The following is a 56,349-nucleotide window of genomic DNA, read 5'->3' as shown; positions in this document are numbered from 1 at the left end:
ACCCGCGCTCGCCACCTCCTGGCAGCCGATCGGCGACGGCGCGGGCTGGCGCTTCACCCTGCGCGAGGGCGTGACCTTCCACGACGGCTCCGCCTTCACCGCCGAAGACGTCCTCTTCTCCTATGAACGCGCCTCCTCCGAGGCCTCCGACACAAGCAGCTGGTTCGCCCCCGTCTCCGAGCTGCGCGTGATCGACGACTACACGGTCGAGATCCTGACCACCGCCCCCAACCCGATCTTCCCCGACAGCATCGCCAACTGGATGATCATGGACAGCGGCTGGGCTGCGGCCAACGACGCCACCCGCCCCGACAAGGAGGCCGGCAACCACGCCACGCTCAACACCAACGGCACCGGCGCCTTCCGCGTCACCGCGCGGGAGCCGGGCCTGCGCACCGTGCTGGAGCCCTTCGACGGCTGGTGGGACACGCCCGAGCACAACATCACCCGAGCCGAGTTCACCCCGATCCAGAACCCGGCCACCGCCGTGGCGGCCCTGCTGTCGGGCGATATCGACATGATCAACCCGGTGCCCATCCAGGACGCCGCCCGGCTTGCGGGCCAGGACGGGGTGCAGGTGATCCAGGGCATCGAGGCGCGGGTCATCATGCTGGGCTTCCCGCACGCGGCCGAGGCGCTGAAATACTCGGCCTCCGACGAGCCGGGCAACCCCTTCGCCGACCCCCGCGTCCGCCGGGCCGTGGCCCAGGCCGTCAACGTCCCCGCCATCCTGCAGACGATCATGCGCGGCAATGCCGAACCGGCCAGCCAGCTGGTCTCCCCGGCCATGCGCGGCTTCTCCGCGGGCCTCGCCGACCGACCCGCCTACGACCCGGACGCCGCCCGCGCCCTGCTGGCCGAGGCGGGCTACCCGGACGGCTTCTCCTTCGGGCTGAAATGCCCCAATGACCGGTACCTGAATGACGAGGCCGTGTGCCAGGCGGTCACCGCCATGCTCGCCCAGGTCGGCCTCGACGCCCAACTCGAAGCCATGCCCGTGCGCGGCTACTGGGACCGGCTGCGGGCGGAGGATTTCGACATGTACCTGCTGGGCTGGTCGCCGGGGACGTTCGACGCCGAACACCCGATCCGCTTCCTTGCCGCCACCCCCAACCCGGAGGCACGGTTGGGCTCTTGGAACTTCGGCGGCTACTCGAACGCCCGCGTCGACGAACTGCTCCCGATGATCCAGTCCGAGATCGACGATGCCAAGCGCCAGGCCATGCTCGACGAGGTCACCGGCATCCTGCAAGCCGAGACCGCCTACGTCCCCCTCTACGTCCAGCCGCTGGTCTGGGGCGCGCGCGACACGGTCAGCCTGACCCAGCGCCCGGACAACTTCTTCATCCTGCGCTGGGTGACCGTCAACTAAAGGCCCCGGCGGCGCGCCTACCCGGGGGCGCCGCCACGCCACGCCCGATCCGGCCCGTGCCCGGTCGTCCCGCACAATTTGCCTAAATCCCTCTGTAAATTCCCGACAGGGTAAATCCCGGCTTCACGCTTCTCCCGATACAGTCCCTACCATCTGCGCGACGCGGCCAGCATCGGCCGTGCGCCTGATGCATGGGAGGCGAAAGTGGCAAGAATTGCACTCTGGACATTCGACGAGAAGCCCGGCTCGGATCTCGCAGAGGACAAGGTGACCGATGACGGCACCGCGCAACACGGCAAATTCCAGGAGGGGGCCACCACGACCGGGTCGGGCTCCGGGGTCTTCGATGGCAAGAATGACTATGTCGAAATCCCGACCGACAAGGGGTTCGATCTCGACACCGGGTCGGTCGCCATCACCTTCACTCAGAACACCGCCTCGATCGGGGATGATCCCTGGGGCGACACCGCGGCCCAAACGCTGTTTTCCCGCGACTCCACGGGGTTCGACGAGGGCGGACACCTGACGATCTTCGTCAAATCCGACGGCAGCGTCGGTGTCCGCCATCAGGATACGGAAAGCTCCCATGTCTTCGAGGGCGGCGACGTCCCGTTGGGAAAGCCGGTCACGGTGATCTACGCGTGGGGGCCCTCCGGCAGTCGGCTCTACGTCGACGGCGTCCTTGTCGATGGCGGCAACCAAGCTCTGACCATGGGCGGCAATTCCGAGCCGATCACCATCGGCGCCTCGCAGGCCCAGAGCGGGGATGGCACGGCCGACAACCTCAAAGGGCATTTCGATGGGGAGATCGCGAAGGTCGCGATCTACAATGAACCCATCAAACCGGGCGGGGCACCCTGTTTCACCCATGGTACCCTGATCCTCACCCCCGACGGGGAGATCCCGATCGAGGCCTTGCGCGTTGGCGATCTGGTCTGCACCCGGGATCACGGACCGCAACCCATCCGCTGGATCGGGTCGCGCGCCGTGGTGCTGCGCGACGAGCCCCGAGGCGACGACCGGCTACGCCCGGTCCGGATCGTCGCAGGCGCGCTCGGAAACGGCTTGCCGAGGCGAGACCTCCTGGTCTCGCGGCAGCACCGGATGCTTATCTCGTCGCGGATCGCCGCCCGCATGTTCGGCACGCCGAGCGTTCTGGGGGCTGCCGTCAAGCTGAGTGGCTTGCCCGGCATCTTCATCGACCACGGCGTGCGCACCGTGACCTATGTCCACCTGATGTTCGACCAGCACGAGATCATCTTTGCCGAAGGCGCCCCGACAGAGAGCCTCTATCTCGGGCCCGAGACGCTCAAGATGGTCCCGGCCGAGGCCCGGCAGGAGATCCTGGAACTCTTTCCCGCACTTGCCCGGGGCTTGGGCAGTCCGCGCCCGGCGCGGCCCATACCGGACGGCAGGACGCTGAAAACCCTCGTTGCTCGCCACGCGAGGAACAAAAAACCGCTCCTGGAGGTCGCCCTGGCGGCGGATATGCCCGCGCCCTCAGGGCGCGCCCCGCACTCCGGGCCCATCGCGGCATGTGCTTTTGTGGAAAGCGGCGCGTCCTGCGGCCCCGCGGCGCGCCTCACACCGCCAGAACCCCTGCGTATTTCGACCCCGTGATGGGCCGCCCGTCATTGCACAGCACGAAGCCCGAGATCACCCGCGTGAGGCCCCAGACCACGAGGAACAGCCAAATCAGCAAGCCGATGCCGACCACCATGGTCGCCAGCGCCACCAGGGCGATCCCGAACCCGATCCAGAAGGTGCGGATCTGGAAGGTCAGATGGCTGTCGGCCACCGGGTCGCTGTCCCCGCTGCCCCGGGTGATATAGGCATAGATCAGTCCCGCGAGGCTCGTCAGGCCCACGAAATACCCCACCGCGTAGAGGCCGTAGATGATCTTCACCGGCAGCATCGGGTCCTTGGGGGTCGGGGCAGGCGGGGGCGGGGTCACGTTCTGGTCTGTCATCAGGCTGTCCTTGTCGTTTCGCAGGCGGTCAACGCGGGGCGCTGCGGCGGGTTCCTGTACCGGGCCGCGCCCCACGCGATCATTCGAACTTCACGCTCAGGCTCGGGTTGCCCGGCAGGCCGAGATACTCGACCGTCGCCATCCCCTTGGCCTTGGCGGGTGGGATCAGCGGGCCGATGGAGCCCACCGAGATCATGTCGCCCTCCTGGAAGGTGATGCCCGTGCTGCGCAGCCAGACCACGGATCGCAGCGGGTTGCCGAGCACCGCCGCCCCGGGCGCCTCGGACAGCACCGTGCCCTCCGCATCGGTCACGCGCACTTGCATCTCGGCCAGCAGGTCGATCATCGCGCCGCTGTCCTCGAACGGGATCGCCGGGCCCAGCACACCCGCCCGCGCGCCCACACCGCCCGCGGTGATCGACGCGCCGTTGAGCGGCTCGTCGGGACCGTACATCAGGTCCGGCAGCTCGATGAAGGCGTGGATCGAGGCGATGGCATCCATCACGTCCGCGCCGGTCTCGGCGTCGTTGATCGCGGCACTGCCCACCACGAACACCAGATCCGCCTCGAAGAGCGGCCGCGCGCCATGGGGCTGGGGCACCGTCGCGCCATCCTCCAGGAACATGTCGCGGTACAGCACCCCCGCCACCGGCTCGCTCACCCCGAAGGCCGCCATCGCCGCGTCGCTGGTCAGCCCCGCCTTGTAGCCCACCACCGGGCCCAGATGCGGCTCGAGGGCCGCGACCACCTTGGCCTGCGTGCAGCGCGCCTCCTCCAGCGTCGCCTCCGGGCTCAGCGCCTTGGTGGGCGTCTTGGCCAGGTAATCCTCCACGAAGGCCGCAACCTCCGCGTCCGTGGCGCACCCCGCCTGCGCCACCCCCGGCAGCATCAGCCCCGCCACCGCCGCCCATATCCATCCGCGCATCATGAAAATCCTCCCCTGACTGCCTTCGCGCACAGCTTGCCCCCGCACACGGCAGCAGGCAACGAATTTCGCCAGCGCACCTCACGCCACGGCCCCCTTGACCGCACCGGACAGGCGCGGGATAACAGACCCCACACCGGGGAGGGCACATGCTCGCATTCATCATTCGCCGCGTGGTGCAGTCGATCATCGTTCTGCTCGTGGTCGGGCTGGTCGCGTTTTCCATGTTCCGCTTCGTGGGTGACCCGATCGACGGGCTGCTCGGCCAGGAACGCACCATCGAGGATATCGAACGGCTGCGCGCCCAGCTCGGCCTCGACGACCCGTTCCTCGTGCAATACTGGGACTTCCTCAGCCGCGCCTTCCAGGGCGACCTGGGCATCTCCTACCGCCAATCGCGCCCCGTGGCCGAGATCCTGCTCGAACGGGCCCCGGCGACGCTGGAACTGGCGCTGGTCTCGGGCGTGCTCGCGATCTTCTTCGGCATCGTGCTGGGGATCTTCACCGCCATCCGCCGCGACGGGTTCGCCGCGAGTGCCATCATGTCGATCTCGCTCATCGGGGTGTCGCTACCCACCTTCCTGATCGGCATCCTGCTGATCTATGTCTTCGCGGTGGAGCTGAACTGGCTGCCCAGCTTCGGCCGCGGCGAGGTCGTGGACCTCGGTGGGTGGAGCACCGGGTTCCTCACCGCCTCCGGGCTCAAGGCGCTGATATTGCCCGCGATTACCCTCGGGCTCTACCAGATGACCCTGATCATGCGGCTCGTGCGCTCCGAGATGCTCGAAGTGCTGAGGCAGGACTACATCCGCTTCGCCCGCGCGCGGGGCCTGACCGAAAAGGCCGTCAACTTCCGCCACGCCCTGAAGAACACGCTGGTCCCGGTGATCACCGTCACCGGCCTGCAGCTCGGCTCGATCATCGCCTTCGCCATCATCACCGAGACCGTGTTCCAATGGCCCGGCGTGGGGCTTCTCTTCATCAACGCGATCCAGTTCGTCGACATCCCCGTCATGGCCGCCTACCTGATGCTGATCTCGGTGATGTTCGTGGGCATCAACCTGGTGGTGGACCTGCTCTATTTCGCCATCGACCCCCGCCTGCGCGTCGATCGCAGCGCGGCAGGAGGGCACTGACATGACCGACACGACCCCCGACCTTCCCCCCGACACGCCCGTCGCGGTCAAGGAACCCTCGCGCCTCTCGGTCGCCTGGCAGTCGGACTTCGCCTGGAAATTCCGCCGCTCCCCCGTGGCGCTGGTCTCCTTCTCGGTGGTGGTGCTGCTGGTGCTGGCGGCGCTCTTCGCGCCGCTCATCGCGCCTTACGACCCGTTCAACCCGGCGTCCCTTAACCTGATGAACGGGTTTTCCGCGCCGATGACCCCCAACGCGTTCACCGGCGACACCTTCTGGCTCGGCACGGACGACCAGGGCCGGGACGTGTTCTCGACCATCCTCTACGGGATGCGGATCTCGCTCTTCGTGGGCTTCGCGGCGGTGCTCTTCGCCATGACCCTCGGCGTGACCCTGGGCCTGATCGCGGGCTATGTGGGCGGCTGGGTGGAGACGATCATCATGCGCGTGGCCGATGTGCAGCTGACCTTCCCGGCGATCCTGGTGGCCATGCTGATCTTCGGCATCGCCAAGGGGATCACCCCGGTCGAATACCGCGACCAGATGGCGATCTGGGTGCTGATCCTCGCCATTGGTCTCTCGGACTGGGTGCAGTTCGCCCGCGTGGTGCGCGGCGCGACCCTGGTCGAGAAGAACAAGGAATACGTGCAGGCCGCCCGGCTGATCGGGCGCGGCTCCGGCGCGATCATGCTGCGCCATATCCTGCCCAACGTGCTGTCGCCGGTGCTGGTGATCGCCACGATCTCCTTGGCGCTCGCGATCATCGCCGAGGCGACGCTCAGCTTCCTCGGCGTCGGCGCCCCGCCCACGCAGCCCAGCTTGGGCACCCTGATCCGCATCGGACAGGGGTTCCTCTTCTCGGGCGAGTGGTGGATCCTGTTCTTCCCGGCGGTCACCCTGCTGGTGCTCGCGCTCAGCGTGAACCTGCTGGGCGACTGGCTCCGCGACGCCCTGAACCCGAGGCTGCGATGACCGCTTATTCCACCGGCGAGAAGCGCGCCAGCCGGTCGAGCTGCGGCGCCATGGTGCACCACACGTCCTCGGCGGTGAGCACCCAGTGCACGTCGCCCGCCTCGGCGGCGACGATGACGCGGCCGGGGTCGGTGGTGACCATGTCGAGGCCGATAACATTCAGGAACAGCGCGAGAGCTTGGGCAGACAGACACATGGGAAACACTCCTTTGGTGCGTTTGCGAAACCGCGCCCGTCCTCCAACCCGGCGGCTGTCCGGCACTATGCCACGCCCGCGCCCCTGTTGCGCCCGGCGCGATGCTGCGGCGCGGCATTTGCCGCAGGGCGCAACGCCCGCACCCGCCACCTTGCCCAATCTTTCACCGCTTTGCCCGTGTACCGGGCAATCCGAACGCTTTCAGACCCGAGGGGCCCGATGACCCAACCCGTCCTGTCGATCCGCAACCTGACCGTGGACATCCCCACGCGCTACGCGGTGCTGCGGCCCGTGGACAAGGTGTCCTACGACATCGCGCCCGGCGAGATCCTGGGCGTGGTGGGCGAGAGCGGCGCGGGCAAGTCCATGGCCGGGAACGCGGTGATCGGGCTGCTGACCCCGCCGGCCCATATCTCCTCCGGCGAGGTCTGGCTCAACGGCAAGCGGATCGACAGGCTCACCCCCGAGCAGATGCGCCGGGTGCGCGGCAAGGATATCGGCATGGTCTTCCAGGACCCGCTGACCTCGCTCAATCCGCTCCTGCGGATCGGCGACCAGCTGACCGAGACCATGCTCGCGCATCTTCCGATCTCCCGGGCGAAGGCCGAGGAGAGGGCGGTCGCCGCCCTCGAGGAGGTCGGCATCCCCGCCGCCCGGCAGCGGGTGAACAGCTACCCGCACGAGTTTTCCGGCGGGATGCGCCAGCGGGTCGTGATCGCGCTCGCGCTCTGTGCCGAGCCGTCCCTCGTGATCGCGGACGAGCCGACCACCGCCCTCGACGTCTCGGTGCAGGCCCAGATCATCGCGCTGCTGAAACGGCTCTGCCGCGAACGCGGGACCGCCGTGATGCTAATCACCCATGACATGGGCGTGATCGCCGAGGCCGCCGACCGCGTCGCCGTGATGTATGCGGGCCGCCTGGCCGAGCTTGGCCCGGTGCGCGCGGTGCTCACCGCGCCGCGTCATCCCTATACCTTCGGGCTGATGGGCTCCACGCCGCTCGCCTCCAAGGGGCTCAAGCGGCTGCACCAGATCCCCGGCTCCATGCCGCGCCTCGGGCACCTGCCGCCGGGCTGCGCCTTCAGCCCGCGCTGCCCCCGGGCGCAGGACAAGTGCCGCGTGGACCCGGGCCCGGTGATCGACGCCGACGGGGCCGCGGCCTGCTGGTTCCCGATGGACGGGACCGAGGGCATCGGCGGTGACGCAACACCACCGCACGGTGGTGCCCGACACTTGCCCGACACAAATCCGACAGGGGTCCGACCCGGGGCCGACGCCGGTTTTACGGGGGGCGGGGCATGAGCATCCTGGTCTCCGTCAAGGGCCTGAGCCGCCGCTTCGACGTCTCCAAACCCTGGCTCAACCGTGTGCTCGAACGGCTGCCCAAGGCGATCCTGACCGCCGTGTCGGATGTCAGTTTCGATGTCGAGGAACGCACCGTCTACGCCCTGGTGGGCGAGAGCGGATCGGGCAAGTCCACCATCGGCAAGATGGTGGTCGGACTGCTGCAACCCTCTGAAGGATCAGTGAAAATCGGCGGCACCGATCTCGCGCGGGAGACCGACCCGGCCAAGCTCGACCTGGTGCGCGCGGACATCCAGATGATCTTCCAGGACCCGTTCGCCAGCCTCAATCCCCGCTGGCGCGTCCGCGACATCATCAACGAGCCGGTCTCGGCCCTGGGCGGCGATGTGAAGGGGCTGGCGGAACGCCTGCTCGAACAGGTCGGTCTGGCCGCCGAAGACGCCGGCAAGTTCCCCCACGAATTCTCCGGCGGCCAACGCCAACGCATCTGCATCGCGCGGGCGCTGGCGTCGGAGCCGAAGCTGATTGTCTGTGATGAGCCGACCTCGGCGCTGGACGTGTCGGTGCAGGCGCAGGTGCTGAACCTGATGTCCGATCTCAAGGATCAGTTCGGGCTGACTTATCTCTTTATTTCCCATGACTTGACCGTGGTGCAGCATGTGGCCGACCGGATCGGGGTGCTCTATCTCGGCCGGCTGGTGGAAGAGGCGGATCCCGACACCCTGTTCGAAAATCCGCGCCATCCCTACACGCAGATGCTGTTGGCGGCGGCGCCGAAAATGGACGGGTTCGGGCGCGAGGTGGAGCCGCCCAAGGGCGAGATCCCGGACCCGATCAACCCGCCCACGGGCTGCGCCTTCCACCCTCGCTGCCCAATTGCCGTGGCCCGCTGCAGCGCCGAGCGGCCGGAGTTGCGCCCCTTGGGCGGCGCGCGGGTCGCCTGTCACCTGGCCGAGGCGTAGCGCCTATTCGGCGGCGATCTGCGGCATCTCCCCGCCGATCTGGGCGGTGACGTCCCGCGCGGCGGTCTGCACCGCCGCCCCGAGGGCGGGCAGGGCCCCGGGGGCGAAGCGCGCCGAAGGGCCGGAAACCGAGATCCCGGCGATCGGCTCCCGGAAGCTGTCATAGATCACCGCCGCCACGCAGCACATGCCCTCGTAGCGTTCCTCGTTATCGAAGGACCAGCCCCGCTTGCGGGTGATCCGCAGGTCGCTCAGCAACGCCTCCGGTTCGGTCAGGGTCTTGGGCGAGAATTGCTGCAACCCCGTGCGCCGAAACAGGTTTTCCACCGCACCCTGCGGCATCGCCGCCAGCAGCGCCTTGCCGATTCCCGACGCATGCATCGGCCCGCTGGAGCCCGGCCGGTGGAAGGCCCGGATCGGGTTGTGGGTCTCCACCTGGCCGATGAAAACCACGTGGTCATTGTCGAGAATGCCGAGATTGGCGGTCTCGCCGGTCTGCTCCATCAAGGTGCGCATGGAGGCGCGGCCCACTTCCAGAAGGTTGGTCCGCTGCATGAAACTGGTGCCGACCCGGAACGCCTCCAACCCCACGCGCCAGGTCTGGCTGGCCTCGTCCATGTCGACATAGCCGTGCTTTTCCAGGGTCGCGAGCACCCGGTGCGCGGTGGAGGCGGGCATCCCGAGGCGCATGGACACATCCGACAGCGTCCCGCCCCCGTCCCGGGCCAGGGCACTCAGGACCGACAATCCGCGGTCCAGGGCTTGGATCGTGCTGGATTGCCCATCGGAAAAGGCATTCTTGGGGCGCCCGCGGCTTCGGCGCGGCGAAGGGGTCTGGTCTTTCATGCGGCCTCCGATGACTGTCCTTTAGAGTATTGGTTTTTGGGAAATATTTTCAATCTAAAACTTCATAAGGGATTTGGAAATCAAAAAATTGTTTTTAAACAAAGGTATAGACGCATTTTTCCGGTCTTGAAAAACTTTTCCGAAAAAATTGAAAAATGATTCCGAAACGGGTAGGAAGAGGCCTCAGGAGGACTGCACCATGTTCGATCAGAACCCGATTTTCATCCCCGGCCCGACCAACGTTCCCGACCGCCTGCGGCGCGTGATGGACATGCAGACGCGGGACCATCGCTCCCCGGCGTTCGGCGCGATGCTGCCCGAACTGTTCGACGGCGTGCGCAAGGTCTTCAACACCAAGGACGCCGCGATCATCACCTTCCCGGCCAGCGGCACGGGCGGCTGGGAAGCCGCCGTCAGCAACACCCTGTCGCCCGGCGACACGGTTCTGATCGCCCGCTACGGCATGTTCAGCCACCGCTGGATCGACCTGTGCCAGCGCCATGGCCTGAATGTCGAGATCATCGAATGCGCCTGGGGCAGCGGCGCGCCCGCCGACCTGTTCGCCGAGCGGCTGAAGGCCGACAAGGGCCACGAGATCAAGGCCGTCCTCGTCACCCATAACGAAACCGCGACCGGCGTGCGGTCCGACATCGGGGCGGTGCGGCGCGGCATGGACAGTGCCGATCACCCGGCGATGCTGATGGTGGATTGCGTGTCCTCGCTGGCCTCGATGCCCTTCGATTTCGACGGCTGGGGCGTGGATGTCGCGATCACCGGCTCTCAGAAGGGATTCATGCTGTTCACCGGGATGTGCATCGTCGCCGTCAGCCAGAAGGCGCTGGAGCATCGCAAGACCGCGAAACTGCCGCGCACCTTCTTCAGCTTCGACGACATGCTGGCGGCCAATGGCGCGGGCGGCTATCCCTACACCCCGCCGATCCAGTTGATGTTCGGGCTGCAGGAAAGCCTCAAGATGCTGTTCGAAGAGGGGCTGGAGAATGTCTATGCCCGCCACTTCCGGCTGGCCGAGGGCGTGCGCCGCGCGGTCGATGCCTGGGGCCTGCGCCTGTGTGCCGAGAGCGCGGATCTTTACTCCGACACGGTCAGCGCCATCTATGTGCCCAAGGGGTTCGACAGCAACGCGCTTACCCAGCATGCCTATGATGCCTATGACATCTCCTTCGGCGTGGGCCTGGGGGAGATGAACGGGCGGGCCTTCCGCATCGGGCATCTGGGCGCGCTGACGGATGTGACCATGCTGTCGGGTCTTGCGACCATCGAGATGGCCATGGCCGATCTCGACTACCCGATCGAGCTGGGCTCCGGCGTGGCCGCGGCGCAGCAATTCTACCGGACAACGGCGGGCGCAAGCCTCGCCAAAGCAGCGTGAGGATCCGATGAAAGACACGATCGACCCGGCGGTGATCCCGACCTATGACGACGTGGTCGCCGCCCATGAGCGGATCAAACCCCATATCCATCGCACGCCCGTCCTGACCTCGTCCTATTTCAACGACCTGGTCGGCGCGGAGCTGTTCTTCAAATGCGAGAACTTCCAGAAGGCGGGCGCCTTCAAGGTGCGCGGGGCCTGCAACGCGGTGTTCGGCCTGAGCGATGCGTTGGCCGAGCTCGGTGTGGCGACGCATTCCTCGGGCAACCATGCGCTCTCGCTCAGCTATGCCGCCGGGCGCCGGGGCATTCCGTGCAACGTGGTCATGCCGCGCACCGCACCGGAGGCCAAGAAGGCGGCCGTCCGGGGCTATGGCGGGATCATCACCGAATGCGAGCCCTCGACAACCTCCCGCGAGGCGGTCTTTGCCGAGGTGCAGGAGCGCACCGGCGCGGAATTCGTCCATCCCTATAACGACCCGCGGGTCGTGGCGGGGCAGGGCACCTGTTCGCGCGAGTTCATGGAGCAGACCGACGGGCTGGACATGATGATCGCCCCCATCGGCGGTGGCGGCATGATCTCGGGTTGCTGCCTGACCCTGTCGAACATCGCACCCGAGGTGGAGATCATCGCCGCCGAGCCGGAGCAGGCCGACGACGCCTATCGCAGCTTCAAGGCCGGGCACATCATCGCCGACGACGCGCCGGTCACCATTGCCGACGGGTTGAAGGTGCCTCTCAAGGACCTCACATGGCATTTCGTGTCCAACCATGTGAGCGATATCCTGACCGCCAGCGAGCAGGAGATCATCGACGCGATGAAGCTCACCTGGCAGCGCATGAAGATCGTGATGGAGCCGAGCTGTGCTGTGCCGCTGGCCACCATTCTGAAGAACAAAGATAAGTTCGCCGGCAAGCGCGTCGGTGTGATTGTGACGGGCGGCAATGTCGATCTCGACAAATTGCCGTGGATCACGGGCTAAGGGGAGCCGAGACAATGAACGCAGAAACCAAATTCGCAGAGCTCGAAGTGGGCTACAACATCCCGGCGGCCATCGGGATGGACGAGGCGGACATCCAGACGCCGTGCCTTGTGGTGGATCTCGACGCGCTGGAGCGCAACGTGGTCAAGATGGGCAACTTCGCCAAGGAAATGGGGGTGCGGCACCGGGTGCATGGCAAGATGCACAAGTCCGTGGACGTGGCCAAGCTGCAGATGGAGCTGGGAGGCGCGTGCGGTGTGTGCTGCCAGAAGGTGTCGGAGGCCGAGGCCTTCGCCCGTGGGGGGATCAAGGACGTGCTGGTGTCGAACCAGGTGCGTGACCCGGCCAAGATCGACCGTCTGGCGCGGATCCCCCGGCTCGGTGCACGCGCGATCTGCTGCGTGGACGATATCGAGAACGTGGCCGACCTGTCGGCGGCGGCCACCAAGCACGGCACCCAGATCGAGTGCCTGGTCGAGATCGACTGCGGTGCGGGACGCTGCGGCGTGACCACCACCCCCGCCGTGGTCGAGATCGCCAAGGCCATCGACGCGGCCCCGGGCCTGAAATTCTCGGGCCTGCAGGCCTATCAGGGCGCGATGCAGCACCTCGACAGCTATGACGAGCGCAAGGCCAAGATCGACATCGCGGTCGCCATGGTGAAGGATGCGGTCGATGCGCTGAAGGCCGAGGGGCTGGAGTGCGACATCGTCGGCGGCGGCGGCACGGGGTCGTACTATTTCGAAGGCAACTCGGGCGTTTACAACGAGCTTCAGTGCGGCTCCTACGCGTTCATGGATGCCGATTACGGCCGGATCCTGGACAAGAACGGCAACCGGATCGACCAGGGCGAGTGGGAGAACGCGCTGTTCATCCTGACCTCGGTCATGTCTCATGCCAAGGCCGACAAGGCGATCTGCGATGCGGGCCTGAAGGCGCAATCGGTGGATAGCGGCCTGCCGTTCATCTACGGGCGCGACGACGTGAAATACGTCAAATGTTCGGACGAGCATGGCGTGATCGCGGACCCGGATGGCAAGCTGAAGGTCAATGACAAGCTCAAGCTGGTCCCCGGTCATTGCGACCCGACCTGCAACGTCCATGACTGGTATGTGGGCGTGCGTAACGGCAAGGTCGAAGCGCTCTGGCCCGTGACCGCGCGCGGCCTCGCCTACTGATCCAAAGACCGGCAGGGGGGCGCGACAGCCCCCCTCATTGTTTCGAAAATACTCCCGCCGGAGGCGTCCGACGTCTCCAGCGGCACGACCATTCGAGGGGGGCACCATGCTGCAAAAACCGGACACCGACGGGCTTGTCATCGTCACCGAGGAAATCTGCCAAAAGGTCATCGACCGGGATCTGGCCTTCGCCGCCGTGCGCGACGTGTTCGGCGCCATGGCGCGGGGCGATGCCTACAACTTCCCGGTGATCCGCGAGGCGATCGGGCACGAGGATGCGCTTTACGGGTTCAAGTCCGGGTTTGACAAGGCGGGCATGGTGCTGGGCGTGAAGGCCGGGGGCTATTGGCCCAACAACATGGCCAAGGGGATCATCAACCACCAGTCCACGGTGTTCCTGTTCGACCCCGATACCGGCAAGCTCAAGGCGCTGGTGGGGGGCAACTACCTCACGGCGATCCGCACCGCGGCCTCCTCGGCAGTGTCCATCGACCAGCTGGCGCGCAAGGATGCCAAGGTTCTGGGCATGGTCGGGGCGGGGCACCAGTCCACCTTCCAGCTGCGCGCGGCCGTCGAGCAGCGCGATTTCGAGAAGGTCGTCTGCTGGAACCCCCATCCCGACATGATCCCCAACCTCGGCAAGGTGGCGACCGAGATCGGCATCCCCTTCGAGGCGGTCTCGCGCGAAGAGCTGGGCGCGCAGTCGGATGTCATCATCACGATCACCTCCGCTTTCGAGCCGCTCATCGAGGCGGGCTATATCAAGCCGGGCACGCATCTGGCCTGCATGGGCACCGACACCAAGGGCAAGCAGGAGGTCGCGGCGGAGCTGGTGGCCAAGGCCACGCTCTTTACCGACGAGGTGGCGCAATCCACCACCATCGGCGAGACCCAGCATGCCATCGCCTCCGGCGCGATCACGCAGGACGATGTCACGCCCATCGGCAAGGTGATCAACGGCGACCACCCGGGCCGGACCTCCGATGACGAGATCACCTTGTTCGACGGGACCGGCGTCGGGTTGCAGGACCTGGCGGTCGCTGCCGTGGCCGCCGAGCAGGCGGTCGCGACGGGGGCGGCCACGCGCGTCTCGCTCTGATCGCGCCCCGCATGTGACCATGCCCGAGGCCCGCCGGTAAGGCGGGCCATTTGCTATGGGAGGGCGGGCAGGCGCCCCGCCGCCCGGGCCGGGTCAGGGCATCTGGTAGCCGGGGGTGGAGGCGGAGATGGCGCGCTCGTCCTCGTTCATGTCCTCGACAATCCCCTCGAAAAGCGGCGTGGACAGGTACCGCTCCCCGGTGTCGGGCAACATGCACAGGATGACCGAGCCTTCCGGCGCGGTCTTGGCGACCTCGTGCGAGATCGCGAAGGTGGAGCCGCCGGAGATCCCCGTCAGGATGCCTTCCTCGGCAGCGAGGCGGCGGGCCCAGGCGATGCCATCGGCCCCGGCCACGGGCAGCAGCGCGTCGTAGAAGCCGTGATCGATGCTCTCTTGCAGGACCTTGGGGATGAAATCGGGCGTCCAGCCCTGGATCGGATGCGGCTCGAAGGCACTGTGACTGACGGCGGGCGCGCCGTTCGGGTCCCGGTCCTGGGCGATGCCGCTGCCGAGCAGTTGTGCATTGGCGGGTTCGGTCAGGATGATCTTCGTCTCGGGCCGCGCCTTGCGCAGCACCCGGCCCAGCCCGGTGACCGTGCCGCCGGTGCCGTAGCCGGTCACGATATAGTCGAGCTTGCGGCCTTCGAAATCGCCGAGGATCTCTTGCGCAGTGGTGTTTTCGTGCATCTCCGCATTGGCCGCGGTTTCGAACTGGCTGGCGAGAAACCAGCCGTTGGCTTCGGCCAGTTCCACCGCCTTGCGATACATCCCGAACCCTTTCTCGGCGCGCGGCGTGAGGACCACTTTCGCCCCGAGAAGGCGCATCAGCTTGCGCCGCTCGATCGAGAAGCTCTCGGCCATGGTGATCACGAGGGGATAGCCCTTCTGCGCGCAGACCATGGCCAGCCCGATGCCGGTATTGCCCGAGGTCGCCTCGACCACCGTCTGGCCGGGCTTCAGTGTCCCGGCGCGCTCGGCGGCCTCGATGATGTTGAGGGCGAGGCGATCCTTGACGGACGCGGCGGGATTGAAGAACTCGGCCTTGACGTACAGGTCCACCCCCTCCGGTGCGAGGTTGTTGATCCGGATGACCGGCGTGTTGCCGACCGTATCGAGCACGGAGTCGTAGGTCTTGCCGTTGCCGGTGGTTCTGCGGATGGGCGGTGTGGCGGTCATGGGTGTCCTCTTTGCAGCTATGCGAAACGGGGCGCTTCGGCGCGCTTCTTGTCCTTGCCACAAAGCGTAGACGCAAAAGGGGGGGCGGGGAAGCGGGCTGCCCGGGTGCGGGCACCCTTGGGGTGGTCACATTTCGTTGCGGCGGGGGCCGGTGGTTTTTGCGGGTATAGCAGCTGAGGAGAGGACGCGGGAATTCGGATTGCCGGGTCATTTCAAAACCTCTCGACGAATCCCTTTTGCCTTTGGATAGTGTGACTTTTGGCCGAGAAGGTATCATGCATATTCAAAGCGCGATTTCGATCCTATTGGCGGTAGCCCTTTTTGCGCCCTCAGCGGCAAAAGCGGGGTTTCACGAAAACCTTCTTGAACAGCTTGGCCGTGAAATCATCGACGAGATGTTTGAAGCCCCCCCTGCGGCGTCTCCGCCTGCGTCGCCGCCGCGCACTGTCGAATCCCCGCAGCGGCAGGAAAATCGGCGTGTGCAGTCCGCGCTCAACGCGTTCGGATTCCCGGCCGGGGTGGTCGATGGGGACCTGGGCCCGCGGTCGCGCGCGGCGATCGGTGCGTACCAGGCCTTCATGGGGTTTCCCGGCACCGGGTTTCTGGACGAGTACCAGAAGGGTGTGCTTTTGAACGCCCATCGCAGGTTGCAGGCCGGCGACGGCGCGGCCTTCCCGAATGTGCTGGCCGCGGAAGGGACCAAGGGGTTGCTAAAGGCGTTCACCCCGACGGTCGGGCCGAGCACCTATCCCGACCCGCAAGTGGCGCAAGGAGGCAGGATCGGCGCGCCCGGGGCCCCGTTCGGTGGACCAGAGGATCTGGGCGTGGTGCCGGACCTGCCGGTTGCGGTGCCGTCCTTGCCGCAGGCCGGGCCGACGGCCACGCGCATGTCCGAGCGGTGCGAGTTCGTGGCCCTGACGACCCGGATCAACCAGGGGCTGATCCAGGCGGATGCGATGCTGGATGCGGACCAGGCGCTGAGCGAGCAGTTTTGCGAGGCGCGCAGTTTTGCCCTTGCGGTGGGCCAGAGCTATGCGGTGCAGATCGGGTTCGAGGAGGCGCAACTCGTGGAGATCTGCACGCGGATCTCGGCGGCGCTTGGGCCGGTGCGTGCCATGATGGCGGGGCAGTCGGCGCAGGCGGTGCAGGCCCGGGTGGTGGAGCTCGGCGCGTCGCTCGGCATGGCGGATCTGCCGAAACTGGCGGCCTATGGCAAGCTCTGCACGGCGCAGGGGTATCGCCTCGATGATGCGGAGATCGCGCTGTCGGGGGCGCTGTTGTCCTTCGCGGCGGGGCAGAGGCCCCATGCGGAGCTTCTGGCGCACCACGCGCGGGAAGGCTTCGGGCTGGCGGCGCAGGGGGCGGCGGCGTTTTCGTGGTACGACATCGCCCTCGATGCCCTGGAGAGGGGCGCGACACCGGCCTTCCTGCCGTCGAAATCCGCCCAGCGGGTCGCGGTCATGCGGGCGGCGATCAAGTCCGGCCAGTTGCAAGCCGATACCGTCGGCGCGGTGCCCATGGTGCCCGCGTCGGGGGGCGCCATTCCGGACCTGCCCTTGCCGCAGTAGCTCCGCGCGGGCGCGGTGCCGGGTCGGGTCCATCCTGCCGGGCGCATCTTTTCGGGCGCGGTTGGGCGCAGGGCAATAAGGCCGGTATTCGTCGCTCCGCGTGTCCCAATGCCGGGATTATGCGTGATTGCGGAAAAAAAGAGCAAAAAAACTGGACGAATCCGGGCCGCGACCGAATACTCTCCTGTAACAGTCCTTTTCGGTTGGAGTTCGGTAATGCATTTCAAGCACGCGATTGCGGTGGCCTGCGCGGTCACACTCACCTCGACCCCCATGGCAAAAGCCGACCTGCACGGCGTGATCGGCGCGATCATCGGTGGTGCGATCATCAACGACATGGCCAGACAGCGCCCCAGCCAGCCAACCCGGCCCAGCGTCAGCTCCGCGCAGCGACAGGAGAATCGCAACGTGCAGACCGCGCTCAATGCGTTCGGCTTCCCGGTCGGGACGGTCGATGGCTCCCTCGGGCCGAAATCGCGCGCCGCCATCGGAAATTACCAGGCGTATATGGGCTTCCAGAGCACCGGGTATCTCGATGATTACCAGAAGGGCGTGCTGCTGGACGGCTACAGCCGGATGCAGGCGGGTGGCGGTTCGGCCTTTCCGAACGTGGTGGCTGCCGAAGGGACCAAGGGCCTGCTGAAGGCGTTCCAGGATCCGAGCTATGCCCAGCGGTTCGGGGCGCCGACCTTCCCCAACCCGCAAGTGCCGCAAGGACAGCAGGTCGCGTCCCCGCAGGCACCGTTCGGGGCGCCGCAGAACTTCGGGGTGCAACCCAACGTGCCCAGCTCTGTGCCGCAGACCACCCGCGTGGTCGCCCCGACCCAGACCCCGACCCCGGCGCCGACGCAGGTCGCCCCCCTAGCGATCCCGCCGCTCGCCCCCATGGGTCAGGTCGCCAAGAGCATGGCGGAGCGCTGCGAACTCGTGACGCTGATGACCCAGACCAACCAGGGCATGGTGCAGGCCGCGGCGATGACCGATGCAGACCAGGCGCTGAGCGAGCAGTTCTGCGAGGCGCGCAGCTTCGCGATTTCCGCCGGACAGAGCTATGCCGCGCAGCTGCGGGTAAGCGACGAGCAACTGACCGCGACCTGTTCGCAGATCTCGGACGCGATGGTGCCAGCCCGTGACCTTGTGAACAGCGCCACGGCCCAGGTGGTGCAGGGCCGCGTGGCGGAGATCAACGCGCAGATCGGGCTGGCCGACACGTCCACCGCCGCGGCCTACGGCCAGCTCTGCACCGGGATCGGGTACCGCCAGGACAATGCGGAGATGGCCCTTTCCGGCGCGCTGCTGTCCTTTGCGGTGGGTGCGCTGCCCTATGCCGAACTGGTCGCGCATCACAAGCGCGAGGGCTTCGGGTTGCAGCCGAACGCGGCAGGCTCGGTGGCGTGGTACGATACGGCGCTCGGCGCCCTGGAACAGGGGGCGACCCCGGCCTTCCTGCCGTCCAAGTCGCCGGAGCGCGTCGCGGTGATGCGGGCTGCGATCAAGTCAGGTCAGCTTCAGGCGCAGCCGGGTGGTGGCCTGCCGCCCCTCGTGCCCGCGGCCGGTGGCGGCATCCCGGCCTTGCCGCTGCCGCAGTGACATGCCCCGGCGGCCCGGGTCGCCGGGCTGCGCAGTCCGGTCCCGTGGTGGCCATGGACAGTACGCAAAGCGCCCCCGCCCGACGCCAGCACGCGCAACAACGGTTGCAGCGCAGCGGTGTGGGTGGTTTGATCGACCGTGGTGTCGGGGCGGAGGGTTTTCCGGTTCGGCCCGCCCCGTTGAGGCCGATGCGGCTAAGCTCGTGGAGGTCATTTTTTTCGAGCGCGTTTTTCTCCGCGTGCAGAGTTCAGGCCCGATTTCCAAGATGATCCTTTCCCGCCCCCCCGACTTGCCCGCGCATCTGCCCCCCGCCCTGTTCCCCTGCAGTACAGGTGCACGACCCAAGCCGGGTTGCGCGCCGTCCACGACTCGCGCCGAAAGCTGTACCCATGGCTGACTATTTCCTCGTCAAGACCCCGCTCACGCTGGAGAACTGCCTGTCACATGACGGCGCGCTGGTTCTCGAACAACATGCCGAATTGCGCGCCATGCTCGAAGCGCGGACGCCGGCGGCGGCGGGTCTGTTTGCCGAGCCCCTGATCAGCCGGGGCAACGACCAGGCGGCGGCGTCGGTGTCGTGGTACGGCGATGTGGATGGCAAGCCGGTGCCCCTGTCGCGGCTCGATTCCGCCTCGCGTGCAGAGGCGCAGGCACGGCTGCAGGCGCAGGTGACGCCGCTCCTGCCGCTGCTGGATGACCCGGAGGTCGGCGCGATGCTGTCGCGGGCGCTCTACACGCTGGAGCCAGGTTCGATCGTGGCGGTCGACGGCACCCCGCTGTTGCTGAACTGGGGGATGTTGCCGGACGGGTTCGAGCGGGACCGCAGCGCGCGGGCCAATCATTTCGCGCAGACCCTGGGGGCGTTCGTGCCGTTCCCGGCCCCGCCGCCCCTTGGCCCGTCCGAAGCGCAGAAGTATCGCGAGGCGATCGCGGCTCCGCGGGCCGCGGCTGGCGACACAGGTCCCGCCCCCGCGACAGGTGCCGCTGCAGCCGCCGCCGCGACCGGCGGGATGGCGGCAGCATCGGCTGCCAAGGCCGCACCACCGCCCCCGTCCTCGCCACCTGCCGAGGCGGAACCGCGCCGGGTGGGGCCGGGGGGCTGGGTGCCCCTGCTGGTGCTGACGGTGCTGGCCGCGGTCGTGCTGCTCTGGCTGTTGCTGCCGGGCACGCGGCTCTTCCCGAACGACCCGTCGGAACAGGCGATCTCGGACGTGGCGGCGGCGGAACTGGCCGAGGAGGTGAACGCCGCCCTGGAGGCGCGTCTGGCCAGCCTGCAGGCGGCGCTGGACGGGGCGCAATGCCGGGCGGATGGCACGTTGCTGATGCCCGACGGGATGACCATCGAGGGCTTGCTGCCGCCCGACCCCCGTGATCCGAACGACCGCGCCGGGGCCATCGTGCCCGCCGATCTCACCCCGATCCTGCCGCCCGATCCCGCGCGGGTGGCGGTGCCGACAGCCACCGGCACGCTGGAGACGGCGAACCTGCTGGCTCTGGTCGATGCGCGCACGGCGCTGGTGATCGCGCAGACGGCGACGGGCACCGGGACCGGGACGGGGTTCTTCGTGGGGCCGGACCTCCTGGTGACGAATTTCCACGTGGTCGAGGGGGCTGCCGCCGACAGCATCTTCGTGACCAACGAGGCGCTGGGCGCCGTGCGCCAGGCGCAGTTGCTCAAGCAGTCGGGACCGTTGCAGGCCACGGGGGCGGATTTCGCCCTGCTGCGCGTGCCCGGGGCGAACCAGCCCGCGTTCGACATTCTGCAGGGCACCGAAAGCCTGCGGCTGCAGGCGGTGATCGCGGCGGGCTATCCGGGGGACATCCTGCGCACCGACGCGCAGTTTTCGCAGTTGCGCGCGGGGGATCTGAGCGCTGTGCCGCAACTGGCGGTCACCGATGGGACGGTCAGTGTCGAGCAGGACATGGCGCCGCGCAACACCCGCGTCGTGGTCCATTCCGCGCCGATTTCCACCGGCAACTCGGGCGGGCCGCTTCTGGACAGTTGCGGGCGTCTGGTGGGGGTGAACACCTTCGTGGTGCAGGGTCCCTTGCGGAACCTGAACTTCGCGCTGGCCAGTCCCGAGCTGCTGGGCTTCCTGCAAGGGACGGGGGCTTTGCCCAATGTGGTTTCCAGCCCGTGCAGGCCGCAGGTCGCGCGCCCGTCGCCGCCGCCCGCCGTGGCGGCCTTGCCCGCGCCCGGGGCACCGGCGGAGGGCATCCCGGCCCTGCCGCTGCCCGGCGCGACGCCCGAGTAGGCGGGCACCATGTTCGAAGCCTTCCTGACCAACACGTCCATCGAGGGGTTGCGCCCGCTCGGGACGGCGCCGCAGCGCTCCTACGAGCTGATCACCGGCACGGTGCGGGCCGAGATCGGCGCGGCGCCGGCGGCCCTTTTTGCCGAGCCGGTGGCGACGCAGTTCGGCGACCGGTTCGACTGGTACGCGGCGGTGGAAGGCAAGGCGCAGCCCTTGGCCGACCTGCCCGAGGAGGACCGCGCACGGGCCGAGGCGACGCTCGCGGAGCAGATCGCGGAGGTCCGCGCGCTTGCGGCGCGCTACGGCAGTGCCGAGAGCGCCGAGGAGCAGCGGCTGGGCGAGGCGCTGGAGAATGCGCTGTCCTATCCCGAGGACGGGGTGTTCGTGGTGTCGGGGCCGGATGGCGCGTTGCAGCCGGTTCTGGTGAACTGGGCCTGGGTGTCGGACAAGCAGGTGGTGGTGGAGGGTTCCTTGCGCGCGCCCGACGTGCGACCCGCGCCGAAGCCCGCCCCACCGCCCGTGGGCACGGGCCCGGCAGGCGCCGCGGGGGCCGCCGCGGCCACGGCGACATCCGCGCGGATCTGGGCCGCGCCCCTCTGGCTGCTGTGGCTCCTGGGGCTGTTGCTGGCCCTGCTGCTGGCGGCGATCGTCTGGCTGATGGTGCCGGCCTGCGGGATCAGGACGCCCTTCACCCTGTCCTATTGCGAGGCGGCGGCCCAGAGCGATGCGACCACCCGGCGCGGGCAGGTCCTGCAGGACCGGATCGCGATTCTGGAGCGGCAGATCGGCATCGCCGACCGGGCCTGCCAGCCCGACCCGAGGGACGGGCTGCCGATCCCGGACCTGCCGGCCCTGGCCCAACGCCCGCCCGAGGCGCTGCCCGATATCGACGCGCGCCGGTCCGAGGCCGGTGCAGAATTGGGCGATCTGACCTTCACCCTGGCCTGGGACGGGCCGGACGACCTCGATCTGTCGGTGACCTGCCCGGCGGGGGTGACGGTCTCCTACCTGCGGCGCGACGCCTGCAACGGGCAACTGGACGTCGACAGCAATGTGGGCGCGCCGGTGGACAAGCCGGTGGAGAACATCTTCTTCACCGGGCCCCAGGGCGGGGTCTACGAGATCCGCGTGCGGATGTATTCCTCGCGCTCCGGGGGGGGCGATACGCCCTTTCAGGTCCAGATCCGCGCGGCCGACAGGGTTGAAAACCTGACCGGGATCGTTTCAGGTCAGAACAGGGACTGGCAGCAGTCCTACAATTACGGGGGGCAGTGATGCTGCAAGACCGCGCCAAGCGGCTGAGACGGCTGGTATCCTTGGGCGACGAGATCACGCTGGTGCCCTATTCCGGCATCCAGATCCTCGATTTCGGGTTCGATATCAACGCGCTGGATATCCGGTCCTTTCGTTTCATCGAACGCCCCGAGGGCGCGGCCGAGGGCCGTCATCGCACGCTCTATCCCCTGACCGGGGAGGCTGAGCGCGATGCGCCGATCCTCGCGGCCACCACGCCGGAGGATGACGAGTATTCCGTCCGGCCCCTCGCCGCACTGGAGCCGTTTCTGGAGAAATGGGTGCCGATCCCGGTGCTGCGGTTGAAAAACCAGCGCGGGGCAGGGGGCGAGGAGCTTTACGATCCCGGCCCGTCCTCCTGGGCGCGGCTGCGGACGGTGGAATTGCCCCAGCCCGATCCGGAGACCGGCCATACCCACCGGGTGCAGATCGCGCTCGACACCGCGCTCAGCGACCAGGACCAGAGCGCCCACTATGTCGCCCCCGAACGCGCCGACAGCGAGAAGCCGCGCGAGTTCCGGCTGGTCTCTGACCCCGGTGCGATGAGCTGGTTCCTGCAGCGGCTGGAGGCGGACGAGGACGGTAATGCGGTCGATCTGCAGCTCTGGGTGTCGGACTGGCTCAAGGAGATGTTCCTCGACTTCAAACGGGCCGAACGCCCCGGGCGATCGATCTCGGAAGAAAACCTGCCGCATATGTTCGAGCATTGGGCGCGCTACCTGTCGTACCTTCAGGTGATTCAGCGCGCCGTGGCCCCGCCCAAGATGCGCTTTGCCAACACCGTCGCGCCGCGCGATGCGGTCGCCCCGGTCGAGGTCGACCTGGTGCTCGACATCGGCAATTCGCGGACTTGCGGCATCCTGATCGAGCGCTTCCCGGGTGAGACGCGGGTCGACCTGACCCGGTCCTTCCCGCTGGAGATCCGCGACCTGTCCCGGCCGGAGTTCCATTATTCGGGCCTGTTCGAGAGCCGGGTGGAGTTCGCCGACCTGCGCTTCGGCGACGAGCGCTACGCGTCGCGGTCGGGCCGGCGCAACGCGTTCATGTGGCCCAGCTTCGTGCGCATGGGGCCCGAAGCCGTGCGGCTCGTGCAGGCCGAGGAGGGGACAGAGACCCTGTCGGGCCTGTCCTCGCCCAAGCGGTACCTTTGGGATGATGACGCGGTGTTGCAGGACTGGCGGTTCCAGAACCACCACGACCCCAACAACCTGCCGCGCCCGGTGCGCGCGGCCATGCGGCACCTGAACGAGGCGGGCGACGTGCTGGCCCAGGTCAAGACTGAGATCGGGCTCAACCTGCGCAAGCCGAAAAAGACCACGCCGCTGACCCCGGCGATCCGGCCGCGGTTCTCGCGCTCCTCGCTTTTCGGATTCATGCTGGCCGAGGTCATTGCCCATGCCATGGTGCAGATCAACGATCCGGCCTCGCGCTCGCGCCGGTCGCAGTCGGACCTGCCGCGGCGGCTCAACCGCGTGATCCTGTCCCTGCCCACGGCGACCTCGGTGCAGGAGCAGGCGATGATCCGGTCGCGGGTCTCGGGCGCGCTGACCCTGGTCAAGGAGATGCTGGGCACCAAGGACGGCACCAGCACCATCGCGGTCGAGGGCAAGCCCGAACTGCTGGTCGATTGGGACGAGGCGAGCTGCACCCAGCTGGTCTATCTTTATTCCGAGCTGACCCAGAAATTCGATGGCCGGATCGACACGTTTCTCGACCTCAAGGGACAGCCACGTCCGGACCCGGCAGGCGGCGAGAGCCCGTCCCTGCGGCTGGCCTGCATCGACGTGGGCGGGGGGACCACGGACCTGATGGTCACCACCTATCGCGGCGAGGACAACCGGGTGCTGCATCCCGAGCAGACCTTCCGCGAAGGGTTCCGCGTGGCGGGCGACGACCTGGTGCACCGGGTGATCAGCGCCATCGTCTTGCCGCGGCTGCAGGATTCCATCGCGCAGGCGGGCGGGCAGTTCGTGGCCGAGCGGATGCGGGAGCTTTTCGGCGGCGATATCGGCGGGCAGGAACAGCAGACCGTGCAACGGCGTCGGCAGTTTTCCATCCGGGTGCTGGTGCCGCTGGCCGAGGCGATCCTGTCGGCCTGCGAGGATGCCGAGGAGGCCGACCGCATCGACATCCCCGTGGCGGATGTGCTGGGCCTCCTGCCCACGCCGGTTGGCGAAGAAGGCGACGAGGAAGGCCACGAAGACGCGTCGCCGCAGGTGACCGACGAGATCCTCGACTATCTCGAAAAACCCGCGACACAGCTGGGTGCCGAGGGCTGGCGGCTTGCGGACATGGTCCTGAGCGCCAGCCGCGAAGACCTCGACGCCATCGCGCGAGAGGTGTTCCAGAAGGTGCTCGGCAACATGTGCGAGGTGATCGACCATCTCGGCTGCGATGTGGTGTTGCTGACGGGCCGTCCCTCTCGGCTGCCGGCGGTGCGCGCCATCGTCGAGGAAATGCTCGTGGTCCCGCCCCATCGCCTGATCTCGATGCACCGCTACAAGACCGGCAACTGGTACCCGTTCCGCGATCCGGTCAGCCAGCGGGTGGGCGATCCGAAATCCACCGTGGCCGTGGGCGGGATGCTGATTGCCCTCTCGGAAAGCCGCATCCCGAACTTCAAGGTCACCACCGGCGCGTTCCAGATGAAATCCACCGCCCGTTTCGTGGGCGAGATGGACACGAACGGCCAGATCCCCGAGGGACGCATTCTGTTTTCCGATATCGATCTGGATGCCAGGAAATCCGCCCAGGATCCCACGGCGATCGTCCGCATGCACTCGCCGGTCTATATCGGCGCGCGCCAGTTGCCGCTGGAGCGCTGGACGACCACGCCGCTCTACCGGCTCGACTTCGCGAATGACAGCATCGCGGGCAAGATCAAGCTGCCGGTGAAGGTCGAACTGGTCCGCGAGGACGACGATTTCGACGAGGCCGAGACCAGCCTGGAAAAACTGCGCGCCGAACGGGTGCGCGAGGTGTTCCGGGTGGATGCGGCCGAGGATGCCGAGGGCACGATGATCAAGAACGACGACGTGGTGCTGTCGCTGCACACGCTCGGGTTCGAGGATGAATACTGGCTCGACACCGGCGTGTTCCGGATCTGAGCCGCGGGAAGGAGAGAGCATGTCCGACGCAAACAGTCTCGCAGAACGCTGCACGCAGGTTGCGGAGCTGTCCGTGGAGGCGCTCGACTGGATCGGGGATGCGGAGAATGCCGACCAGGTGCGCGGGCGGGAGAAGACCCTCGCGCAGCTACTGCGCCAATCCAAGCGGCGGGCGAAGAAGCTGTCGCGCTCGGCCCGCACCCGGATGTCGGTCAGCGTGTTCGGACCGTCCCAGGCCGGCAAGTCCTTCCTGGTGTCTGTGCTGGCGCGGCCGGCGGACGGGCGGCTGACGGCGGATTTCAACGGGCCGGGCGGCAAGCTCGATTATATCAGCGAGATCAACCCCGAGGGCGAGGGCGAGTCGACGGGGCTGGTGACCCGCTTCACCATGTCCAAGGATCCCACGCCCGAGGGGTTCCCGATCAAGCTGACCCTGCTGTCGGAGGCGGATCTGGCGCGCACCATCGCCAATTCGTTCTTCAACGATGGCAGCGACGAGGAACCCGTGCCGGACGCCGCCCAGATGGCCGCCCATTTCGATGCCAATCGCGGCCGGGTCGGGAGCGTGGATGTCCCCGGCATGACCGAGGACGAGGTGTTCGAGATCGGGGATTACTTCGCCGCCAGCTTCGGGCGCGCCGCGGCCAGCTACAAACCATTCTTCGAGGAAGCCGCGGCCATGGCGCCGAAGATGGCCCTGCCCGACCGGGCGGCCTTCCTGTCGATCCTCTGGGGCGGACACGAGGCGTTCACCCGGCTCTATCTGCAACTGGCCGAGGCGCTGGCGCGGATCGACGGTGCGGCGGAGGTGTTCGCCGGGCTCGACGCGCTGACCCCGCGGGAGACCTCGATCATCGACGTGAAGACCCTGCACGGGCTGTTCGACGGGGCGGCGGCGGACACGCTGCAGGTCCGGACCCCGGGAGGCAAGGTCGTGGCCCTGCCGCGGGCGGAGGTTTGCGCGCTGGCCGCGGAGCTGGTCTTCCCGATGGAAACGCAACCCAGCCCGCTTTTTGCCGAGACGGACCTACTGGACTTTCCCGGCGCGCGCAACCGCTTCGAGCAGCCGCTGGCCAAGACGCTGGCCAAGCCCGAGGAAACCGTCAGCCAGCTTTTGCTGCGCGGCAAGGTGGCGTATCTCTTCGACCGCTACGTGGAGAACCAGGAAATCACCTCCATGCTGCTTTGTGTGCCCGACAGCAACATGGAAACGCTCGATCTGCCGGGGCTCGTGGAGAACTGGATCGAGATGACCCATGGTGTGCGTCCCGCCGACCGGGCCGAGACCGACTGCATCCTGTTCTTCGTGATGACCAAGTTCGACAAGCACCTGGGCGAAAGTGCCGCCGGCGGTGGCGAGGCCACCCGGTTCGAGCGGCGCATGGACGCGAGCCTGCTGCAGCCCTTCGGTGGCAAGATCGATGACAGCTGGGTCAACCAGTGGACCCCGAACCAGCCGTTCCAGAACTGCTATTGGCTGCGGAATCCCAACTATTTCGTCGAGGGTCTGATCGAATATGACGAGAACCAGCGCGAGCTGGGCATCCGGGCCGAGAAGCAGGCCCGCGTGGCGGAGCTGAAGGCGGGCTGCCTCGATGCGGCCCCCGTGCAGCGGCATTTCGCGGAGCCGGAGGCGGCCTGGGACGCGGCGCTGACCCTGAACGATGGCGGGGTCGGGTACCTGACCGGGAAGCTGACCAAGGTCTGCAAGCCCGACAGCAAACTGCGCCAGATCAAGACCCAGGCCGAGAAGATCACCCGCGAACTGGAGCTGGAGCTGTCCGGTTTCCATGTCTCGGACGATTTCGAGAAACGCGAGGCCGAGAAGCGGCTGGCGGCGGCGGAAATCATCGACTGTCTTGAGCTGACCCTGTCCAACCACCGGTTCGGGGCGTTTCTGGGCGCGCTCTGCGTCGATCAGGACATGGTGCAGGAGCGGATCGCGCGCGTGCCCAGCTCGATCAGGATCTCCAGTGCGGTGTCGGCCGCCGCGGCCGAGCGGCCCGCCGCCGTGGCCGCCGGTGCGCCCGCCCGCCCCGGCCGTCCCGCGCGGCCCGGACGCCCGGCCCGGCCCGCGGCGGTTGCACCGACCGAGCCTGCCGCGGTGGAAGAGCCTGCAAGCGCGCCGAACATCCGCACCATGACGCCGGAGCAATTCCAGGCCGACACGGCCATCGAGCTGTGGGTCGAGGGGCTCAAACGCTTCCGCGAGGATGCGCGCCTGCTGGAGGCGCTGGCCCTGACGCCTGAAGCCGCCGCCCACCTCGTGACCGAGTTGATCCACGGGCTGCGCCGGACCGGGGTGCGTGACGCCATGATCGCCGATCTCGGCAAGATCGCCTATGGCAACACCGTCGACCGGCAGGCCGCCCCGGCCTCGATCGTCTGTGCGGAGGCGATCAACCGCTTCGTCCATACGCTCGGCGCGGAACGCCTGCCGCCGGAGGCGCGCCCCAAGGTCGAGACCGACACCGGCCCGCGCCCCGTCTTCGCGCCGCGACCCGCCCCGGATCGGTTGGACGGTCTGCCGGAGATCCCGCGCGCCTCGGCCGAAGAGACCTGGACAGACTGGGTGTTCATGCTCGAGGCGCTGTTTGTCGGCAATGCCGGGGACACCGATGCGGGTGAGATCAACCAGGAACAGAACCGCCGCATGGGCCGTATCCTCAAGGGTCTCGCCGGGGAGGCAGCCGCATGATCGCCCTGCGTCCGGACCCCGCCCATCCCCGTGGCGGCTATGCCGAGCTTTCCCTCGATGCTGCCGTCCTCGATGGCGACGCGGCGGCGGTCGAGGTGTTCGACCTTTATGGCGAGCGGTTCCTCGGCCCCGAGGGCTGGCAACCCGAACGCCATGCCTTCGGGCCTTATCCGATAGATCGGGCCGAGGGCAGCGCCCGGATCGTGGTGGGCCCGGAGATCGTCGACAAGCTCGAAGAATTTGCGGCCCTGCGCCTGACCGTGGGCGGCGTGGTGACCGAGCTGAGCTGGCCCGAGCAGATCGTGCATTCCCCAAAGGCCGCGACCTCGGACACGGCGATCAAGGTGGGCGATGCGCCGGCACCTGCCGCCCCCGCGGCCCCGATCCGCATGGCCGAGCCCGAGCCGGAGCCCGAACCGGAACCGGAGCCGACCACCCCCCTGACGGAGCCCGAAGCGGACACGCCCCCGGAGCCCGTAGCGGCCGACACCGACGAGACCGAAGAAAAATCGTCAAAACTGCCGCTTGTCCTGGGCGGTCTGGCGCTGGTCGGGGCGGCGGCGGTGGCTGCCTTCTTCCTGCTGCAACCGGAGGAGGTGGTGGAGACCCCGCCACCGCCCCCCGCGCCTGCGCCCGCCCCGGCGGCCACCGCGCCCGATCCCTGCGCGCCCGCCGAACTGGAGGCCCTGGCCGTCCAGGGTTTCGGCGCGCTCGGCCCGGCCTTGCGCAATTGTGGCGGCGCGGTCAGTGCCGACACTGCGCTGGGGCTGTTGGAAGAGGCCGTGGCGCAGAACGACCCGGCAGCACTGGCATTCTTCGGCACGCTTTACGATGCGGCCCAGACCGACGCGGTGATCGAGGAACAGATCGGCCTGACGCTGGGCGATGATCCCGCGCGGGCCGCGGAATACTATGCCCGCGCGCGGGATGCCGGGTCGGCGGAGGCCGAGGCGCTCTTGTCCTCTGTCTGCCTGACCCTCATGCTGAAGACCGACACCCTCAGCGCCAGCGCGCGCGAAGATTTCTGCGGAAACTGAAAAGGCCAGCCTTGATGCGTGATTTCCTGTCAGCCTGCCTTGTGAGCCTCGCCCTGCTGGGTGCCGCCGCGCCGGTGGCGGCGCAAACGGCGCGTCCGCTGCTGCTGGAAGGGACGCAGACCGTGTTCCAGCGGGTCCTGACCAAGCCCGGCGCGCAGATCCGGTCGGCGCCGCAAGGCCAGGTGATCGCCTCGATGCCCGCGTTCCAGCCTCTGTATGTCTATCAGCGCGCCAATGGCTGGCTGGCGGTGGCCAATTCCAACGCAGGCGGGCCGACGGGCTGGATTTCCGAGGCCGAGGCGGTGGATTGGAAACAGAATATCGTCGGCGCCTTCACCAACGCCGCCGGGCGAGAACGGCAGTTCTTCTTCGACAGCGAGGAGCAGCTGCGCTGGTTGATGAACCACGAGGCGCTGCGCGCGGTGCAGGCGCGGCTTCTGGCGCAGGCCGAGGCGGGGATCGTGGACGGCGCCGAGGGCGTGGTCGCCATCGAGCCCGAGGAGTTCGTCAATATCCGCGACGAGCTCTACCTGATGCCGATTCTCGATTTCGTCGAGGACCTGCACCCGGTGAATTACGAGGACGTGCTTCTGATGCAGGTGGCCTCCGTGCCCAAGGATGCCGCGCCGCCCACCGCGCCGGAGAAGGGAGAGGGCGCGGGCCCGTTCGATGTGGGCATCGTTTTCGTGCTCGACACCACGCAGTCGATGGAGCCCTATATCGCGGCCACCCAACGGGTGTTGCAATCCACCGTGCAGGACATCGCCGGGACCGAAATCGGCGAGTTGGTCAATTTCGGCGTGATCGGGTTTCGCGACAACACCGATGCCGTGCCGGAGTTGGAATACCGCACAAAGGTGCTGATGCCGCTGGCACGGCGGGCCGATCAGGCCCCGGTCATCGCGGCCATCGGCTCGGCCACGCAGGTGGCGCGGGCGAACTCCCCGGGGTTCAACGAGGACAGCCTTGCAGGGGTCGAGGACGCGATCGACGAGATCGACTGGGACCAGCTGGGCGCGGGTGATCCGATCGACGCGCGCTACGTGATCCTAGTGACGGATGCGGGGCCAAAGGATCCGCGTGATCCCAATGCCCGGTCCGAAATCGGGGTGCGGGAGTTGCAGACCGACGCCGAAGGCCGCCGCATCGTGGTGATGACGCTGCATCTCAAGACCCCGGTCGGGGGCGCGGCCAATCACGAGTATGCCGAGGCGCGCTATCGCGAGCTGTCGCGCTTTGCCGGGCGGGAATACTACTTTCCCATCGAGGGCGGCTCGGAGCAGGCCTTCGCCGCCACGGCGCAGCGGCTGGTGACCGCCCTGACCGACCATGTGCGCGTGGCGCGCGGCGAGACCGCCGTGCTGCCCGAGGCCGAGGCGGGCGATGACCTGGTGGCCCTGGGCCGCGCCATGCGGCTGGCCTATCTCGGCGCGCAACGTGGCACCCAGGCGCCTGCCGTGATCCAGGGCTGGATCGCCGACCGGGCGGTGGAGGCGCCCCAGGCCCAGGTGATCGAGCCGCGGCTTCTGGTCACCAAGAACGAGATGGCGACCATGGCCGAGTTGCTCGACAATCTCGTGCGGCTGGGCGAGCAGGCCACCGGCACCGACGATGCCTACAGCTTCTTCGGGCAGGTCCGGGGGGTGATTGCGCAGATGGCCCAGAACCCCGACCGGCTGGTCAACCCCGATACCGACACGCTCGGCGGGGCGCTCGAATACCTCGAACGACTGCCCTACCAGAGCCAGCTTCTGCAGATGACCGAGGACCGCTGGGGCCAGTCGGCCATGCTGCGCCGGGGGATCATCGACGGGATGCGGCAGAAGCTGGTGCAATATCGCAAGTGGCTCTTCGATCCCACGGTCTGGACCGCGCTTTACGAGGGCGCGCCCGATGGCGAGCTGGTCTTTGCCATGCCCTTCGACGTGTTGCCCTGAGCCGATGGCGGGCGCGCGGCTCAGCCTGTCGGACCTGAGCGTCCATCTGAGCGACGGCGACCGCCGCTTCGTGCTGGAAACCGGGGTGCTGGAGATCGCGGCGGGCGAGCCTGTCGGTCTCTCCGGCGGGTCGGGCACGGGCAAGACCCTGCTCTTGGAGGTGCTGGGCCTGCTGCGCCAGCCCGACCCCGGCGGGCGCTTCACGCTCCATGCCCAGGGGCGTGAGGTCGACCTGCGCGCCGAGGCCGGGCAGGCCGCGCGCCTGCGGGGGCGGTATTTCGGCTTCGTGCCGCAAGCGGGCGGGCTGTTGCCCTTCCTGACCGTGGCCGAGAACATCGCCCTGAGCCAGAAGATCACCGGCACCGCCGACGCGGCCTGGATTGGGGAACTGATCGCCCGACTGGGCCTGGCGGGGTTGGAGCGGCTGACGCCCTCGGCCCTGTCCATCGGGCAGCGGCAGCGCGTCTCGATTGCCCGGGCGCTGGCCCACAGGCCCCTCTTCGTCATCGCCGACGAGCCTACGGCGGCGCTGGACCCGGAGGCCGCCGAGACCGCCATGGGCCTGCTGATCGAAGCGGCCGAGCAGGGCGGGGCCGCGGTCATCGTGTCGTCCCATGACCTCGGCCTGCTGGACCGCGTGGCCCGCAGGCGCGTGCACCTGTCGCTCGCCCCGGCCGCCCCGGGCACCGTCCGCTCGGTCCTCGCGGCCCGGACGGAGGCCGCGGCATGAAACTGCTGGCGAGCCTCGCACTGAAGGACCTGCTGCGCGAGCGGATGCAATTGCTGTGCAACGTGGCGGTTCTGGCCGGGGTTCTGGTGCCTCTGCTGGTGCTGCTGGGGGTCAAGAACGGGGTCTATGACGCGTTGATCGGGCGACTTCTGTCGGATCCGGCGGCGTTGCAGATCGACACGTCAGGCAACCAGAGCTTCCGCGCTGAGGACGCCGAAGAGGTCCGCGGCTGGCCCGAGGCCGGGTTCGTGACCCTGAAAACCCGGTCTCTGTTCGATTTCGTCAATGTGCGGGAGGTCGGCGGGCGCGGCAAGCGCGACGCGATCCTCGTGCCCTCCGGCACCGGCGATCCGACCCTTGACGGGCGGACACTCGGGCCGGGGGAGGCGATCCTGAGTGCGGGGCTGGCCGAGCAGCTGTCCCTCGCCGCGGGCGCCGAGATCCAGGTCATCACCCAGGCCAGCGACCGGCCACGGCAACTGGCACTGCCGCTGACCGTGGTCGCGGTCCTGCCGCCGGAGCGGCTCGCCGGGCGCGCGCTGCTGACCGACATCGCCGTGCTCGACATGGTGGAGGCGTTCTACGATGCCTATGCCCTGCCTGAATACGGCATCGCCCAAGGTCGCGATATGGCCGAGCGTGTCGCGGATTTCGAAGGGATGCGCGTCTTCGCGCGGGATCTGACCCTGCTTGCCCCGCTGCAAACCCGCATCGAGCAACGCTTCAACATCCGGACCGAGGCCCGCACGGCGGAGGTGGCCGGGGTGCTGAACCTCGGGCGCAATCTCGACCTTGCGCTGGTGCTGACGGCATCGGTGGCCAGCATCGGGCTCGCGGCGGCGCTGGTCTTCGGCTTCTGGTCCGAGGTGGCGCGCAAGCGGAGGGTCCTGGCGACACTGGCGCTGATGGGGCTGCCGTCGGCCTCGCTCTGGGTGTTTCCGGTGATCCAGGCGCTGGCCTGCGGGCTGATCGGGCTTGCGGTGTCTTTCGGCCTGTTCCTCGGGGCGGCGCGGGTGGCCGAGGCCCTGTTTGCAGGGGGCATGCCCGAAGGGCAGCGTCTCGTGACCCTGTCGCCGGTCGAAATCGGGATCATATGCGCGGGCGTGCTGGTCTTCGTGACCGCCACGGCCCTTTTTGCGGCACGCGCGGCGGCCAGGGCGGACCCGGCCTCGGTCCTGCGGGAGGGGGCGGCTTGAGGGTCCTGCTCGCCGCGTTCTGCCTGCTGGCCGCGCCCGGGCTTGCCCAGGACGCGGTTGCACCGCTGGATTTGCCGCAGCCCGAGGCGGCCCCGGCCCAACCCGGCTGGGGGGCGGAGCTGACCGACCCCGGCACCGTGCGCGGCGACGCGGCCCCCGCGGACCTGATGCTGCCGATGCCCTGCGGCGGGGCGATGGCGTTCCAGCGCGTGGTCGTGCCCGTGGATGTGGGCAATCCGCTCGACGACCGCCGGTTCCGGATGGGGCAGTCGGAGCCTTCGACGGGCTATTCCGACTATCTCAGCCAGGCGTATCTGCGCGGGGCCTTCACCGATGCCGAGGCCGGGACGTCGCATTACTACATCGCGCGTTACGAGCTGACCGTGGCGCAATACCGTGCGCTGACGGGCGATTGCGACGCGCGCTTCGGCCCGCGCGACAGCTTCGCCCAGGGCGGGCTGAGCTGGTTCGAAGCCGTGGCCCTGACCCAGGCCTATACCGAATGGCTGTTGCAGAACGCGCCCGACGCCCTGCCGCGCGAAGGGGAGCGCCAGGGCTTCCTGCGCCTGCCCACGGAACCCGAATGGGAATACGCCGTGCGCGGCGGGGCGAAGATCGACCCGACGCTCTTCGCGGGGCGCCGGTTTTTCGCCGAAGGCACCCTGGACGGCTATGCCCATTTCCAGACCGGCGGGCGGGCTACGGACCAGCTGCGGCCCGTGGGCATCCGCCAAGCCAACCCGGTGGGCCTGTTCGATGTCTACGGCAATGCCGAGGAACTGATGCTGGAGCCGTTTCGGCTGAACGCGGTGGGGCGGCGCCACGGGCAGGCGGGCGGGTTGGTCACCCGCGGCGGTGCGATCGATGCGGAGGCGGCGCAGATCTACACCGCCCAACGTCGCGAATATCCGATGTTCAATCCGCGCACCGGCCGCGCGCTGGCGGGCACGTTTTTCGGGATGCGCCCGGTGATTGCCGCCCATATCGTCGCCGAGGAGAGCTTCGATGCCATTCGCGACGGCTGGGTCCGGGCGGCGGAGGGGGGCGAGACCGAGGCGGCGGGCGATCCGGTCGCCACCCTGGACGGGCTGGCGCGCGACGAGCTCGACCCGCGCCGCAAGCAGGCCCTCGAAGAGGTGCAGCTGGAGTTTCGCTTGTTCCAGGACCGCGCCGCGCAGTCGCTCAAACAGGCGGCGAAATCCTCTCTCCTGAGCGGGGCGGCCTTCGTCGAGACGCTGGTGGCCGACAACCTGCAGATCGGCCAGATGGACAGTGCCGCGCGCGCCCTGCGCGACCGGGTGGGGGTGTCCATCGGGGACCAGCGGGCGCAGCTGATGATGTCCTTTCGCAGCACGGTGGAACGGCTGACCGCCCTGCGCAACGAGCAGCAGACCTATCTGTTGTCCTATCGCGCGATGCTGGAAACGCTGGGCACGGATTTCCCCGAGGCGACCCGGCAATTGGCCTATGACACGTTGGTCAGCGAGTTGTCCGAGGCGGGGCAGACAGCGCTTCTCGACCCGCTTGCGGCGTTCTGGGCCGATCTCGACGCGTTTGTCGCGCGCCCGGACATGGGCCAGGCGGAGCTTCTGGAGCTGGCAATTCGCTAGGCGTGGCTAGCGAGGCGGTCCCTTGCGCGTCGGCATGTTGTCGGGCAGGGCCGGTTCCGGCGCGACCTCGCTGTCGATGTCGTAGCGCGCCTCGCCCGGATCGAAGGAGGCCGAGATATAGGGCCGCTTGCGCCCGCCACCGGGCTTATCGGCGGCCTCCACCAGGGAATAGAGTTGCAGCGGGGCTCCGGTAAAGCTGTTGAAGGTGCCGACCGGTGCCTCGCCCTGGTTGGGCACCGATTCCCAGTGGCGTAGAAGGACAATGGGCTTCACCGGCATGAATCCGGTCAGGAGCACGTCGCCCAGGAACTGCCCGTCGGTGGAGGGGTTCGTGGTCCCACGGAACTGTGCATCGGGGATCAGCGCCCGCAGCGCGGCATTTGCGCCGGTCTGCCAGCCCTCATGATCCGTACCGATCAGTATACCGCCACCGGCCTTCGCAAGTGCGGTGATCTGATTGGCAAGCAAGGCCCCGCTGGAAGATTCGGAGCCGGGAAACGCCACCTCGGGGGCGCGTGAGATACGCATGTTGCGGATGCCGAACGATCCATCCAGCATCAGGGCCTGACGGCCGCTGGCATAAAACTGCTGTAACGCGGCCCGGTCGGCCTGTCCGATGACCGAGGAACGGTTCATCAGGTCCAGCACCAGAACCACGGTGTCCGGGTGGGCGGTCAGCGCCTCGGCCAGAACGCCCGTCCGTTCAGCCAGCACATAGGTCGAGCGGAAGGTCTGACCCTTCTCGGAGCTGTTGAGCCAGTCCGACATATCCTGGCGCATCTGGCGCGTATGGGTTGGGTGGTGGTGGGTGCCGTTGAAATACAGAACCTTGATGGGTTCGGCCCGCAGGGGCAGGGCCAGGCCAAGCAGCAGCAAAAGAGCGATCAGGGGGAATAGGCGTTTCATTGAAATCCCGACAGAAATGCCTGCGCAGCCTAGCGCGCCCTTTCCGCGCAACAAAGGGGTTTCGCGCATGAAAACCGCGCGCGGACCCCGATTGCGTTTGACGCCTGCGACGAGGCGGTCGATCATGGTTCGTGACGGAAGCAAGCGACCCGGAGAGGCGACATGGCGGCACGGCTGCGCAACACGGTGCTGGCGATCGGGCTGGTGGCGCTGACCGGGGGGAGCGCCTGGCTGGCCCTGCAGGCCTGCGCGCTCAACCTGCCGGTGCTGCCCAATGCCTGCCCCGGCGCGCGCACGGATGCGGCGCGCGCGTCGCTCATGGCGGCGGAGGCGCGCACCATCGATCTGCGCGAACGGGTGCTCGCCGCGGAGCGGGAGCTGGCCCGCCTGCAATGCACGGCCGCCGCGCCCGACCCCTATCGGCCGCTCGACCCGGGGGCCTGGTCGCGGGGCGATCTGGGCGCGCTCTATGGCTGTTGGAGCCTCGACAGCACCTATGCCACCCGCGATGTGGACACGGACGAGGTGATCACCTACCCGACCTGGCAGATGTGCTTCAACGGGCAAGGCGACGGCAAGCAGGTCATGCGCGGCAGCGACGGCACCGATTGTACCGGCCCGGTCACGGCGCGGTTCGGCACGACCGGACAGCTGCAGGTCATCGAGGCCGACAACCTGTCCTGCGGCGATGGCGGCTATATCCACCGGCGCGACATCGCCTGCACGCTCCAGGCCGCGTCGGGCCTGCAATGCCAGACCCTGCAGCCCGAAACCGGGGGCGAGGCGGGGATCGGGATGCGCAAGCTGACCCGGCCGCTCTGACCCCGCCCCCTGGATGCTCACTTCCCTAGCCCCGCTTGTTGTCGCGCTGACCGTTCTTGCGACCGCCGTCATGGCCGCCTCCGCCGCGATCCAGGCGGTCCGGCAGGGGTTCGACCCGTTCGGTGCGGTGGTGCTGGCGGTGGTCACGGCCGTGGGCGGGGGCACCTTGCGTGACATCCTGATCGGCCGGTTCCCGGTCTTCTGGATCGAGGATCTGACATACATCGCGACGGCGGTGCCCGTGGCCCTCGTCTCCTACATGGCCGCGCGGAGCATGCGCGCCGGGGGCGGGCGGCGGTTGCGGCTGCTGCTGTATCTCGATGCGGTGGGGCTGGCGCTGTTCACGTTGATCGGGCTGCAGATCGCGCTCGGCGCCGGGGTCTCGCCGGTGATCGCGATCATCCTCGGCTGCACCACCGGGATCGCGGGCGGGATGATCCGCGACGTGCTCTGCGGGCTGCAACCCTCGGTTCTGAAAGAAGACCTCTATGCCACGATCTCGCTCGCCGGGGGGGCGGTCTACGTGGTCTGGCGCGAGGCCCTGAGCCCCGAGACCGGGCTGATGACCGCCTTCGCCCTGATGACCTTCGCGCGGTTCTACGTGGTCTGGCGCACGCGGCCCCGGGACGAGCCGCTGGTCTAGCTCGCCCGCGCGGTCAGCCGCTGCGCCACCCGGTCCGCCAGCACATAAAGCAGCACCGACATCACCCCCAGCGCCAGCATCGCCGCGAACATCAGGTCGGTCTTGGCACGCCCATTGGCCAGCAGCATCAGGTAGCCGAGTCCCTGGGAAGAGCCCACCCATTCCCCGATCACCGCCCCGATCGGCGCGTAGACCGCCGCCAGCTTGAAGCCCGACCCGAGGCTCGGCAGGGCATTGGGCACCTGGATGCGCCACAGGATGGTGCGCTGCGTCGCCCCCATGGTCCGGGCAAGGTCCAGATAGCCCGGAGGCACCCGCATCAGCCCGTCGAAAAACGCCGAGGTCACGGGGAAATATATGATCAGCACCGCCATCGCCACCTTGGAGCCCAGCCCGTAGCCGAGCCACAGCGTCAGGATCGGGGCGAGCGCAAAGACCGGCAGGGCTTGCGAGAACACCAGCATCGGGCGCAGCAGCACCCGCGCCGCCGGGCTGATCGCAAGCGTCAGCGCCGTGATCACGCCCAGGCCCCCGCCGATCAGCAAGCCCAGCACCACCTCGGTCAGGGTCACAAGCCCGTGGTCGGCGATCAGGCCCCGGTTTTCCCAGAACGCGGTCCAGACGCGGGCGGGCCCCGGCAGGATGAAGGAGGCCACGCCTGTCAGGCTGACGATGCCCTGCCAGATCATCAGCAGGAAAGTGGTCGCGGCCAGCCCGTGGGACAGTCTCATGCTGCCCCCTCCCGCAACCGGCGCAGCAGCGCCCCTTGCAGCGCCAGCGTGTCCAGGTCGTCGATGGCGCGGGGCACCGGGGCCGGCGGCGGTGTGACCTCCGACAGGCCCGAAGGCTCCAGGATGAAGATCGCATGGCCAAGGCGCGCGGCCTCCGCCGGGTCATGGGTGACCAGGAGCACCGTGCACCCCCGCAGCAGTTCCACCGCCAGTTCTTGCATCTCGGACCGGGTGCGGGCATCGAGGGCCGAGAAAGGCTCGTCCAGCAGGATGACGGGCCGATCCTCCATCAAGGTGCGGGCCAGGGCGGCGCGCTGGCGTTGCCCGCCAGACAGGGCGCCGGGACGTTTGTGGGCATGGGCGGTCAGCCCGACCCGGTCGATCAGGTCCCGCGCCCGCGCGGTGTCGGGCGTTTGTCCGCGCAACCGCGCGCCGAGGCAGACATTCTCCGCCACGCTGGCCCAGGGCATCAGCAGGTCGCTTTGCGCCATATAGGCGATGCGCCCCGACAGGTCCGCGCCATCCGCCGCCGTGATCGCCCCGTCGAAGGTGACGTGGGACTCCAGACCCGCGATCAGCCGCAGGATCGTGGATTTGCCGACACCGGACGCGCCGAGCAGGCAGGTCCAGCCCGCGCCTTCCAGGGTCAGGGACAGTTGCGCGAAGAGCGGCGCGCCTTCGCTTCGCGCGCTGCCTTCGACCCGGATGGCGGGGCCGCGGGTCACGCCGGGGCGCTGCTGGGGCTGAGCCCCATGTCCCAGAACCCGACCTCCAGCGTCGTGGCCTGGGCGAACCGGGCCGACAGCATCGCAAACCGCGGCAGGGTCGCGTAATCCGGGCCGAGCCGATGGGTCAGCGCCCCGTCGATCAGCGCGCCCACATCGCGGCAAATCCCCTGGTAGTCGTCGCCCGCATAGGTCCCGATCCAGTCGCCATAGGTGTCGGACGTCGCCTCGGCCGCGAGCCGCGCGCCGATCTCGCCATAGCCCAGCACACAAGGGGCCAGCGCCGCCAGAAGATCGAGGAAATCGCCCGAATACCCGGCCTCCAGCACGTAGCGGGTATAGGCCATGTTGCCCGGATGCTCGGGCGTGGCGGCGAGGGTTTCGGCGTCGATCCCGGCCTCGGCGCAGATCTTCACATGCAGCCCCATCTCGTAATGGAGCAGGCCGTGAACCGTGGCTGTCGCCGCCTCCATCTCGGGCAGGGTGTCGGCTTTGACGATCGCCAGCGCCCAGGCGCGGGAGAAGTGTTTCAGGAACACGTAGTCCTGCGCGAGGTAGTGCAGGAAGGCCGCGCGCGGCAGGGTGCCGTCGCGCAGGCCCTCGACGAAGGCGTGGCGGGTGTAGGCGTCCCAGTCCGGGGCCGCCGCACGCCAGGCGGTGAACGCGGTGCCGTAGCCGGTCCCCGAACTGCTCATTGCGCGGTCACGTCCACGGCGATCTCCGCCACGGGATTGAGGCTGTCGATGAGGCCGCTCTCCAGCAGGAACGCCTCGAACCGGGCATAGCGGCCCTCGTCGAGTGCGGCGGGCCGCAGGGCAAACCGCGGCAGCGTATCCTCCCAAGCCATTGAATTCAGGCGGTCGTTCAGCTCGGGTGCCGTGCCGGAGAAGATCTCCCAAGCCGCGTCGGGGTGGTTGACGATATATTGCGTGGCCTTCTCGACCGCGCCGAGGAAGCGGGTGATCTTGTCGCGGTCCATGGTCTCGGCATGGGCGACGTAGATCAGCTCGTCATGGGGGGGCACGCCCTCTTCCTCGATATAGATGCAGTTGCCCGCGATGCCCTCGATCTCCATCTGGTTGAGCTCGAAATTGCGGTAGGCGCCGATCACCGCGTCGACTTGGCCGGACATCAGCGCGGGCGAGAGGGAGAAGTTGACATTGACGAGGTCCACATCCTCGAAGGCGACGCCGTATTTGCCGAGCACCGCGCGCAGGAGCGCCTCTTCGACGCCGGCGACGGAAAAGCCGATCTTGCCGCCCTTGAGGTCCGCGGGGCTCTGGATCGGGCCGTCCGCCAGCACCAGCAGGCAGTTGAGCGGCGTGGCGATCAGGGTGCCGACGCGCAAAAGCGGAAGTCCTTCATGCACTTGCAGATGGGTCTGCGCCTGGTAGCTGACCGCCAGATCGCCTTGCCCCGCGGCCACCAGCTTGGGCGGGGCCGACGGATCGGCGGGGGCGATCACCTCGACCTCGAGTCCCGCTTCGGCGAAATAGCCGCGCTCCTCGGCGATGATGATGGGGCCGTGATTGGGGTTCACGAACCAGTCCAGAAGCAAGGTCATCTTGTCGGCGGCAAGGGCCGGGGTCGCGGTGCACAAGGCCGCGGCGAGGGCGAGGTATTTCATGGAGTGGTCTCCTGTTGGGGATCGGCGACAAGGACGATTTCGCCGGGAAAATCGGGGCCGAGGGCAGTGCCGAGACGCCAGGCGCGCAATCCGCTGGAGCAGGCCAGAACGACCCGTTTTGCCGGTCGGATTTGTGTCGGGCAAGTGTCGGGCAAACGTATGGCACCCTGCCCGACAGTGTGTCGGGCTTCGGATTCCGGGCGCAGGTCGTAGACCGCGTCGGTCTCGGTGATCTGACTGGTGGCGATGAAGCGCAGGGCGCGGTCCGGCTCCGGGGCCGCGTCGAAGCGGAAGCTGGCCATCCGCCATGTGGCGGTGTTGAGGGTGATCGCCTGGCCGAGCGAGGAGGGCTTCAGCCCGAGGAGCGCCCCCAGCGCCATCTGCGCCTGCAATGCCCCCAGGGCGCCGACCACCGGGCCGAACACGCCCGCGGTGGCGCAACTCGCGGCACTGTCGGGCGGGTCGGGGAAAAGCGCGCGCAAGGACGGCGCACCGCCGCAGCAGCCTGCCACGTAGCCCGAGGCCCCGAGCACCGAGGCAGTGATCAGCGGCACCGGCCCGCACAGGTCCGAGGCGGTGTAGCTGGCCGCATAGCTGTCGGCGCAATCCAGCGCCAGGTCGACCCCGGCCAGCCGGGCCGCGCCGTTGGCCGGGGTGAAGGCCTCGCAGAGCGCGGTGATCGTCACCTCGGGGTTCTGCGCGCGCAGGCGCGCGGCGGCGGCCTCGGCCTTGGGCGCGCCGATATCGTCCATGGTGAAGAGCGTCTGGCGGTGCAGGTTCGACAGGCTCACGCGGTCCGCATCCATCACCGTGATCCGCCCCACGCCCGCGCCTGCGAGATAGCTGAGGGCCGGGGCCGCGAGCCCGCCCGCGCCGATGACCAGCACATGGGCCGCCGCCAGCCGCGCCTGACCTTCGGCGCCGACCTGCGGCAGCTGAACCTGGCGGGCGTAGCGGGTCATCCCAGCACCTCCAGCCAGCGGCGCACCTGCGCTTCGGGGTCGGGGTTCAGGGTGATGTCGGTGACGGCAGAGACCACATCGGCCCCGGCGGCCAGTGCACCGGGCGCGCGGTCGGGGGTCATCCCGCCGATGGCGATCAGCGGAACATCCCCAATCTGGGCCTTCCATTCCGTCAGCTTTTCAATGCCTTGCTGCTCCCACTTCATCTTCTTCAGGATGGTGGGATAGATCGGGCCGAGCGCGATGTAGTCAGGCTTGCAGGCCAGCGCGCGGTCCAGTTCGGCCTCGTCATGGGTGGAAATGCCCAGCTTGATCCCGGCCGCGCGCAGGGCGCCCAGATCGGCGGTGTCGAGGTCTTCCTGTCCCAGATGGACCCAGTCGCAGCCCTCGGCAATCGCCATCTGCCAGTGATCGTTGACCACCAGGGTGCAGCCATGCTCGGCGCAGAGCCCCCTGGCGGCGCGGATCTCGGCCCGGATCACCTCGGGCGGCTGGTCCTTGACGCGCAGTTGCACCAGCTTGATCCCCAGCGGCAGCGGGCGGATCAGCCATTCGGCGCGGTCGAAGATCGGGTAGAACGGATGCAGCGCGCTCATGACAGGAATGCCTGGCCTATGACGGGGGTCGAGGGGGCGGCCATGTCGCGCGGCTCCATCGGGTCGGCGGCGCAGGCCAGCGCGCCTGCCTCGGTCGCGCGGGCCATGGCGACGGCCATGGCGACCGGATCCCCGGCCCTGGCGACGGCGGTGTTCAGCAGGACCGCGTCAAAGCCCATCTCCATCGCCGCGGCGGCGTGGGAGGGCAGGCCGATCCCGGCATCGACGACCATGGGCACCTCCGGAAAGCGTTCGCGCAAGGTCCGCAGTCCGTAGGGGTTGTTCAGCCCCAGCCCGGTCCCGATGGGCGCGCCCCAGGGCATCAGCACCTCGGCCCCGGCATCGAGCAGCCGCTCTGCCACCACCAGATCCTCGGTGCAGTAGGGGAAAACCTTGAACCCGTCCGCGGTGAGCGTGCGGGTGGCGGCGACCAGTTCGAACACGTCCGGTTGCAGGGTGTCGGTGTTGCCGATCACCTCCAGCTTGATCCAGTCAGTCTCGAACACTTCGCGGGCCATCTGCGCGGTGGTCACGGCCTCGCGCGCCGAGTGACATCCGGCGGTATTGGGCAGGACCGCGACGCCGAGATCGCGGATCATCGTCCAGAAGGTCTGGCCCGCCCCGCCCGCGCCCTCGCGGCGCAGTGACACGGTGGCGACCCCGGCGCCCGAGGCGCGGAAGGCTTCGGCCAGAATCGCGGGGGACGGGTATTGCGCCGTGCCCAGCATCAGCGGATGGGTCAGCGTCGTGCCGTAGAACGGCCGCGTCCGGGGGATGGCGGTGTCGGGCATGGCTCAGCCGCCTTGCATCGGGGCGAGGATCTCGATCCGGTCGCCGGGGGAGAGGGTTAGCGTGGCGCGGGTCGCGGCGGGCACGAAGGTTTCGTTCACGGCCGTCGCGACGCTGCCGGAATGGCCGAGCTCGGCCAGCAGGTCCGCGAGGGTCGCGGCCTCGGTCGTGCGGGTCTCGCCGTTAATGATGAGCTGCATGGGGGGTCTCCGTCGGGGCGGGGCCGAGCAGGGCGTCGGCGGTTTCGCGGGCGAGCGCCGGGGCCATCAGGTAGCCGTGGCGGTAGAGCCCGTTCACATGGGTGACATCGCCTTGCCGCGTGACGCGGGGCAGGTTGTCGGGGAAGGCCGGGCGCAGGTCGGTGCCGATCTCGAGGATCTCGGCCTCTGCGAAGGCGGGGTTGAGCGCGTAGGCCGCGCTGAGCAGCTCCAGCATGGCCCGGGCGGAGATGCGGCCGCGATCCTCGGCCTCCACCATGGTGGCGCCGAGCATGTAGACCCCGTCCCCGCGCGGCACGATGTAGAGCGGGATGCGCGGGTGCAGCAGGCGTATGGGCCGGGTGAGGCGGATGTCGGGGGCGCGCAGCACCAGCATTTCGCCCTTCACGCCGCGCAGCTCGGGCAGGATGGTGCGGGCGGCGAGGCCGGTGCAATTGACGAGCCGTGCGCCCGTGGGGGCGGGGCCGGGGCGGATCGGGATGCCTTGGGCGGCGAGCGCGTTGGCGAGGTCTTGCAGGGCGCGGCGGGGGTCGAGATGGGCTTCGGCCTCGAAAAACAGGCCTGCGGGGAAGCGCGCGCCGAGATCGGGTTCCAGCGTGGCGATCTCGTCGGCGGTGACCGGGCGGTGGCCATGGGTGCGGCGGGCGAAGCGGTCGAGGTCGCGCCGGTCGCGGGGCGCCGCCACCACCAGCGTGCCGCGGCGGGTGACGGTTGTGCGCACGCCCCACCAGTCGAGCGCCTCCTGCCCGTGGATCAGCACCGGCTCCTCGGCGTTCTCGTATTCGCACCAGGGCGCCAGCATCCCCCCCGCCCACCAGGAGCAGTGATGCGCGCCGGGCGGGCCAGCGGGGTCGTGTAGAGTGACCTGCGCGCCGCGGGCGGCCAGTTCGGTCGCGACGCAGAGGCCCGCGACGCCCGCGCCGAGGATGGCGATGGGGGTCATGGCCAGACCTCGTGAAAATGGTGAACCGGGCCGTGGCCCGTCCCGATATCGAGCCGGTCGGCGGCGGCGATGGCCCCTTGCAGGTAGCCATGGGCGGCGGTGACCGCGCGGCGCAGGTCCGCGCCCTTGGCCAGTTCGGCGGCGATGGCGGCCGAGAGGGTGCAGCCGGTGCCGTGGGTGTTGCGGGTGGCGATGCGCGGGGCCTCGAGCCGCAGGGGCGCGCCCTCGCCATCCACCAGCAGGTCGACGCATGTGGCGCCGCGCCCGTGGCCGCCCTTCATCAGCACCGCACCCGCGCCCATGGTGCGCAGGGCCTGGCCGGCGGCGGCCATGGCGGCGGGGTCGTCATCCTCGTCCCCGCCCAGCAGGCGCGCGGCCTCGGGCAGGTTGGGGGTCAGCAGGGTCGCGCGGGGCAGCAGATGGGTTGCAAGCGCTTCTTCGGCCTCTGCCGCCAGCAGCGCGTCGCCGGATTTCGCCACCATCACCGGGTCGAGCACGATGGGGCCCTTGAACCCCGCCAGACCCTCGGCCACGGCGGCGATCACCTCGGGCGTGCCCAGCATGCCGATCTTGACCGCGTCCACGGCGATGTCCTCGAACACGGCCGCCATCTGGGCGCGGATCATCGGGAGGGAGGCGCCCTCGACCAAGGTCACGGCGCGGGTGTTCTGGGCGGTGAGCGCGGTGATCACGCTGGTTGCGTAGACCCCGCGCGCGGAAAACGCCTTGAGGTCGGCCTGTATCCCGGCGCCGCCGCCGGAATCCGAGCCTGCAATCGTCAATGCGGTCGCCATGTCGCGCCTCTCTTCAGGCGGGCGGTCTCGGGTGGGGGGCAGGGCAGGGGCAAAAGAAAGATTGCCACGATGACCGTTCCCTACGCCGGTATTGCCCGGATCAGGTTCCATGGGTCGGCACAGTGTGCCTCTCAGCCCTGAATCGGGCACCCCAACGGTTGTTGACGCAGAGGTAGGGCGGAAATCACGAAGGTGCAAGCCCGATCTCCCTGTGCAGGTGCCGCACTTGTGCTACCTGTGCATCCCGTCCTGACCCGAAAGACCTCTTCCCATGACCTTGTGTTCCTTGCTCCGCCCTCTGTATTTCGTGCTCGCCCTCATGGTTCTGCCGACCGTTCCGCCCCTGTTTGCGCAGGAGCGTCCTGCCGCCGTGGTGACCGAGACCGTCGAGGAGCGCGCGCTTGCCGAGACGTTGCCGGTCTTCGGGCAGGTCGTGGCCTCGCGCGACAGTGCCGTGGCGTCCCGGACGGCCGGGATCGTGGACGAGGTCGCGGTGCTGGTGGGCGACCGGGTGGCCGAGGGGGCGACCCTTGCGGTGCTCGATACCGAGCTGGCGCAGATTGAGCTGGAGCAAGCGCTGGCCGACATCGCCGAGGCCCGGGCCGGGATCGCCGTGGCCGAAGCACAGCTGGGCCGCGCCGAGGATGCCCGTGACCGCGTGGAAGGGTTGCGCAACACCGCATCGTTCAGCTCGGCGCGGTTTGACGACGCCATGAGCGATCTGGCGGCCGCCACGGGAGAGCTGAACCAGGCCCGCGCGCGGCTTCTCAATGCCGAGGCCGCCGAGCAACGGGCGCGCTATACTCTGGACCGCGCGCGGATCACGGCGCCGTTCGAGGGGGTGGTCCTATCGGTGGCTGCCGATCCCGGGCAGTTTATCTCGGTCGGAGATCCGATCGCGCGCATCATTGATATCAATGCCTTGGAGATCGAAGCTCAAGTTCCGTCTCAATTCGCGCCCGCCATTCCCCCGGGGGTGACCGTCAAGGGAGTGAGCGAGGCGGGGCAACAGCTCGACCTGCAGATCCGCGCGATCTTGCCGACCGAGAGCGTCTCGACCCGGACCCGGCCCGTGCGGCTGTCGGGGGACCTCGCGGCGTTGGGTGCGACCCTGGCCGTGGGTCAGTCGATCACGCTGCAAGTGCCCGTGAGCGCGCCGCGCGCAGCCCTTGCCGTGCCGAAGGATGCGCTGGTGCAGGGCGCGCAGGGCTGGACCGTCTTCGTCGATGCCGATGGGATCGCCGAGCCGCGCCCGGTGCGCATCGGGGTGGCCATGGGCGACCGGTTCGAGGTGCTGAGCGGACTTGCGGAGGGCGATGCCGTGGTCGTTCGGGGCAATGAGCGCCTGCGCCCGGGCCAGGCCTTGGAGGCGGTGGGCGGCGCGCCCGGCGGAGGAGCGCCCGAAGAGGGCGCGAGGACGCCCGACGACACCCAGTCGCGCGCTACGCCGCAGAGCAATTGAGGACCGCGCCATGAACCCGATTCGTTTCTCCATCGAGCGCCCCATCGCGGTCATTGCAGCCGTGATCATGGCGATCCTCTTCGGGATCATCGCCCTGTCGCGCATCCCGATCCAGCTCGCGCCCGATGTGCGCAAACCCGTGGTGGTGATCGAGACCAACTGGCCTGGGGCGGCGCCTGCGGAGGTCGAGCGCGAGATCATCAACCCGCAAGAGGAAGCCCTGCGTGGGCTCGACGGGCTGGACATCATGACCTCGCGGTCCCAGTCGGGATCTGGCGAGATCACCCTGGAATTCGCGCCGGGCACGGACATGAGCCAGACGCTGCTTCTGGTGTCGAACCGGCTGGACCGGGTGGGGGATTACCCCGCCGAGGCGAGCGAGCCGTCGCTGGACACCTCGGGCGACGATGACAGCCCGATCGCCTGGGTCATCGTCACCGATGCCGGCATGGCGCAGCGGCCCCTGCCGACCTATGGCGATTTCATGGAGGACGTGGTCAAGGACCGCATCGAGCGGATCGAGGGTGTCTCGGCGGTCAATGTGTTCGGCGGGGTCAGCCGCGAATTGCAGATCGTGGTGGACCCGCGGCGGCTGGCGCTGTTCGGGCTGACCGTGCCGGAGGTGGTGGCGCGGCTGCGGTCGGAGAACATCTCGCTCTCGGCCGGGGACGTGGAGGAAGGCAAGCGGCGCTATATCGTGCGGGCCGAGGGCGCGCTCGACACCGTGGAGGCGGTGGGCGGCGTGGTGCTGCGCTCCGAGGCGTCCTCGGGCACGCTCGGCCGGGTCCTGGTGCGCGATGTCGCCGAGGTTCAGTTCGACTATGGCGAGCCCACGGCGCGGTTGCGGTTCAAGGGGGAATCCGGTCTGGCCTTCAATATCGTGCGGGATCGCGGGGCCAATGTGATCGAGACGATGGAAGAGGTGCGCCGGGTCCTGGGCGAGTTGCAGGAGGGGCCGGTTGCCGCCCAGGGCCTGTCCCTGGAGCAGGTCTATGACGAGACGATCTATATCGAGGGCGCGATCGCGCTGGTGACCCAGAACATCTGGATCGGGGGGGCGCTGGCGGCGCTGGTGCTGCTGATCTTTTTGCGCAGTCCGCGGGCGACCCTGGTAGTCAGCCTCGCGATCCCGGTTTCGATCGTGGCGACCTTCGTGGCCATGGCGGCCACGGGGCGGACGCTGAACGTGGTCAGCCTCGCGGGCATCGCCTTCGCGGTGGGGATGATCGTGGATGCGGCCATCGTGGTGCTGGAGAACATCTACAGGCTGCGCGAACAGGGCAAATCCCGCTCCGAGGCGGCCTATCTGGGCGCGCGCCAGGTCTGGGGCGCGATCCTGGTCTCGGCGCTGACCACTGTGCTGGTCTTCGTGCCGATCCTGATCATGGAGTTGGAGGCGGGGCAGCTTTTCCGCGACATCGCGGTGGCGATCTCGGTCTCGGTCCTGTTGTCGCTCGTGGTGGCGGTGACGGTGATCCCGGCGCTCGCCAAGCGGTTGTTGAAGGATGGCCAGCAGACCACGCTGCCGCTCTGGGGGATCGATCATTTCGCCCGCGGCTTCAAGGCGGCGGTGATGTGGTACGTGCGGATGACCGTGCGGTTCCGGGCGCTGGGCATCCTGATGGTCGGGCTGATCGGCGGGACGGCGGCGGTGGCGACGGTCGTGTTCCTGCCCCGGCTGGAATACCTGCCGGAGGGCAACCGCAACCTGGTCTTCGGGCTGATCATTCCACCGCCGGGCTACAACCTGGACACGACCGAGACCATCGCCGAACGGATCGAGCGGGCGGCGCGCCCGATGTGGGAGGCCGCACCGGCGCTGGAGACGCCGGAGGGCACGCCCACGGTGGAGAACTTCTTCTTCGTGGCGACGCCGGGGAACTCTTTCGTCGGCGCCACGGCGCTGGACGGGCCGCGGGTGGCGGAGTTGATCCCGCTCTTGTCCGGGCCGATCTTTGCCGAGCCGGGGACCTTCGGGTTCATGACCCAGCCGTCGCTCTTCGGGCGTGGCGTGGGCGGCGGGCGGACGATCGAGCTCAATGTCTCGGGCCAGGACCTGGAGCAGATCCTCGGGGTGGCGGGGCGGGCCGCGGGGCTGGTGGCGGGGCTGCTGCCGCGCTCGGAGGGGCACCAGTTCCGGCCCATTCCGGGGCTGGAGCTGGGCGCGCCGGAGGTACGGCTGGTGCCGGATCGGCTGGCCCTGGCGGATGCGGGTCTGGATGCAGGCGCCTTGGCCGCGACGGTGGATGCCTATAATGACGGGTTGCGCGTGGCCGAGATCACCGAGGGTGCGGACCGTCTGGACCTGGTTTTGAAGGGCGACACAAGCCTGTCGGCGGGATTCCGGACGCAGGATGTGGGCTCCTACCCGGTGGTGACGCCCTCGGGGGATATCGTGCCGGTCTCGGCGCTTGCAGATGTGATCGTGACCGCGGGCCCGACGGAGATCCGGCACCGCGACCGGCTGCGGACAGTGACCCTGGAGGTGCGCCCGTCCGACGCGCTGCCGCTGGAGGCGGCGGTGGAGCTGTTGCAGACCGAGGTGGTCGCGGTGCTGGAGGGCCAGGGCGTGCCGCCGGGCATTCGGCTCACCGTGTCGGGGACCGCCGACCAGTTGAGCCAGACCTGGGAGGCGATCCAGATCAACCTCGTGGTGGCGCTGGTCATCGTGTTCCTGGTGATGGCGATCCTGTTCGAGAGTTTCGTGCTGCCGCTGGTGATCCTGATCTCGGTGCCCGTGGCGGCCGCGGGCGGGGTCGGGGGGCTTGCGCTGCTCAATACGTTCCAGACGCAGCCGCTGGATATGCTGACGCTGCTCGGGTTCATCATCCTGGTGGGTATCGTGGTGAATAATGCGATCCTGATCGTGCATCAGTCGCTTTATCACTTGCGTGAGGAGGGTATGTCGCCGGTCGATGCGATCGAGGAGGCGACGCGGAACCGGATCCGGCCGATCTTCATGTCGACGCTGACGAGCATCATGGGGATGCTGCCGCTGGTGGTGTTCCCGGGCGAGGGGTCCGAGCTCTATCGCGGCCTGGGCGCGGTGGTGGTCGGAGGGTTGTCCATGTCGGCCTTCCTGACGCTGCTGACGGTGCCGCCCTTGTTGCGGCTCTGCCTTAAGGCGCCGTCCCCCGAGGAGGTGCCGGTGCTTCAGGCCCAGCCCGCGGAATAGACGGAGAGGGCGGCGGGGGCGCTGCTCCCGGCGCTGCGCGCCACCCCCCCCCGGAGTATCTTTGCAAAGATGAAGGAGGGGGGCACAAGGCACGCGTTCGGGGTCATCGCGGGCCGTCAAGGTTAGTGGGGAACGGTCTGGTTTGGGCGACCGGTGGTGGTGCCGATTCCCGTGGGCCTGCATCCTTCGGTGCGGTGCGGTGCAGTGCGGTGCGGTGGGAGGAGGGAAACGGCGGCCCGAGCGCGGATGTCAGGGCAGGACGCTGAGCCAGAAGGCGGCGAGCAGGATCGAGAGCGCCGTGCCGGCCAGAACGGCGGTCGCAACCACCCGTTTCGCCACCCCGTACATGTTGGCGAAGATATAGGTGTTCACCCCCGGAGCCATGGCCGCGGTCAGGGCGGCGGCGCGGATCATCGGATCGTCCAGTCCGAACACGAGGCGGCTCATGGCCCAGGCCACCAGCGGGTGCAGCATCAGTGAGACCAGGCAGACGAAGGCCACCTCGCGCAGGTTGCCTTCGGGTTTATAGCGAAAGAGCACCCCGCCCAGCCCGAAAAGTGCCGCCGGGATGCCCGCGCGGGCGATCATCTCGATCGCCTCGATGGCCACGGCGGGGGGCATCAGGCCGCTGAGATTGACCGCGAAGCCGAGCGCGATGCCGATCATCAGGGCGTTCTGGCTCATGGTCTTGAGGATCGCGCCCACGGTGACGAACACGTTTTTCGACGAGGCGCGCACGATCTCCATCGTGGTGATCCCCACGAGATATCCGAACGGCGCGTGGATCGCGATGATGGCATAGAGCGGCTCCAGCGCGGGCAGGCCGTGGGCGCGTTCGAGGATCGGGATGCCGAGCAGGACCGTGTTGGCGAACATGCAGCAAAAGCCGATGGCGACCGCATCCTGCATTGGGCGCGCGAAGAGAAAGCGCGCGCCGAGGATGCCGGTGGCGAAACTGGCGAGCGAGCCGCTGTAATAGCTGGTCAGAAGGCGCCAGTCGAAGACCGCATCGAGATCGAGCGTGGAGATCGCCAGGAACAGCAGACAGGGGATGGCGAAATTCTGGGTGAAGCGCATGAGCGCCTCGACATTCTCGTCGGAGAACACCTTGGCCCAGACCGCGCCGTAGCCCGCCGCAAGCACAAGGAAGATGGGCAGCGTGACTTCGAGAAGGATGGTCAAGACGCGGGCACCGGCCGGTGCAGCACCATCCCGTCATAGGCCGGGCTGACATGGGCAGGGGTTTCGGCCGCCACCGTCGCGTAGTCCAGATCGATATGCATGTTGGTCAGGATCGCCTGGCGCGGGGCGAACTCGGCGATCCATTCCAGCGCCTGGTCTAGATGGGCGTGGGTCGGGTGCGGTGTCCGGCGCAATGCGTCGAGGATGAGCGTGTCGAGCCCGGTCAGGGCCGCGCGGCTTTCGGGCAGGAGCTTGGCCACATCCGGCAGGTAGGCCAGATCCCCGATGCGGAAGCCGAGGCTGTCGATGCTGCCATGGTTGACCTTGAACGGGCAAAGCGTGACCGGGCCGCCCGGTCCGTCGATGGTCACCGGGCCGTCGATCGTGTGCATCTCGAGGATCGGGGGATAGGGGCTGCCTTCGGGTTGGACGAAGGCATAGCCGAAGCGGGAGAACAGGCTGTCCTGGGTCGGCCCGTCGGCCCAGACCGGCAGGCGCGCGCGCATGTTGAACACGATCATCCGCAGATCGTCGAGCCCGTGGGTATGGTCCGCGTGGGAGTGGGTGTAGACCACCCCGTCGAGCCGCCCGATCCCCGCGTCCAGCAGTTGTGCGCGCATGTCCGGCGAAGTGTCGATCAGGACGGTGGTGGTCCCCTCCGGCCCGTCCCGTTCGACTAGCAGCGAGCAGCGCCGACGCCGGTTGCGCGGGTTTTCGGGGTCGCAATCGCCCCAGTGCCCGCCGAGCCGCGGCACGCCGCCGGACGAGCCGCAGCCGAGGATGGTGAAGCGCAGTCCCGTCATGCCACGGGCGCGGGCTGCCATGCGGCGGCCTTGGCAAAGAGCCGGTCGAAATTCGCGGTGGTCTGCGCGGCGAAGGCCTCGACCGTCATGTCGTAGATCGCGGCCCCGGCGGCGGCGGTATGGGCGACATAAGCGGGCTCGTTGCGCTTGCCGCGATAGGGGGGCGGCGCAAGGTAGGGCGCGTCGGTCTCCACCAGGATCCGGTCCGCCGGGGCGGCGGCGAAGATCGCGCGAAGGGCGTCGGATTTCTTGAAGGCGATGATGCCGGACATGGACAGGTAGAAGCCCAGATCGAGCGCGGCCTCGGCCAGTGCCGCGCCGGAGGAGAAGCAGTGCATCACACAGGTATAGGCGCCCTCGCGGTATTCCTCGGTCAGGATCCGGGCCATGTCGTCGTCGGCGTCGCGGGCGTGGATGATCAGGGGCAGGCCGGTCCGGCGCGCGGCCTCGATATGGATGCGCAGGCTTTCTTGCTGTCGCGCGGCACTTTCGGCGGTGTAATGATAGTCGAGCCCGGTTTCGCCGATGCCCACGCATTTGGGGTGGGCCGCGACCGCGCAAAGCTCGTCGACCGACACCAGGGGCTCGTCGGCGGCGCTCATCGGGTGGGTGCCTGCGGCGAAGAACACCGGGTCGTGGGCCTCGGCGATGGCCTGGACGCCGGGCAGGGCGCGCAGCTTGGTGCAGATCGTGACCATGCGTGCCACGCCGGCAGCCTGCGCCCGCGCGACCGTCTCGGGCAGCGTCTCGGCGAAGTCCGGGAAGTCCAGGTGGCAATGGCTGTCGACGAGGTGGATAGGGGGCATGGAGCGCCTGAGCGAGAGGTTTTCAGGCAGTCCCCTGAGCCGAGGCCACCTCTTGAAGTCCGTGGAACATATCGAGCAGAAGGGCTGTAGGGTCAAGGTTTACGGCACGCCCGGCCCGGGCTTTTGCCAGCAATGTGGCCTGGGCCGTGGCCCAGCCGCGCGCGGCCTGGGCGGTGGGCGCCAGACGTTGGAGCAAGGCGGCCTCCTGCGGGCTGGCGCCGGTCGGGGGATGGCCGGTAGCCCCCGTGCGGGCCAGCCGGAAGAGGAAGGTTTCGGTCAACATCAAGAGCAGGTCGAAGCGCGCCTCCGCACCGCGGGCGGCGGCACTTTCGGCCAGTTTGAGCGTCGCGGGCCGGTCGAGACGGGGCAGTCCGTCCATCAGGCCCAGCAGGCTGCCATAGGCCTCCGGCCCGCCCGCGTCGCGCAGGGTGATGGCCTGCCCGACGGAGCCTTCGGCCAGCGCGTTGAGGCTGGCAAGCTCCGCGTCGGGCAGGGGCGCGCCGAGGGCCTGGGCGAGGGCGTCGCCGAGATCGGGTTCCGACAGAGGGCCCATCCGCAGGGTGCGGCAGCGGCTGCGGATCGTCGGCAGCAGTTTCGAAGGCGCGTGGCAGACCAGCAGGATCACCGTGTCGGCGGGGGGTTCTTCGAGAACCTTCAGCAGGGCGTTGGCGGCGCTCGCGTTCATCTCGTCGGCGGCATCGACGATCACCACGCGCCGCCCGCCATCCACCGCGGACATGGTAAAGAATCCCTTCAGCCCGCGGGCGGCATCCACGGGGATGTCCTGCTTGAAACGGCTGGTCTTTTCGTCATAGGGGCGGCGCAGCAGGTAGAGCCGGGGGTCCGACAGGGCGGCGATGCGCCGTGCGACCGGGTGGTCGGGGTCGATGTCGAGGCTGGTGGCGGCCGCGGGCGCGTCGCCGAACAGGCTTGGCCCCGGGTCGGAAGCCGGCGTGGCCAGCAGGAAACGCGCCGCGCGCCAGGCAAAGCTCGCCTTGCCGATCCCCTTGGGGCCGGTCAGCAGCCAGGCGTGGTGCAGCCGGTCGGAGGCCACGGCATCGAGCAGATCCGCCTCCGCCGCGCCATGGCCGAACACCCGGGTCGCAAACCGCGGGTGGGGTGCGCCGGGCAGGGCGTCGGCCTCGGGAAGCGGGGCGTCGTCCCTCATGCGGCAACGGTCAGGTGGGCGATGACGTCCGCGGCCACCTCGGCCTCGGGGCGGTTGCCGTCGATCACCACGCAGCGGTCCGGATTGGCGCGTGCCAGATCGAGAAAGCCCGCGCGTAGGGCGGTCTGGAAGGGCAGGCCGAACTCCTCGAAGCGGTCCTCGCCGGAGGCACGGGCGAGACCGCGCGTCAGCGCCAGTTCGGGCGGCATGTCGATGACGAAGGTCAGGTCCGGCTCGCGCCCGATCATCAGGCTGTGCAACTGGTCGACCAGCGCGCGCAAGTCCCCTCGGGTCGCGCCCTGGTAGACCCGGGTGCTGTCGGCGAAGCGGTCGGTGATCACGTCGCGCCCCTCGGCCAGGGCGGGTTGGATCAGCCGTTCCAGGTGGTCGCGCCGGGCAGCGGTGAAGAGCAGAAGCTCGGTTTCCGGCGACCAGCGGTCCGGGTCGCCTTCGACCAGCAGGCGGCGGATGTCCTCGGCGTCGGGGGAGCCGCCGGGTTCTCGGGTCAGGATCGGGTCGCGCCCCGTGTCGCGCAGATGCTCGGCCAGGCGCCGGGCCTGGGTCGACTTGCCGCTGCCGTCGATCCCCTCGAAACTGATGAGGCGGCCGGGTTGCGTCATCAGTTCGCGGCCTGAGGCGCGTCGGGCGCATCCTCGCGGGTCAGTTCGCGGTAGAGCACCTCGGCGGCCGCCTGCATCCGTACCCAGGCCCCGCCCTTGGCAACGTCGGTTTCGGCCACCAGCGGATAGCGCTGCGGCTCCATCTCCGGGCCCGTGATCACCAGCTCGGCCAGCTGCTGGCCTGCCTTGATGGGGGCGGCGATGGGGGTGTCGGCCTCGATCTCCGCCACCAGACTGCCCGAGGCGACCATGGGCACCAGCGGGCGAATATCTTCGGGGGAGACAAGGCCGACGGTCTCGGCCTCCCCGACCCAGACGGGCAGGTCGGCGACGTGGCGTCCCGCCTCGGCCATGTCCTTTTGCACGAACTGGCGGAAGGCCCAGCTGACGATACGTTCGGATTCCTCGGCCCGCGCCCGGTCGGTCTCCAGCCCGGTGATCACGAAGATGATCCGCCGCGCGCCCTGCTGGGCCGAGCCGACAAGGCCATAGCCGGCCTCTTGCGTGTGCCCGGTCTTCAATCCGTCGGCACCTATGTCCAGCTTCAGCAGCGGGTTGCGGTTGAACCGGTTTTGCGGCGCACGCCCGTCAAAGCCCCATTCGGACATGGCGAAATAGCCGTAATATTCGGGATAGTCCTCGATGATCCGTTGGGTCAGGATCCCGAGATCCCGCATGCTCATTCGGTGCTGAGGATCGGGCCAGCCCGACGAGTTGGTGAAGGTGGACTGGGTCAACCCGATGGCCGCGCCCTTCTCGGTCATCAGGCGGGAGAACGCCTCTTCGGTGCCCGCGAGCCCCTCGGCGACGACCACGGTGGCGTCGTTGCCCGACTGCACGATGATGCCCTTGATCAGGTCTTCGGCGGTGGGACGGTCGCGTTCGGTCAGAAACATGGTCGAGCCGCCCTTGGCCATGGCGCGGGCCGAGACGCGGAAGGTTGTGTCGAGGGTGACGGCCGGGTTCTTCTCCAGCGCCTCGAACAGCATGTAGAGCGTCATCAGCTTGGACATGCTGGCGGGCGGCAGGGGCACGTCGGCGTTCTTTTCGAGCAAGACGGTGCCGGTGGTGACGTCGACCACATAGGCCGCCTCGGCGCGGGTCTCGAACGCCGCCTGGGCGGCAGGGGCAAGGCCGAGTCCGAGGGCGAGGCTCAGGCAGATCAGGCGCAGAAATCCCATCGGGTCCTCCGTCAGTTGGTCACGAAATAGGCGTCGGCAAAGCCCAGGGATCGCACGGTGTCGAGGGCGGCGTCGCGGGCGGTTTCGGTCGGTGCGGGGCCGACGATGACCCGGTAGAACGTCTTGCCCTGGCTTTCCTGAGTCGTGGTATCGGCGGCCAGACCGGCCGCGCGCATCTGCGCCTCGGTCGCTTCGGCATTGGCCGCCACGTTGAAGATGCCGATCTGGATATAGGGCCGCGCCAATGTGGAGCTTGCCGCCAGAGCGGGTGCCGGGGACGGTGGTGCGGCGGCGGTGTCGGTGGTGTCCTCGTCAAGCTCCGCCTCCGCAATGGCCGCCGCGGCGATGGCTGTGGTGGGATCGACGGTTTCGGCGTCAGGGGCGGGGGCGGGCGCCACGTCGCGTGTCAGGGCCACGACGTTGATCTGGGTCGGTTCGCCGGCAAGGATGTTGAGGGCCTCGGCCGCATCGGAAGAGATCTGGAAGCGAGGGCCGGGGTTGTCCCGTTCACGCCGGAAGAGCGCGCCGATGACACTGCTGCCATTGGCGGTGTTGCGGATGATGACGCGCTCGGGCTCGGGGACATCGGGGAAGGCGACCCAGACCCCGCCGAGGGATGGGCGGCCATCCCAGAGACCGGTATCGGTGACGCCGAAAATCTCGGGCGCCTCGACATCAATGGTCTCGCCGCCTTCGGTCGGTATGCCCTGTGCGGTTGCGGTCTCCCCGGGTCGATCCAAGAAGGCAAAAGGGGTCTGCCCCTCGCACCCGGCCAAGGCGACAAGAATTCCCAGCCCGATCCAAACGCGCGGTTTCATGTTCATACCCATGTTCTGCCCATTGTCCCACCCTCGCCTCAACGGTCTTCGCTGCGCCGCCTGCGGGCGGGCTGGAACCTATCCTCGCCACGAAGCATAGACGTCCCGCCGCCCGTTGGAAAGTACGGCGGATGCGGTCTGTGCATCACGGTGCCAAGAGGGTGAATGGAGCCGCTCTGCCCACGGGTGGATTCCCGCTTTACCTGTCTGCCGCGGCGCCATATCTAGACGACGTGCCGCGGAGAGGTGGCAGAGTGGTCGAATGCGGCGGTCTTGAAAACCGTTGAGCGTGAAAGCGTTCCCAGGGTTCGAATCCCTGTCTCTCCGCCACAATAACCATTGCGAACCCGTTCAGGTCGCTCGACAGAGGCGGAATTTCTTCTGTTTTCAAAGGGGTTTGCCGGATGGGTGCGAACCGCTGAGACGGCGGCGCACGCCGATTTCCGTCTCTGAACGGCCTCTCGTCTCTGGTCGGGCGAACCGCGCCGATTTCGGTTTGGTCGAAAATTTCCTCGCCTTTCCAACAACCTGAATCGAAACCCCGCCAAAACTGCGCGTCCTGTCTCCGTCGCTATCGAGCGAAACAGAGTGCGCCGAGCCCGGCATGGCGAAGATCGATGTCGAGCCCGACGCTGCTCGATGGCGACAATGTGCTCGTCGACATGGCGCGCCGTGCGCCGAACCCGCCGGGAATCTTCGTGCTGGACGACGGCATGGGACTTGTAGCCAAGCGGCTTGAGCACATCCCGAACAGCGACCCGCCGGCAGTGCGCGTCATCTCGGACAATGGCTTCTACAGCCCCTACGAGCTGACCTGAGACCCGACTCTCCTCCGGATTTTCGGAGAGTCC

The 56,349-nt window shown here is 68.3% G+C and carries 49 protein-coding genes, 1 tRNA gene and 1 riboswitch (1 of these 51 only partly in view); of the genes, 27 read left to right on the top strand and 23 right to left on the bottom strand.

Annotation, left to right across the window (positions count from 1 at the left end; genetic code table 11):
- Together PVW48_RS16790 and PVW48_RS16785 are read left to right on the top strand one after the other, a co-directional pair.
- Positions 1-1,372: the 3' portion of an ABC transporter substrate-binding protein gene (locus tag PVW48_RS16790; RefSeq protein WP_274582158.1), read on the top strand. The gene continues 194 nt to the left of window position 1, outside the view; the window shows 1,372 of its 1,566 coding nt (coding positions 195-1,566); its start codon lies beyond the left edge, outside the window; its stop codon occupies positions 1,370-1,372.
- A gap of 204 nt (positions 1,373-1,576) precedes the next feature.
- Complete coding sequence (locus tag PVW48_RS16785; protein WP_274582157.1) at positions 1,577-2,992, top strand: Hint domain-containing protein; 1,416 nt, start codon at positions 1,577-1,579, stop codon at positions 2,990-2,992.
- On the opposite strand, the gene PVW48_RS16780 is transcribed toward PVW48_RS16785, so the two are convergent.
- A complete protein-coding gene (locus PVW48_RS16780; protein ID WP_274582156.1) occupies positions 2,955-3,341 on the bottom strand; it encodes a DUF4870 family protein in 387 nt (128 codons plus the stop codon). The genes PVW48_RS16785 and PVW48_RS16780 overlap by 38 nt on opposite strands.
- A gap of 79 nt (positions 3,342-3,420) precedes the next feature.
- On the bottom strand, positions 3,421-4,269 hold the full coding sequence (locus tag PVW48_RS16775; RefSeq protein WP_274582155.1) for a 2-keto-4-pentenoate hydratase: 849 nt from the start codon (positions 4,267-4,269) through the stop codon (positions 3,421-3,423).
- A gap of 146 nt (positions 4,270-4,415) precedes the next feature.
- On the opposite strand from PVW48_RS16775, the gene PVW48_RS16770 reads away from it, so the two are divergent.
- Together PVW48_RS16770 and PVW48_RS16765 are read left to right on the top strand one after the other, a co-directional pair.
- On the top strand, positions 4,416-5,402 hold the full coding sequence (locus PVW48_RS16770) for an ABC transporter permease (RefSeq protein ID WP_274582154.1): 987 nt from the start codon (positions 4,416-4,418) through the stop codon (positions 5,400-5,402).
- Position 5,403: 1 nt separating this feature from the next.
- Positions 5,404-6,372 (top strand): ABC transporter permease, encoded by a 969-nt coding sequence (locus PVW48_RS16765; protein WP_274582153.1) that lies wholly within the window; start codon positions 5,404-5,406, stop codon positions 6,370-6,372.
- A gap of 4 nt (positions 6,373-6,376) precedes the next feature.
- Here PVW48_RS16765 and PVW48_RS16760 read toward each other — a convergent pair whose 3' ends face one another.
- On the bottom strand, positions 6,377-6,568 hold the full coding sequence (locus PVW48_RS16760) for a hypothetical protein (RefSeq protein ID WP_274582152.1): 192 nt from the start codon (positions 6,566-6,568) through the stop codon (positions 6,377-6,379).
- A gap of 219 nt (positions 6,569-6,787) precedes the next feature.
- On the opposite strand from PVW48_RS16760, the gene PVW48_RS16755 reads away from it, so the two are divergent.
- Together PVW48_RS16755 and PVW48_RS16750 are read left to right on the top strand one after the other, a co-directional pair.
- On the top strand, positions 6,788-7,870 hold the full coding sequence (locus tag PVW48_RS16755) for an ABC transporter ATP-binding protein (protein WP_274582151.1): 1,083 nt from the start codon (positions 6,788-6,790) through the stop codon (positions 7,868-7,870).
- On the top strand, positions 7,867-8,835 hold the full coding sequence (locus tag PVW48_RS16750) for an ABC transporter ATP-binding protein (protein ID WP_274582150.1): 969 nt from the start codon (positions 7,867-7,869) through the stop codon (positions 8,833-8,835). Before PVW48_RS16755 ends, PVW48_RS16750 begins: the two co-directional genes overlap by 4 nt.
- 3 nt (positions 8,836-8,838) lie before the next feature.
- On the opposite strand, the gene bhcR is transcribed toward PVW48_RS16750, so the two are convergent.
- Positions 8,839-9,681, bottom strand: coding sequence for an HTH-type transcriptional regulator BhcR (bhcR, locus tag PVW48_RS16745; RefSeq protein WP_274582149.1), 843 nt, complete (start codon positions 9,679-9,681; stop codon positions 8,839-8,841).
- Positions 9,682-9,880: 199 nt separating this feature from the next.
- Here bhcR and bhcA point away from each other — a divergent pair, with 199 nt between their 5' ends.
- The 4 genes from bhcA (at position 9,881) to bhcD (ending at position 14,330) form a co-directional block, all read left to right on the top strand.
- The gene (gene bhcA / locus PVW48_RS16740; protein WP_012177563.1) at positions 9,881-11,071 is read left to right on the top strand and encodes an L-aspartate--glyoxylate aminotransferase BhcA; all 1,191 of its coding nucleotides are present in this window, start codon (positions 9,881-9,883) and stop codon (positions 11,069-11,071) included.
- 7 nt (positions 11,072-11,078) lie between these two features.
- Positions 11,079-12,053 carry a beta-hydroxyaspartate dehydratase BhcB gene (gene bhcB / locus PVW48_RS16735; RefSeq protein WP_274582148.1) on the top strand — a complete coding sequence of 325 codons (975 nt, stop codon included), beginning with the start codon at positions 11,079-11,081 and terminating at the stop codon, positions 12,051-12,053.
- A 14-nt stretch (positions 12,054-12,067) separates the two neighbouring features.
- Positions 12,068-13,231 (top strand): 3-hydroxy-D-aspartate aldolase BhcC, encoded by a 1,164-nt coding sequence (bhcC, locus tag PVW48_RS16730; RefSeq protein WP_012177565.1) that lies wholly within the window; start codon positions 12,068-12,070, stop codon positions 13,229-13,231.
- A gap of 106 nt (positions 13,232-13,337) precedes the next feature.
- Positions 13,338-14,330 carry an iminosuccinate reductase BhcD gene (gene bhcD, locus PVW48_RS16725; protein WP_274582147.1) on the top strand — a complete coding sequence of 331 codons (993 nt, stop codon included), beginning with the start codon at positions 13,338-13,340 and terminating at the stop codon, positions 14,328-14,330.
- 93 nt (positions 14,331-14,423) lie between these two features.
- Here bhcD and PVW48_RS16720 read toward each other — a convergent pair whose 3' ends face one another.
- Positions 14,424-15,506: a PLP-dependent cysteine synthase family protein gene (locus PVW48_RS16720; protein ID WP_274582146.1), complete on the bottom strand. Its 1,083-nt coding sequence runs from the start codon at positions 15,504-15,506 to the stop codon at positions 14,424-14,426.
- 479 nt (positions 15,507-15,985) lie between these two features.
- On the opposite strand from PVW48_RS16720, the gene PVW48_RS16715 reads away from it, so the two are divergent.
- The 11 genes from PVW48_RS16715 (at position 15,986) to PVW48_RS16665 (ending at position 34,527) form a co-directional block, all read left to right on the top strand.
- On the top strand, positions 15,986-17,074 hold the full coding sequence (locus PVW48_RS16715) for a peptidoglycan-binding domain-containing protein (protein WP_274582145.1): 1,089 nt from the start codon (positions 15,986-15,988) through the stop codon (positions 17,072-17,074).
- A gap of 216 nt (positions 17,075-17,290) precedes the next feature.
- Positions 17,291-18,664, top strand: a complete 1,374-nt coding sequence (locus PVW48_RS16710; protein WP_274582144.1) for a peptidoglycan-binding domain-containing protein — start codon at positions 17,291-17,293, stop codon at positions 18,662-18,664.
- A gap of 389 nt (positions 18,665-19,053) precedes the next feature.
- Positions 19,054-20,919 carry a S1 family peptidase gene (locus PVW48_RS16705; RefSeq protein ID WP_274582143.1) on the top strand — a complete coding sequence of 622 codons (1,866 nt, stop codon included), beginning with the start codon at positions 19,054-19,056 and terminating at the stop codon, positions 20,917-20,919.
- A gap of 9 nt (positions 20,920-20,928) precedes the next feature.
- Entirely contained in the window at positions 20,929-22,194 is a 1,266-nt protein-coding gene (locus PVW48_RS16700) for a hypothetical protein (RefSeq protein WP_274582142.1), read from the top strand.
- A complete protein-coding gene (locus tag PVW48_RS16695) occupies positions 22,194-25,319 on the top strand; it encodes a virulence factor SrfB (RefSeq protein ID WP_274582141.1) in 3,126 nt (1,041 codons plus the stop codon). The genes PVW48_RS16700 and PVW48_RS16695 overlap by 1 nt, the downstream gene beginning before the upstream one ends.
- Before the next feature lie 19 nt (positions 25,320-25,338).
- Positions 25,339-28,017 carry a putative virulence factor gene (locus PVW48_RS16690; protein ID WP_274582140.1) on the top strand — a complete coding sequence of 893 codons (2,679 nt, stop codon included), beginning with the start codon at positions 25,339-25,341 and terminating at the stop codon, positions 28,015-28,017.
- Positions 28,014-29,054 (top strand): hypothetical protein, encoded by a 1,041-nt coding sequence (locus PVW48_RS16685; protein ID WP_274582139.1) that lies wholly within the window; start codon positions 28,014-28,016, stop codon positions 29,052-29,054. Before PVW48_RS16690 ends, PVW48_RS16685 begins: the two co-directional genes overlap by 4 nt.
- A gap of 14 nt (positions 29,055-29,068) precedes the next feature.
- Complete coding sequence (locus PVW48_RS16680) at positions 29,069-30,991, top strand: vWA domain-containing protein (protein WP_274582138.1); 1,923 nt, start codon at positions 29,069-29,071, stop codon at positions 30,989-30,991.
- Between the two features lie 4 nt (positions 30,992-30,995).
- Positions 30,996-31,721 carry an ABC transporter ATP-binding protein gene (locus tag PVW48_RS16675; protein WP_274582137.1) on the top strand — a complete coding sequence of 242 codons (726 nt, stop codon included), beginning with the start codon at positions 30,996-30,998 and terminating at the stop codon, positions 31,719-31,721.
- Entirely contained in the window at positions 31,718-32,917 is a 1,200-nt protein-coding gene (locus PVW48_RS16670) for an FtsX-like permease family protein (protein ID WP_274582136.1), read from the top strand. Before PVW48_RS16675 ends, PVW48_RS16670 begins: the two co-directional genes overlap by 4 nt.
- Positions 32,914-34,527, top strand: coding sequence for a formylglycine-generating enzyme family protein (locus PVW48_RS16665; protein ID WP_274582135.1), 1,614 nt, complete (start codon positions 32,914-32,916; stop codon positions 34,525-34,527). The genes PVW48_RS16670 and PVW48_RS16665 overlap by 4 nt, the downstream gene beginning before the upstream one ends.
- Positions 34,528-34,533: 6 nt before the next feature.
- Here PVW48_RS16665 and PVW48_RS16660 read toward each other — a convergent pair whose 3' ends face one another.
- A complete protein-coding gene (locus PVW48_RS16660) occupies positions 34,534-35,433 on the bottom strand; it encodes a hypothetical protein (RefSeq protein ID WP_044027634.1) in 900 nt (299 codons plus the stop codon).
- A gap of 162 nt (positions 35,434-35,595) precedes the next feature.
- Here PVW48_RS16660 and PVW48_RS16655 point away from each other — a divergent pair, with 162 nt between their 5' ends.
- Both PVW48_RS16655 and PVW48_RS16650 read left to right on the top strand, forming a co-directional pair.
- A complete protein-coding gene (locus PVW48_RS16655; protein WP_274582134.1) occupies positions 35,596-36,255 on the top strand; it encodes a hypothetical protein in 660 nt (219 codons plus the stop codon).
- A 13-nt stretch (positions 36,256-36,268) separates the two neighbouring features.
- A complete protein-coding gene (locus PVW48_RS16650; protein WP_012177582.1) occupies positions 36,269-36,898 on the top strand; it encodes a trimeric intracellular cation channel family protein in 630 nt (209 codons plus the stop codon).
- Here the strand turns inward: PVW48_RS16650 and PVW48_RS16645 are convergent.
- Genes PVW48_RS16645 through thiD form a run of 10 tightly spaced genes read right to left on the bottom strand, consistent with a single transcriptional unit; the run spans position 36,895 to position 44,283 of the window.
- Entirely contained in the window at positions 36,895-37,629 is a 735-nt protein-coding gene (locus tag PVW48_RS16645; RefSeq protein WP_274582133.1) for an ABC transporter permease, read from the bottom strand. The two genes, PVW48_RS16650 and PVW48_RS16645, sit on opposite strands and share 4 nt — an antisense overlap.
- A complete protein-coding gene (locus PVW48_RS16640) occupies positions 37,626-38,354 on the bottom strand; it encodes an ABC transporter ATP-binding protein (protein WP_274582132.1) in 729 nt (242 codons plus the stop codon). Before PVW48_RS16640 ends, PVW48_RS16645 begins: the two co-directional genes overlap by 4 nt.
- Complete coding sequence (gene tenA / locus PVW48_RS16635) at positions 38,351-39,049, bottom strand: thiaminase II (protein ID WP_274582131.1); 699 nt, start codon at positions 39,047-39,049, stop codon at positions 38,351-38,353. Before tenA ends, PVW48_RS16640 begins: the two co-directional genes overlap by 4 nt.
- The gene (locus tag PVW48_RS16630; protein ID WP_274582130.1) at positions 39,046-39,981 is read right to left on the bottom strand and encodes an ABC transporter substrate-binding protein; all 936 of its coding nucleotides are present in this window, start codon (positions 39,979-39,981) and stop codon (positions 39,046-39,048) included. The genes tenA and PVW48_RS16630 overlap by 4 nt, the downstream gene beginning before the upstream one ends.
- Positions 39,978-40,943: a HesA/MoeB/ThiF family protein gene (locus tag PVW48_RS16625; RefSeq protein WP_274582129.1), complete on the bottom strand. Its 966-nt coding sequence runs from the start codon at positions 40,941-40,943 to the stop codon at positions 39,978-39,980. Before PVW48_RS16625 ends, PVW48_RS16630 begins: the two co-directional genes overlap by 4 nt.
- Positions 40,940-41,539, bottom strand: a complete 600-nt coding sequence (locus PVW48_RS16620) for a thiamine phosphate synthase (protein WP_274582128.1) — start codon at positions 41,537-41,539, stop codon at positions 40,940-40,942. The genes PVW48_RS16625 and PVW48_RS16620 overlap by 4 nt, the downstream gene beginning before the upstream one ends.
- Positions 41,536-42,330: a thiazole synthase gene (locus PVW48_RS16615; protein ID WP_274582127.1), complete on the bottom strand. Its 795-nt coding sequence runs from the start codon at positions 42,328-42,330 to the stop codon at positions 41,536-41,538. Before PVW48_RS16615 ends, PVW48_RS16620 begins: the two co-directional genes overlap by 4 nt.
- A gap of 3 nt (positions 42,331-42,333) precedes the next feature.
- A complete protein-coding gene (gene thiS / locus PVW48_RS16610) occupies positions 42,334-42,528 on the bottom strand; it encodes a sulfur carrier protein ThiS (RefSeq protein ID WP_274582126.1) in 195 nt (64 codons plus the stop codon).
- Entirely contained in the window at positions 42,512-43,489 is a 978-nt protein-coding gene (locus PVW48_RS16605; protein ID WP_274582125.1) for an FAD-dependent oxidoreductase, read from the bottom strand. Before PVW48_RS16605 ends, thiS begins: the two co-directional genes overlap by 17 nt.
- On the bottom strand, positions 43,486-44,283 hold the full coding sequence (gene thiD, locus PVW48_RS16600) for a bifunctional hydroxymethylpyrimidine kinase/phosphomethylpyrimidine kinase (protein WP_274582124.1): 798 nt from the start codon (positions 44,281-44,283) through the stop codon (positions 43,486-43,488). Before thiD ends, PVW48_RS16605 begins: the two co-directional genes overlap by 4 nt.
- A 60-nt stretch (positions 44,284-44,343) precedes the next feature.
- Positions 44,344-44,447, bottom strand: a riboswitch (TPP riboswitch).
- A gap of 122 nt (positions 44,448-44,569) precedes the next feature.
- Between thiD and PVW48_RS16595 the strand changes: the two genes are divergently transcribed.
- Together PVW48_RS16595 and PVW48_RS16590 are read left to right on the top strand one after the other, a co-directional pair.
- Positions 44,570-45,745, top strand: coding sequence for an efflux RND transporter periplasmic adaptor subunit (locus PVW48_RS16595; RefSeq protein WP_274582123.1), 1,176 nt, complete (start codon positions 44,570-44,572; stop codon positions 45,743-45,745).
- Between the two features lie 10 nt (positions 45,746-45,755).
- Positions 45,756-48,920: an efflux RND transporter permease subunit gene (locus PVW48_RS16590; protein WP_274582122.1), complete on the top strand. Its 3,165-nt coding sequence runs from the start codon at positions 45,756-45,758 to the stop codon at positions 48,918-48,920.
- A 249-nt stretch (positions 48,921-49,169) separates the two neighbouring features.
- Here PVW48_RS16590 and PVW48_RS16585 read toward each other — a convergent pair whose 3' ends face one another.
- From PVW48_RS16585 to PVW48_RS16555, 7 genes are read right to left on the bottom strand one after another with little or no spacing between them, the layout of a single operon-like run.
- Entirely contained in the window at positions 49,170-50,102 is a 933-nt protein-coding gene (locus PVW48_RS16585) for an AEC family transporter (protein ID WP_012177595.1), read from the bottom strand.
- Entirely contained in the window at positions 50,099-50,905 is an 807-nt protein-coding gene (locus PVW48_RS16580; protein ID WP_274582121.1) for an MBL fold metallo-hydrolase, read from the bottom strand. Before PVW48_RS16580 ends, PVW48_RS16585 begins: the two co-directional genes overlap by 4 nt.
- Complete coding sequence (locus PVW48_RS16575) at positions 50,902-51,711, bottom strand: TatD family hydrolase (RefSeq protein ID WP_274582120.1); 810 nt, start codon at positions 51,709-51,711, stop codon at positions 50,902-50,904. Before PVW48_RS16575 ends, PVW48_RS16580 begins: the two co-directional genes overlap by 4 nt.
- A 22-nt stretch (positions 51,712-51,733) precedes the next feature.
- The gene (locus PVW48_RS16570) at positions 51,734-52,879 is read right to left on the bottom strand and encodes a DNA polymerase III subunit delta' (protein ID WP_274582119.1); all 1,146 of its coding nucleotides are present in this window, start codon (positions 52,877-52,879) and stop codon (positions 51,734-51,736) included.
- A complete protein-coding gene (gene tmk / locus PVW48_RS16565; RefSeq protein WP_274582118.1) occupies positions 52,876-53,499 on the bottom strand; it encodes a dTMP kinase in 624 nt (207 codons plus the stop codon). Before tmk ends, PVW48_RS16570 begins: the two co-directional genes overlap by 4 nt.
- Complete coding sequence (locus PVW48_RS16560; RefSeq protein WP_274582117.1) at positions 53,499-54,680, bottom strand: D-alanyl-D-alanine carboxypeptidase family protein; 1,182 nt, start codon at positions 54,678-54,680, stop codon at positions 53,499-53,501. Before PVW48_RS16560 ends, tmk begins: the two co-directional genes overlap by 1 nt.
- An 11-nt stretch (positions 54,681-54,691) precedes the next feature.
- Positions 54,692-55,498 carry an SPOR domain-containing protein gene (locus PVW48_RS16555; protein WP_012177601.1) on the bottom strand — a complete coding sequence of 269 codons (807 nt, stop codon included), beginning with the start codon at positions 55,496-55,498 and terminating at the stop codon, positions 54,692-54,694.
- 240 nt (positions 55,499-55,738) lie between these two features.
- Here PVW48_RS16555 and PVW48_RS16550 point away from each other — a divergent pair.
- Together PVW48_RS16550 and PVW48_RS16545 are read left to right on the top strand one after the other, a co-directional pair.
- A tRNA-Ser gene (locus PVW48_RS16550) sits at positions 55,739-55,828 on the top strand.
- Between the two features lie 287 nt (positions 55,829-56,115).
- Complete coding sequence (locus PVW48_RS16545) at positions 56,116-56,316, top strand: S24 family peptidase (protein WP_012177602.1); 201 nt, start codon at positions 56,116-56,118, stop codon at positions 56,314-56,316.
- Positions 56,317-56,349: the final 33 nt, after the last annotated feature.

Source organism: Dinoroseobacter sp. PD6, assembly GCF_028807315.1.
GTDB lineage: Bacteria > Pseudomonadota > Alphaproteobacteria > Rhodobacterales > Rhodobacteraceae > Dinoroseobacter > Dinoroseobacter shibae.
The sequence above is the reverse complement of the archived record's forward strand: the minus strand, read 5'-3'. Positions and strand labels throughout refer to the sequence as shown.

Excerpts from the sequence above, each read along its gene's own strand:
- PVW48_RS16780 (WP_274582156.1), bottom strand. The coding sequence starts at position 3,341 with ATGACAGACCAGAACGTGACCCCGCCCCCGCCTGCCCCGACCCCCAAG.
- PVW48_RS16775 (WP_274582155.1), bottom strand. The coding sequence starts at position 4,269 with ATGATGCGCGGATGGATATGGGCGGCGGTGGCGGGGCTGATGCTGCCG.
- PVW48_RS16770 (WP_274582154.1), top strand. The coding sequence starts at position 4,416 with ATGCTCGCATTCATCATTCGCCGCGTGGTGCAGTCGATCATCGTTCTG.
- PVW48_RS16765 (WP_274582153.1), top strand. The coding sequence starts at position 5,404 with ATGACCGACACGACCCCCGACCTTCCCCCCGACACGCCCGTCGCGGTC.
- PVW48_RS16760 (WP_274582152.1), bottom strand. The coding sequence starts at position 6,568 with ATGTGTCTGTCTGCCCAAGCTCTCGCGCTGTTCCTGAATGTTATCGGC.
- PVW48_RS16755 (WP_274582151.1), top strand. The coding sequence starts at position 6,788 with ATGACCCAACCCGTCCTGTCGATCCGCAACCTGACCGTGGACATCCCC.
- PVW48_RS16750 (WP_274582150.1), top strand. The coding sequence starts at position 7,867 with ATGAGCATCCTGGTCTCCGTCAAGGGCCTGAGCCGCCGCTTCGACGTC.
- bhcR (WP_274582149.1), bottom strand. The coding sequence starts at position 9,681 with ATGAAAGACCAGACCCCTTCGCCGCGCCGAAGCCGCGGGCGCCCCAAG.
- bhcA (WP_012177563.1), top strand. The coding sequence starts at position 9,881 with ATGTTCGATCAGAACCCGATTTTCATCCCCGGCCCGACCAACGTTCCC.
- bhcB (WP_274582148.1), top strand. The coding sequence starts at position 11,079 with ATGAAAGACACGATCGACCCGGCGGTGATCCCGACCTATGACGACGTG.
- bhcC (WP_012177565.1), top strand. The coding sequence starts at position 12,068 with ATGAACGCAGAAACCAAATTCGCAGAGCTCGAAGTGGGCTACAACATC.
- bhcD (WP_274582147.1), top strand. The coding sequence starts at position 13,338 with ATGCTGCAAAAACCGGACACCGACGGGCTTGTCATCGTCACCGAGGAA.
- PVW48_RS16720 (WP_274582146.1), bottom strand. The coding sequence starts at position 15,506 with ATGACCGCCACACCGCCCATCCGCAGAACCACCGGCAACGGCAAGACC.
- PVW48_RS16710 (WP_274582144.1), top strand. The coding sequence starts at position 17,291 with ATGCATTTCAAGCACGCGATTGCGGTGGCCTGCGCGGTCACACTCACC.
- PVW48_RS16705 (WP_274582143.1), top strand. The coding sequence starts at position 19,054 with ATGGCTGACTATTTCCTCGTCAAGACCCCGCTCACGCTGGAGAACTGC.
- PVW48_RS16700 (WP_274582142.1), top strand. The coding sequence starts at position 20,929 with ATGTTCGAAGCCTTCCTGACCAACACGTCCATCGAGGGGTTGCGCCCG.
- PVW48_RS16695 (WP_274582141.1), top strand. The coding sequence starts at position 22,194 with ATGCTGCAAGACCGCGCCAAGCGGCTGAGACGGCTGGTATCCTTGGGC.
- PVW48_RS16690 (WP_274582140.1), top strand. The coding sequence starts at position 25,339 with ATGTCCGACGCAAACAGTCTCGCAGAACGCTGCACGCAGGTTGCGGAG.
- PVW48_RS16685 (WP_274582139.1), top strand. The coding sequence starts at position 28,014 with ATGATCGCCCTGCGTCCGGACCCCGCCCATCCCCGTGGCGGCTATGCC.
- PVW48_RS16680 (WP_274582138.1), top strand. The coding sequence starts at position 29,069 with ATGCGTGATTTCCTGTCAGCCTGCCTTGTGAGCCTCGCCCTGCTGGGT.
- PVW48_RS16675 (WP_274582137.1), top strand. The coding sequence starts at position 30,996 with ATGGCGGGCGCGCGGCTCAGCCTGTCGGACCTGAGCGTCCATCTGAGC.
- PVW48_RS16670 (WP_274582136.1), top strand. The coding sequence starts at position 31,718 with ATGAAACTGCTGGCGAGCCTCGCACTGAAGGACCTGCTGCGCGAGCGG.
- PVW48_RS16660 (WP_044027634.1), bottom strand. The coding sequence starts at position 35,433 with ATGAAACGCCTATTCCCCCTGATCGCTCTTTTGCTGCTGCTTGGCCTG.
- PVW48_RS16655 (WP_274582134.1), top strand. The coding sequence starts at position 35,596 with ATGGCGGCACGGCTGCGCAACACGGTGCTGGCGATCGGGCTGGTGGCG.
- PVW48_RS16650 (WP_012177582.1), top strand. The coding sequence starts at position 36,269 with ATGCTCACTTCCCTAGCCCCGCTTGTTGTCGCGCTGACCGTTCTTGCG.
- PVW48_RS16645 (WP_274582133.1), bottom strand. The coding sequence starts at position 37,629 with ATGAGACTGTCCCACGGGCTGGCCGCGACCACTTTCCTGCTGATGATC.
- tenA (WP_274582131.1), bottom strand. The coding sequence starts at position 39,049 with ATGAGCAGTTCGGGGACCGGCTACGGCACCGCGTTCACCGCCTGGCGT.
- PVW48_RS16630 (WP_274582130.1), bottom strand. The coding sequence starts at position 39,981 with ATGAAATACCTCGCCCTCGCCGCGGCCTTGTGCACCGCGACCCCGGCC.
- PVW48_RS16625 (WP_274582129.1), bottom strand. The coding sequence starts at position 40,943 with ATGACCCGCTACGCCCGCCAGGTTCAGCTGCCGCAGGTCGGCGCCGAA.
- PVW48_RS16620 (WP_274582128.1), bottom strand. The coding sequence starts at position 41,539 with ATGAGCGCGCTGCATCCGTTCTACCCGATCTTCGACCGCGCCGAATGG.
- PVW48_RS16615 (WP_274582127.1), bottom strand. The coding sequence starts at position 42,330 with ATGCCCGACACCGCCATCCCCCGGACGCGGCCGTTCTACGGCACGACG.
- thiS (WP_274582126.1), bottom strand. The coding sequence starts at position 42,528 with ATGCAGCTCATCATTAACGGCGAGACCCGCACGACCGAGGCCGCGACC.
- PVW48_RS16605 (WP_274582125.1), bottom strand. The coding sequence starts at position 43,489 with ATGACCCCCATCGCCATCCTCGGCGCGGGCGTCGCGGGCCTCTGCGTC.
- thiD (WP_274582124.1), bottom strand. The coding sequence starts at position 44,283 with ATGGCGACCGCATTGACGATTGCAGGCTCGGATTCCGGCGGCGGCGCC.
- PVW48_RS16590 (WP_274582122.1), top strand. The coding sequence starts at position 45,756 with ATGAACCCGATTCGTTTCTCCATCGAGCGCCCCATCGCGGTCATTGCA.
- PVW48_RS16580 (WP_274582121.1), bottom strand. The coding sequence starts at position 50,905 with ATGACGGGACTGCGCTTCACCATCCTCGGCTGCGGCTCGTCCGGCGGC.
- PVW48_RS16575 (WP_274582120.1), bottom strand. The coding sequence starts at position 51,711 with ATGCCCCCTATCCACCTCGTCGACAGCCATTGCCACCTGGACTTCCCG.
- PVW48_RS16570 (WP_274582119.1), bottom strand. The coding sequence starts at position 52,879 with ATGAGGGACGACGCCCCGCTTCCCGAGGCCGACGCCCTGCCCGGCGCA.
- tmk (WP_274582118.1), bottom strand. The coding sequence starts at position 53,499 with ATGACGCAACCCGGCCGCCTCATCAGTTTCGAGGGGATCGACGGCAGC.
- PVW48_RS16560 (WP_274582117.1), bottom strand. The coding sequence starts at position 54,680 with ATGGGATTTCTGCGCCTGATCTGCCTGAGCCTCGCCCTCGGACTCGGC.
- PVW48_RS16555 (WP_012177601.1), bottom strand. The coding sequence starts at position 55,498 with ATGAAACCGCGCGTTTGGATCGGGCTGGGAATTCTTGTCGCCTTGGCC.
- PVW48_RS16545 (WP_012177602.1), top strand. The coding sequence starts at position 56,116 with ATGTCGAGCCCGACGCTGCTCGATGGCGACAATGTGCTCGTCGACATG.